The organism is Collimonas sp. (assembly GCF_039923675.1).
Taxonomy (GTDB): Bacteria; Pseudomonadota; Gammaproteobacteria; order Burkholderiales; family Burkholderiaceae_D; genus Collimonas.
In genome coordinates, this window is sequence record NZ_JBDTCG010000099.1 from 1 (window position 1) to 57,487 (window position 57,487).

Genomic DNA, 57,487 nt, shown 5'->3' on the forward strand with positions numbered 1-57,487 from the left:
TCCGTTGACTCCGGCGCCACCTGGAGCAAGCTGACCGCAATGGCAACGGTAGGTGCGGAATTCACGAATGTGCACGGCGCCATCAAGGTCGCGCTGGGGGTGCCGGCTACGGGTTCCACCTACTCGGTGGCCGTCTACCTTGTCGGAACGATCAATGGAAAGGACGGGGTTTATCGGTCCGACGATAAGGGCATTACCTGGACTCGCATCGACGACGATAACCACCGATACGGCGGTGTTTCCCGGATCGCAGCCGATACCAGCGTCTACGGCCGTGTGTTCCTGGCTGGTCGAGGAATAAACTACAACTACTGAGTTGCCTTTGTTAATCCGGAGTGTCGCTGAACCCATTCGGGACACTCCGGTGTATTTTTTTGAACTTGACATGGATATCGCGCCCGTATAGCCGTCTGAATATGACAGCAAACGAGCCGCGAAACGTCAACGGATCGTATATCGTGGCCAAATAAACATTCAATTTCCAATGCAATTTCCAAATGTATCAAAAGGCCAGATCGTGAATAATCAAGCGAACGATGACAACGAAAAATTTTCGATAACACTTCTTGATACAAGCGACGTCTCCGGCGACGAATGGCATGCCAACGGCATGACGCGTCGCAATTTCATATCCAGTCTTGGCGCTTTGTTCCTGGCCGGCTGCGGAAGCGGGGATAACTTCGATACTACGACAACAAGCACCAGCGTCGGTTCACTTGCCACGGCTATCACTCCGGCGCTGACGCCAACACTTATTCCAACGCCAACGTCAACGCCGATACCCCCTGAAGCCACGCCACCAGAAACGACTCCACCGCCCGCAAGCACCGCATTTGTTCATCCAGGCCTGTTGCATACGCAAGCCGACTTTGACCGCATGAGCCAAAAAGTGAAAGCGAGCGCTGCGCCGTGGATCGATGGGTGGAATATCCTGATTGCTAACAGCCACGCCAGCCTGAACTACAACCCTCGTCCACAAACGGCGATCTATCGCGGCAACGACGGCGTGCATGGCCAGAACTACCCGCTACTGTATCAAGACATTGCCGCCGCCTATGCTTGCGCACTGCGATGGAAAATTTCCGGCGATGAGCTCTATGCAAAAAAGGCGGTGGCTATCCTGAATGACTGGTCGAAGCTGACACTGATAGGTGGCGATACGAATGGTGATCTGGTCGCCGGCCTCCAGGGCTATCAGTTCGCCAATGCGGCCGAAATCATGCGCTCCTACAGCGGCTGGGCCGCTGCCGATCTTGCCGCTTTCCAGGACATGATGCGGACCGTCTTTTATCGCATAAACCATGATTTTCTGATCCGCCACAACGGCACCGAAGTGACCCACTATTGGGCCAACTGGGATTTGTGCAATATGGCTTCGATCATGGCTATCGGCGTGTTATGCGACGACCATTCCATGTTCAACGAAGCAGTCGATTATTTCAAGAACGGCGCGGGCAATGGCGCCGTTTCGCAAGCCGTCTACTACATGCATCCAGGCTATCTGGGGCAGTGGCAGGAAACCGGCCGCGATCAGGGGCATAACACGCTAGGCATCGCATTGATGGGACCGATTTGTGAAATGGCGTGGAACCAGGGCGTCGACCTGTACGGCTACGACAATAATCGCTTTCTTGCCGGCGCGGAATACGTCGCCAAAGCCAATCTGATCGAATCGGGTAGCACGTTTTATACCGTGCCCTATATTCCTTACAACAACATCGACCATGTCAACCAGACTGCCTTCTCGACCAGCGGGCAAGGCATTGGGCGACCTGCATGGGCGTTGGTCTATAACCATTACGTCAACCGCAAAGGATTGGCCGCGCCTTATTCCAGGAAATTCGCAGCCCAGATGCAGCCGGAAGGTGGTGGTGGCAACTACGGGCCCAATAGCGGGGGCTACGATCAGCTAGGTTATGGCACGCTGACCTGCGCGCGCGACGCAATAGCAAGCGGCGCGGCGCCGAGCGGCCTGACCGCGATTGCGAGCCAGGGACAGGTGGAGCTGTCATGGTGGGGCAGCGCGTATGCGAGCAGTTACAGCGTCAAGCGCGGCACTGTTGCAGGCGGACCGTATGCAACCATCGCGACCAGCATCAGCGATTTGCTGACCTATACCGACAGCGGACTCGCCGCAGGCACCTATTATTATGTCGTCACGGCGCAAACGCCGTCCGGTGCCAGCGCAGTCTCGAACGAGACGACCGCGATCACAGCAGTGCAATTGCTAGCCTACCTGGCTTTGGATGACGGCAGCGGCACTACAGCAGCCGACTCCAGCGGCCAGGGACATGCCGCGACGCTGGTCAACGGAGCCATTTGGGCGACAGGTAAGAAAGGCGGAGCAGTATCGCTGAACGGCAGCAACGGCTACCTCAGCCTGCCGGCCGATATTGTGGCCGATGTCGCGGATGTCACGATCGCGACCTGGGTCTATTGGAATGCTTCCAGCAAGTGGGCGCGCGTGTTCGATTTTGGCACGGGTACCGGCCACTACATGATGCTAACGGCGCGCAATAACAATGGATTCCCGCGCTTTGCCATCACGGCCAATGGCACTAGCGGCGAGCAAGGGATCGACAGCAATACGGCATTGCCGATCGGGCAATGGACGCACATTGCGGTCACCCTGTCGGGTAATGTCGGGACCTTGTACGTGAACGGCAACGCAGTCGGCAGCAATAACGCAATGGTGCTTGCGCCGTTCCGCCTGGGTAGCACCAGTCAGAACTGGATCGGAAGGTCACAGTTCGCCAATGATCCTTACTTCAATGGCTTGATAGACGAATTCCGCATTTATCGCGGTGCTTTGAGCGCAACACAGGTTGCTGCGCTGATGTAATATTGTGACTGCCGTCAAACGCCGGTCATGCATCTCGCAAGCACATGCCGGCAGTCAAGCTCCCATCAAAAATTTTCCAGCAGGACGCTGCTGCCGTAAGACCACGATAATTGTCAGGAGTTATGTTTCAGAAATCAATACTTAAAAAGATCGCGACATATTTATTAGCGCTTCCGTTGTTTTTGTATGGCGCCGCAGCTTTTTGTGAGGACCGGTTTTATGTTATTTGGCGAGATATCGGATTGCCGGATGCAACACGTCTAGTTAGTCAATATTCAGGCCGTTCGATTCGTTTATCTCTAGCAGTAGGAGGGACAATCAACCTTGCTTCGAGCGATCCGCTTTCACCGGATGAGATTTTTATCCAGTTCCAAAAGTCACTTCAGGAACGAGGACTGACATTGGTACATGTTGATGGCAATGAATATCAGATAGAGGCGGTAAATTCACATACGGTAAGCGATCAGGTCGTTGCTCCGCTTACCCCGGAAATTGTCACGTCAGAACCCGCGACGATACTACCCCCATCTGCAAAATTCGCCTACAGCCAGCAAGAATCACTCGCCAAGCGTCGATATGTAGGTGCGATATTTGCGTTCGAACACCGGGCGCAGACAATTGCTTCGCAACTCTGTGCGGCTGGCGCCGAGGCTATCGTCCTTGCGTCGAACGATCCAGCGGATAAGTTTTTTTCTGTTGTCTTGCTGTACCGGGATAGTAAAGAAGGCTATCAAGCGATGATTTCTGCGGTAGAAAAGGCAGGATTAAATGATCTCATTTCTACGCCAACGTTACCTCCTGAATTTTCTATGCCGGGAAGATAGCCTTCCCGTAGACACCTTTTGCCTCGGCACAGCATGCTAAGTAGGCATTTTGTATCGGTTATATCCCCATAAATATTGCGTGGGCATACGGCGAATCATCCGCTCCATTTCGCTATTCATTTCCCCTGCCGCGATGACGGGATCGCTATCCCGCTGGCGGGCGATGGGATGAACGTGCAACCTGTAGCCAAGCCCGATACCCAATCTCTCTGCACCCAAAACAAAAATACTGGCGCCGCTGATATTTTGCAATCTTTGTACCAAGGTCATGGTGTACGCCGGGCGGCCGAAAAAAGAGGCCCAGACACCGTCTCCCAACGCTGGCACCTGGTCAGGCAAGATCCCGATGGTTTGTCCTTTCAGCAGGGTTTTTACCAGCATTCGGACGCCCGAGCCATTTGCTGGCGCCATGGTGAGTTGTGGGCGTGACCGCATTTTTATGATCCATGGCTGCAGCCAGTTCTTGCGCGGCAGACGAAACAGAACCGTCGAAGGGTGGTGGCTGCTGTAGATTGGACCGAGCAATTCAAAGCAGCCTGCATGCGGAGACAGAAGTATGACGCCATGTCCATCCACCAATGCTTTGCGAAACAGATGCCAGTCGTCGCACTCGACTTGGCAATTCAGCTGTTTGTCGTTGCGTCGAACCCACCAATAAGGCATTTCAAAAAAATAATTTTCCCACTTCGATCATCGACGAGCGTCGCATCGACAGGTTCAAATCGGGATAAGCCTGAGCAAAATTCTGTTCTGCCCGACGCTTGTAATTGCCCGGTAACTTCCATGCAATCCAGCCGGTGCAATGCCCCAGGATCTGAAGCACAGATAGTGGAAAAAGCGCTAAGCCATGAAAAACAATGGTGGCCAGCTTTGGCCAAGCCCTTTTAAGCATAAATAATCCCTAGGAGACACAACATACGGTAGGGTCCGTGAATCCATCCGATTCGGGGATGGTGTTCGATCACACCATTCACTCAGACATATTCGCCAGTTGGAAAACTTAATCGCAGGCGCATTTCCCGATATGGTGAACAGGCGTTTTGCTTGACTCGTTCAATGAAATGAAAATCGCAATCTGTCTTTGGCGGATTGTGCCGGCATTATAGTTGGTCCGGTCTGCAATGGCTTTATTAATCGCAAGGAACCATTGAATAGCCATCTCCGAAAGAATCGAAATTTTTTTGCCCAGGCAAAACGTCGACTATTGTCGTTTTCTAGCAAAGGGAGTCTATGTTTCGCAGACTACTGTCCTCAATCGCTTTGTCAGTCATGTTGTGCCCATTCGCTAATGCGGATGAGAACGCGCCCCCAAAAGAACGAGATCGAGGTATTGAGACAACAAGGGTATTCGGTCGAAACCGGCCTTGCTTATTCAACAGCCGTCAGTTACGGGCGGATCGATCCTACTCAATCTCTGATGGCAGGAGGAGGTCATTGCTGTTTTTTCGGGGCCGTTATTTGAAAGAAATTGCCTAGGATACCTATATATTTCAGGTGTTGATTTCCCAGATTCGAGTCGTAAGTGCTGAATAGCACATAGTTATTCCGCACCGTGCTGCTAGCGATGAAACTGCTTGCCACCCCTCCAAATAGCGTCCCGATTGTCTGAGTCAAGACATCCCGATTATTGGTTTCCTGATTGATGACTTGATGAATGTATTGCTCATAGTTGTCGAGTTTGGGATTTGTAAACACCAGCACCCCCAGAACTGACGCTATGACGATAGCCGATATCGGTTTCATATTTTGCATTTGGACACTTTTTAAATACGTTGGCTTATCGCTTATCGCTTACGCTCCAGCGATGGCGCGCGATTGCGAGCGCAAATCGCAGCAGGCTTGGGATCGGCTTTTACAATGGCACATGATCCCATATTTCCCTAAATGCTTTGATTAAATTTTTTTCTTGGCGCGATAGCGCGTATGGCTTCTACGCGTCATGCGGGATGGCGAACGCTGAGTTTCGAGAAATGGAGACGGCGACATCGCTTTCCGCAATAATTTCCGAATATGCTTTGTCTAAAAATTTCGGGAAAGGCGTTTTAAGCGATATTTATTGTGTTGATGGCGCTGCTGTATCAAACGCTGAGTCTGCGTCGCTACACAGGAAAAGGAATGTTCTGAAGAGGCGGGTGAAGGCAGAATTGTAGTGCCAAAATACCTGCGCAGAGCTCGCAGGCAAAGCAAGAAGCGCAGCACGAGGATGTACCACCATCCAGGTACCGCTAACCACGAGCAATTAAATCAGGAGCAGTTGAATATGGCTAAGCGCTATCATGCGCGAGACGTCTGCACGCCAACAGGTTTTAATGAACAGGCACAGCGGCTCACCGTCTCTTTTACCGGGAAGACAATCTCGAAGCACTCCGGATTCGCCTGTACGGCGCGGGTCTCAAGCATGCCGGCTTCATGCCGGATTCTCCCGTTCGCGCAAGAATCACGAAGGCTGCCTGATTATTGCCAGCAACTGAAGCAGGCAGAAGCGTGCGCCAGAAGGGCGCACGCAATGAAGGACTATCCCCGTCTCACAGCGCGAATCAGGTATCCGGTTTTTAGCGGAACGCAATGCGCACCAGTTTTTCGCTTACAACATCTCCATTTGAAAGACGCTGCGCCGGAATCACCATATACAGTTCTCCGCTCGCATCGCCATTTTCATGCAGATTGATGGTCATTTTTAATTGCTGGTCCACAGCGACAAACGTGTTCCCCGTGACGGCAACAATTTTATGCCTTGCCTGGCCATCCAGTGCTGCATACATCGTCAAACCTCTGTGGAACACGGACAGCGTCATGCCGTTTGACAGGCTGTAAGCTTGCATATAATTGTAAAATTCCTCGGGCCACATCTTGCGGTGCTGGTCGGGGAGGGCGATGCGCTCTTTGGCGCCGGAAATTGTCATCGGCCAACTATCTTGATCGGCTGGCGGGGCCGCCGACGCCAGGCAGGACATGCTCAGGAGCGATAATAAGAAAAGATTTTTCATGTCATGTTTCCTATCCGAATTATTGGAAATTGCAAGTCACCTGGAAAAAATCAGCGGTGATCGCCATTCATTAAATGAACAATATCGGGCAAGGTCAATGATGCGGGCGCAACGCTGATGAATATATTTTCTTGTCGAGGATTCGCCGGCGCGGGGTCCTGAATGCTCTGTGTCAACACAGGTGATAGATGGAAATTTTATGAGGTGGAATGCGAGAGCCAGCCACGCACAAGTTTGCACTGGTTTCGCGAACCTTGCCAAACCCGGGTATTTTGGTTTTGGAAAGCATACCTGTCCAGCGGCCGTATTGCGTCCCGGACAGATTGAGCGAAACATGCGGCATAATCAATTTTGCATCAGCAAAAAAATATCGGATGGGCATAGTCGCTTTTTAGCAGCCAGCCCTGAAAAAGCATTGAGATTATTTTAATAGCAATAGCTAGACTGTTCAGATCAAGCCGGTGTTCGCGCGATGGCTGGGGTTGGATGTGCCCGCTCGAAAAATTTCGCTGTTTTGAATCCAAAAAGCTATCCATCCTCATCTAAGCAAGATAAGTCTCCCATCAACTCTTTGCAGGAAACACAATGGACACCTTCAATCTGAGCAGCCTCGGACCGCTTCTCATTCCAATCACAGCGCTGTGCATTCCCATCGTGGCCATCATCATGGGAGTTATAGCCAAGATGCGCCGCGCGGAACTGATGCATGAGACCGTGCGCCAGCTGCTAGCCCAGGGCAAGGAAATTCCACCGCAACTGCTGGATGGCAGCCTGCTGTCCGATCGCGTGCTCAACGGCAAAGCCGGCTGGCAGAGCAAGAGCGGGCAGGTGATCTTTGGCGCCGTCAATGTCGGCGCAGGTTTAGGCGTCATGATCATGTTTTACGCGATGCGTCCTGACATGTGGCTTTGGGCGATCGGCTGCATCCCCCTGTTCATCGGCATCGCCTTGCTGGCGGTATGGAAGATAGAATCCAAGCCTGCGCCAAAATAAACTTCGTGAAACCGCACGTCATGCCTCTGCCGGAGGCGCTGCCGCCGGAAGATCCTGACCTGCACCTGTTGCAGCGCGTGCAGCAACACGACGACCGCCGCGCATTCGCCACGCTGGTCACGCGCCATCAGGGCGCAGTGCGGGCGCTATTGCGGCGTCTCACCTGCGGCGATGCCGCTTGGGCGGACGAGCTGGCGCAAGAGGCTTTTTTGCGCGCTTACCAGAACCTGGCAGGGTTTCGCGGCGACGCGCGCTTTCGCACCTGGCTGATTCGTATCGCTACGCATGTGTTTTTGGAACAGCGGCGGCGCGGCGATGCGCAACTGCGGGCGCGCACCCAGGCTTTTGGCGAAGACTCCGGCGAGCAGCAAAGTTCCGCCAATGTCTTGGCGCAAGCTGCTTTACCCTTGAGTCACACGGTGGCGCTGTCGCTCGATGTGCAGCGGGCGCTGGATGGGCTCAGCGAGCCGGAGCGGCAAGCAATCGTGCAATGTTATTGGGGCGACCTGTCGCACGCCGAAGCCGCACTAGCCTTGGGATGTCCGTTAGGCACGCTCAAAACCCATTTATTGCGTGGCCGCGCCAAACTTGAAACAGCGCTCTCGGCCTGGGCTCCACACCAAACCTCGGAGCAGTCCACATGAAGAAAATTCAGCCTTCGCACTCGCCGCAGCCTGTCTCGCAGGATCAGGCGCATGAAGCGCCAGCCAATGACTGGCTTGCCGTCCTGCTGCAAAACCAGGCCCGTCTTGACGAACCTGCGGATGAAGGTTTTTCCGCCGCATTGATGAACGCCTTGCCGCCGGAGGTTGAGCGCTCGCCTGCGCCTGTTCTGATGGCAAAGACGCTGGCGCCAACCACGCGCAGGATTTCAGTGCCGCCAGGCTGGCTGGCGGTGGCGTTGCCCTGGCTGGGCCTGTATGGACTGATCGTCACGGCGGCGACGATGTTGTGGCTGGCATTGTCGCTGGCCGTCATCCCTGGCTTCGGCTTACCTGCGTCGCCGCCATTGCTGGTTCTCGGTACGCTTGACTCTTGGAGCGGGCTGGTCAATTTTCTGGGGGCCGGCCTTGCGCATTGGTTGGCGCCGGCGATGATCCTGGGCTGGCTGGCCTGGTGGTTGCGCGAGCAGGAATGGCTGTGGGAGTAACGAGCCGGGGCAGCACCACTCGTTCAAACTTTATGTTATTGCGAAATTGTTACAAATAATCTGGCCACTACGTGGCCTTTTTTTTTATTTCGATGGGCATCTCTAGTAAGAACACCTGCAACAAGCGGGTAGTTCAACTATCTCTGCGTCATTTTTATATGAAGATATCCAGGAGAAGTTACATGCATGTTGTTCATCAATTTTCCAAGACGGTGGTGCTTGGTCTGAGTATGCTTGGCGTCCTTGCGCTCGCTGGTTGCGGAGGAGGGGACGATTCAAAGCTGAATCTCCCGAACTCGGCCAATTCGGCAGTGACACCGGTAGTCGCCGACCTGCCTTACACCGATCCCGTAACTTACGCGACCGCAGGTAGCGCATCATTGCCGAGCGCAACCGAGAATGCCGCCGTCACCCACCATAGCATGACGCTCAACGGAAAAACCATCAGTTATACGGCTACCGCAGGCCACCTGACCGCCAGCGCGCCTGCCGATCCGGCCAAGCCGGCTGCGCCGCTCGACAAGGAGGTTTCCTTTTTTTACGTAGCCTATACGCGCGACGGTCAGCCGCTTGGCACGCGTCCGGTGACTTTCTTCTACAACGGCGGTCCGGGATCATCCACGATCTGGCTGCACCTTGGCTCCTGGGGCCCCAAAACCCTGCAGATGGACGAAGGTAATCTGCCTCCTGCATCGTTGGCCACCCAGCCCACCAGCTTCCCGTTGATCGACAACGATGTGACGATGCTGGACGACTCCGACCTGGTCTTTGTGGATGCGACAGGAACCGGCTATTCGGAAGCGATCGCGCCGCACAAGAATTCGGATTTCTGGGGAGTCGATGCCGATGCTGCGGTGTTCCGGGATTTCATTGCCGAGTACGTCAAGGTGAACAATCGCCAGACCTCGCCCAAATATCTGTACGGCGAATCGTATGGCGGCATCCGGACTCCTGTGCTGGCAAAACTGATCGAGGAAGCCGGAAGCCCGGGGCAGGGAGGGCCGGCGCTGACCGGTATCATCATGAATTCGCCGATTCTCAGCTACAAGACAAACTGCGAATACCCTGGTGGCTTCCTGTATGGCGGCAGCGCCAATTGTGTCGGCTTTTTCCCTAGTTATACCGCAGTGGCTCATTCACGCAACAAGGCGAATAATCCGAATCAGCTGACGCTTTCCGATTACGTCAACGGTGGCCGCTCGTTCGCAACGCAAAAATTTGCGCCGGAAGATTCTTTGTATCAGACATGGGTGAGCGCAAATAATTTTGCCAACTACGGCTTGCCTTATACACCGGCGGATCCGACATTGTTGCCGGCGCTGGCGGGCTGGACCGGAACGGCGGCGACGGACTGGGCGAATGCGTTCGACATGGATCCCGATACTTTTTCAGCAGCGATCCTTGGTATGGATGCCAGCCATATGGATGCGTATAACGGCTTGGTCAATACGCCGAGCAACGCGACGTATGGCGGTAGCAATTACAACAATTTGGCGTTTACCAACCAGATCAAGACCTTCCTGCCGCAGTTTCTTGGCTATACCAGCCAATCTACGTATGCGGTCGAGCCCAACGATCCGATCGATAATTGGAACTGGAATCACGGCGACGACAAATCGAACAGCCCGAGCTCCATCCCTGACCTGGTGGAAGTGCTGACGCTGCACCCTGAGTTGAAAACGATCGTCTTTGGCGGCTATCATGATCTGCGAACCCCGTTTCACCAGACCGAGCTGGATCTGGCGGGCGCCGGATTGACAGCGACGGTCCCCGTAAAAATTTTTGCAGGAGGACATATGATCTACCTGACCAAGGCGTCCCGTGCCCCAATGAAGCTGGCGATCGACGGGCTCTATAACCCGTCCTCGGCAGCGCGCTGACCCTTCATCGGCTTGCGTCAAATCTCTTACAGGAAATCTATGAAATCTCTTTACATAGCGGCCGCCACGGCGGTCATTGCTGCAGCGATGTTTGTGCCGTCCACCGACGCCGCCGAAGCTGCGATGTCGATCCCCTTGGCCGGCGAAGCACGACTGATCAAGGTTGGCGATATGCTGCCGAAACCACCGCCGGATGAGCCGGGGACGACGCGCCCGGAGTTGCGCGGCCAGGCGTTGCGGAATCAGGCGGTGGCGAACCTGAAAAAGCGTTTCGATGCCGCTGCCGATCCATCGACGCACCTGCTCACCCAGGCCCAGGCGAAAAGCGCAGGTTTCGGCTACGTCGCCGATCACTTCCAGGCAATCGACCGTAATGGCTCAGGCTATGTCAGTTTTGAAGATCTGTTGCAGTATCTGAAATCGCGTAAAGGCGCTGCTTTCAATAAAGACAGTTAGATCACGAAAGGAAGGTGAGGCCGGTGTGTTTCGAAAACCGGCCTCAGCATGGCTCTGGCTCTGGTGCGTGGTCTTGCTTGGGATTACTTTAATACTCTTTTCCAAAAGGCCAGTTCAAACACGATGCTTGCAGCGAAAAGAACTGCCGCGCCGGTTTCCAGGCCTGCGAAGTACAAAACAACGGCGCTTGCTAAACAACCTATGGTAATCACGTGTTTCATGGTTAGCTCCTTGTCGCTGGATAGTGACATTGTTTGCAAGAACATATCATATCCAGTGTGAGGCGGTGCAACTTGAATTTCTGAACAGTGGCTTAATGCTGCTTTGTATAATGGAAGTCATCGCGGATTGTTTTTTCGCATCCCGTAAATATCAACGACGCCCTAATTGTGGGCTAATTGTTGTTCCTTAGTCTGTGGCGGGTATAAGCGTTTCCCTGCCGCCGGCGTTGGTGTTTCTGCATCGCCTTAGATGTAAACGAACCGGCTGCCAGTCTATTGATTCATCGATCACCTATCAAATACATGAAAAATTTCATCGGCAGGAAATCCAATCCAGGCGCGGCCTGCGCGCTCCTCGTGTTGCAGGCGGCACTGGTCTCGCCGGTTCAGGCGGCCACAGCGGATAACTACAAGATCGTGTCGCGGTTTTCCCTGGCGGGAGCGGAAGGCTGGGATTATCTCAGTGTCGACAGCAAGCGCGATCACCTGTTTGTCAGCCGTTCCGATCATGTGCAGGTGGTCGATACCAAATCCGGCAAGCTGCTTGCCAGCATTGCCGATACCGCCGGCGTTCACGGGGTGGCGGTCGCGCAGGATCTGAATCTCGGATTTACCAGCAATGGCCGGGCAGATGCCTTGACCGTGTTCGAACTCGACAGCCTGCGCACGGTGGAAGTCATCAAGACGACCGGCGCCGGTCCGGATTCCATCCTTTACTATCCGCCCCTGCAGCGCATATACAGTTTCAACAACCGCGGCCAAAGCGTCACGGTGGTGGATGCCGTGAAGCGCAAGATCATTGGTACGATAGCAGCCGGAGGCCATCCTGAATTCGCGGTCAGCGACAGCCAGGGCAACGTGTTTTTCAATGTGGAAGATAAAAACGAGATCGCCGTCATTGATGCGCAATCTTCAAAGATTGTCAAACGCTGGTCCATCGCACCTTGCGACGGACCTAGCGGCCTGGCGATCGACGACCGGCATCACCGTTTGTTTTCGGTATGCGGCAACCAGAAAATGGTGGTGCTCGATTCCATGACGGGAAACATCGTCGCCACCGTGGCGATCGGTGACAGGCCTGATGCGGCGGCATTTGATCCGGTTAGCGGACTGGTTTTTGTTTCCAATGGCGGCGGCACCTTGACCGTCGTGCATGAAGACAGCGCCGACAAATATACAGTCAAAGACAACCTTGTTACGCAAAAAGGAGCCAGGACCATGGCGCTCGATCCTGACAGCCACATGGTCTATCTGGTGAGCGGACAATTTGGCGTGCCGCCGCCGGCCACGGCAGCACTGCCTCATCCGCGTGCGCCGTTGTTGCCGGATAGCGTCAACGTATTGGTTGCGGCGCCAAACTGAGGACGCTTCCGGCGCCACTCAAGGTCAAGGTCTGGCGGCCGGAAAACAAAAAGGCAGCGCCCGGGGAAGGGCGCTGCCATAAATCGACCATTCTAGGAGACCCAAAGAGCCGAAGTTACCTGCGAAGTTACCTAGTTAATGGCAGGTCTTAAATCGCCCAGCCGCCGCCATAGAAGACCGCCAGGGCAATCGCAATCGCGACTGTGCCTACATTCAGTTTGCGGAATTCGCCCGACACGATACGGCCGATCACCAGAGTGCAGAAGCCCAGCATGATGCCGGTGACGATGTTGCAGGTCAGGACGATGAACACTGCGCACAACAGGCCGGACATGGCGTCGACCATGTCATCCATGTGCATGCGGCTGACGCTGCCCAGCATCAGCAAGCCGACATACATCAGCGCCGGCGCTGTCGCATAGGAAGGCACCAGGCCTGCCAGCGGCGAGAAGAAAATCACGGCCAGGAACAGCACGCCGACCACGACTGCGGTGAGGCCGGTGCGGGCGCCGGCAGCGGTACCAACCGTCGATTCAATGTAAGCAGCGGCAGGAGCGCCGCCCACCAGGCCGGCGAAAATCGAGCTGAGCGAATCGGCTGTCAGCGCCTTGCCGCCGTTGTGGATATAGCCTTTTTCATTGACCTGTCCGGCTTGGCCGGCGACGGCGCGGATCGTGCCGGTGGCGTCGAATACCGCAGTCATCACCAGCGCCAGCACGCTTGGCAGCACGGTCATGCTGAGCGCGCCCTTGATATCCATCGAACCGATCAGCGATGCATGGCCAGGCGAGCTCAGCGCCGGCATGGCGAATACACCGGTAAATTTGACCGCCGGATCGAAGATCAAACCGATCAGCGACAATGTCACCACCACCAGCAAAATGCCGCCCGGTACACGGCGACGTTCAAGTCCGAAAATGGCAGCCAGGCCGACGATGCTCATCACGACTGGAAAGGCGGTGATGTGACCAAGCGCTACCGGCAAGCCAGGGCCGGCATTTTTCACCACCAGGCCGACGTCGCTCGATGCAATCAGTAACAAGAACAGGCCGATGCCGACGCCGGTGCCGTGGGCGACCCCGGACGGCAGGTTTTGCAGGATCCATGAACGGATGCCGGTGACGGAAATGGCGGTGAACACCAGGCCCATCAGGAACACGGCGCCCAACGCAACAGACGGCGACAGGCCTTTGCCGAGCACCAGACCGAAGGCGGTGAATGCAGTCAGTGAAATGGCGCAGCCGACGGCGATCGGCAAGCGGGCCCACAGGCCCATCAGCAGCGAGCCGAAAGCGGTCGTCAGGCAGACTGCAACGAATACGGCGCTGACGTCGAAACCGGCCTTGCCCAGCATGCCGGGTACGACAAATACCGAATACACCATGGCGAGGAAAGTGGTGATGCCGGCGACAACTTCGCGGCGCTGGGTGCTGCCGCGTGCCGTAATCTGGAAGTACTGGTCGATTTTACCTTCGGCCACGGCGATAGGTTCTGCCAGGCCCACGACAGGCTGGGGCTGGAGTTGTTGTTCCATCATGATCGAGCTGCTCCTTTGTATGTCCACTGAAGCGGCCGTTAGTCAGCTATGCGCCGACCGGTCGTCAACAGGGTGTCTCGTGTTATGTTTTTGAATTGCCAGCAAGCGCGCACCGAACCTCGATTACTGGACTGCTCGTTGTATGCAAAGAAGATCAGTTCGGCGAAGACAGCTTAGGGTATGGACAGGCGCGAATCCATCATGAGGGCTTAATAGCCGCCATTCGCATTTCGATATGCAGGAAAAGGCGGCACAGGCAAAAAACTGGTCGCATAGAGTGAAACGGCGGCGGGAGAGCAGGAATGCGCGATGCCTGGAAAGTCGGAATATAAACGATGCTGGCAAAGCGGCAGGCAGCGGGCTGGTGCTTAGGGGTGAACCGTGTAGGCCAGGTCGTGCCAGTTGTGCGAGGTTTTGGCGCCGCGGCTCTTGCTCGGAAAACGCATCGCCGCGATTTCGCGCTGCGCCCGCGCATCCAGTTCGGGGTCGCCGCAGCTTTTGCGGATGACGACGTCAGTCACATGGCCGCCAGTGTCCAGATACACGCGCACCAGCACCTTGCAGGCTGTTTCAGCCGGCGCGCGGTTGGTACCGCCCGTCTTGGATAGCAGTTTTTCAATCAGGCTCATTGGCGCTCCTTGTCTGCAATAATTTTCTCTTACTTTGGTTGATAAAGATATAGCATGTGGCATTCCTCAACAATCGGATCTGACATCAGGATACGGTCGGCTTGCTTTACTCGCACACCTGCGCTTCCTTCTGATCCGAAATCTGCATTGACCTCGATCGTTAGTTGATCGTGCACGTCAGGGTACTAAGTATTGCCATGTGGAAATATTTCTGTCATTGTCGTTTTACACACATCTGTGTGTAACCTCAAGTGGAGATAACATGACAACGACCGTTGAATCATTGCAACTTACCCTCAAGGCAAAGCACGATTTGCTGACCAATCATGCTGTTTTTTCTGCCATACGGACCCAGAGCGATTTACGCCTGTTCATGGAATGGCATGTTTTTGCGGTATGGGATTTCATGTCGCTGGTGAAGCGGCTTCAGGCGGATCTGACCACCACATCGATTCCCTGGTATCCGCCGGCCAATCCGAACGCCGCGCGCCTGATCAATGAAATCGTGCTGGGCGAAGAGTCGGATATCACGCCGCATGGAGCGATGACGCATTTCGAACTGTATTTGTCGGCGATGAAAGAGATCGGCGCATCCACGCGGCAGATCGAGCAGTTCCTGGGCATGATCAGGAAAGGCGTTGCCGTGCCTACCGCGCTCAAGCGGGTGGAGGCGCTGGCGCCGATCCAGCGCTTTGTGAACTCCACCATCGCTACCTGCCTGGAGGGACAGACCCACCAGGTCGTCGGCAGCTTTTTCTACGGTCGTGAAAATGTCATCCCGGAGATGTTCCAGGCGCTGTTGAAGACCTGGAGCATCGCACCTGAAAGCGTGCCGGAACTTAACTTCTATCTGGAACGGCATATCGAAGTGGATTCCGGCGACCACGGGCCGGCGGCTCAGCGCATGATCGATGAAATCACCAATAACGATCCGGCCCAGATCCGGGAGGTGCTGGAAGCCGGAATTCACGCCATCGATGAGCGTCACCAGTTGTGGGACAGTCTGTTGGCTGCTCTGCAACAGTCGTCCTGAAGCCACTACGGGAGCCGCCTGAAGCATTTTCCAACGCTGGTAATTTCATCTTTGATGAAAGCGTTGTATCGGTAGAAGTTGTTCGCTACCTCGGCCGTTCGTATAGCCTGGTCCGGCCGGGGTAATTCAAGGGATAAAAATTTCTCAAATTGCAATCAAAAAATTGTTCCTTTGGGGAAATCTCAGGTATTATAGTTGCTGATAGGCAATCATAATAATAAGCAAGTAATACTCCGATTATTGCTCCTATACGTGAACTGGCGAGGTGAAAAATGTGGCTTAAAACAATATTCAGCAAACCCGCAACCAGTCAACGCGATGAGGAGAAGCACGAAGCAGCAAAAAAATCTGTCAGCCAGCAGCCGGTTCCGCCAGCCCGAAAAGCCGCACCCATAGCGGAGCGGGCGGCGTTACGGCCGTCGCAAAGCAATCAGATTGAATACGACGAAAAACTGATCCCGCAATTGAAGGGCGACCATGCGGCTTTGCTGTTGATGTATTCGACGGTGGCCAACAAGATGAGCGCCGATAAATGGGATGCCGTGCCCGCCTCGTTGCGCGAGATGCGGATGGCGATGTATGGCCATTTGCTGACCGAGGGCGTCAAGCTGTATTCGTATATGCGGCGCAGCCTGGCGGAAGATCCGGCGCTACATGATGTGTACCGTTCCTATAAACGGGAAATGGATGGCATCGGCCGCGTGGCGTTTGATTTTTTCGACAAATACCAAGGCAAGGAATGGATCGTCTCGCGCGATGCGCGCGTGACTTTCAAGGACGAGTTTGAAAATCTCGGCAAGGTGCTGGTAGACCGCATCACGCGCGAGGAAAATATTCTTTATCCGCTGTATATCCCGTCGTAGCCGCTCTTTCCGAGAGCGCCGTGGCGTCTGGATCTGGTCCTGATCTGCTCAGGGCTGCCAGGCGCCGTTCCGATATACCTGTACATCATCAAGGTAGACCGCCTCGGTCACCGCAAAGACGTCAATATGATATCTGGCGTTGGCGCGCTTGATATTCGCCTTGTTATAGACACCGTGTTTGGCCCCCAGCGACAAATGGATCCCGCACATCCGCTCGTAAGTACCGATGTCGCTGACCATTCGCTCCTGCGAAAACGCCCGGTTCATGCCAAAGCCCAGTTCACGCAGCCACACCTCGCCTTCATCGGCGCGGATATTGGCCAGCACCTGGTCGAATTCCGGGGTTGAATCGATGACATCGGTCACCCGCCCTTTGGCGATCACCAGGGTGATCGGTTGCCGCGGCTGGTTGACCCGGAATGCGGTATCGCCGAAAACAAAAATACGCACCCGCCCGTTGACGGCTTCCAGGTCCTGCGCTTCGGTGAACACCTCGCCGATGGGGAACTGGCCGCCGACATTATTCATCGCGCTGTAGTCGCCGATGTTCAGCTTGGCCGATTCGAACGGAGAGTCGAACACCAGCCGCTCGCCGCCGCTGTCGACGACCCCGGAGCGCGCGTCGTCAATCCGTGCCTTGAGCGCATAGCCGACTCCGCGGTAGTAAGCGGGATCGTAGGCCAACGATTCGATATAGCAGAGCGCCTGCGCTCCCGGCATGCGTGACAGGTGCGGATGTTCTATGACTTTCAGCCCGCGCTTGAACAGTTCGACGCGGATACGGAAAGCTTCAAGGCGGAAATTGGTGGATTGGACCAGCACTACCAGGTCGCCGGACTGCAAAGGTGCAAATGCAGCCAGTACGGCTTCCGGCGTGACTATATCGAAGTCGATGAATGTCGCGCCGGGCAGGTTGCGCCGATAAGCTTCAGTGAGCGTGACGGCAAGTTCGCAACGGGCATCTGACACCACCACGGCGGCGCGTTCAGGCGCGTGTTCGATCGCGATGGAAAGAACATCGCGCAGGTGTTTTTCTGCGGCGTCGAGCGCGTCTTCACTTATCACGCTGGCGGGAGCCTGGTTGTGGATCGGGGTCATCTTCAAATATCTCTCGGAGAGTATAGGAAATGCCATGATGCCAAGCTAAATGATCGCCACCATGCCCACTCCTAATGGATGAGCATTTTAATCGACAACCCGGGGCGGGGGCGTTTTTGCCAGAAATTGCCATAAAAGCTGTGCAAGATTCTCTCTGCGCCGATAGCGTGCCGAGTCTGTCGGAACTGGCCGGAACTACCTTGAGAATCCATGATTAGCGAAGATCTGCTGTGCTCCCGGGGTGAGCAGGAATAACGCAAACCGGTAAGCGGCATCATGCGCGCCGGTTCCCTGATTCAGCACGGTCAAGCCGAAATCGGCTGAAACGGCGAGCTCTGGCGGCAACTCGACTTTAGTGAGGCGGACATCTGGTACGGTTTCCCGCGAACTGCAATAACCGATGAACGCATCGACTTTTTTATGCTCCAGAAAATATTTCACGGCATCCTGGCCGGCCGGCACCGGCGGGCTGTTTTTGCCGCCGACCAGTTGCTGCGCTTTGTTTTCCAGCAGTTCTCTGGCGCCAGGTTGCAGCTTGCCTGCCTTGGCAAAAAGCAGCCAGGCATAGTCGCCGCCGGGATCGGCCTTGGGGGTTGAGGTGCCGATGCTGACGCTGGGGTCGAGCAGCTTCGCCAACAGGTTTTCACTGTTCAGCTGCAGGTCCGGGCGCGCCAGTACGCATACGCGATTGCGGGAAAACACCAGTGCCGGGATAGCTTTGCCTTCACGCGCAAGCTGCTGCGGATGCGCCATGTTGGCCGATGCAAATACATCTGCATGCTCTCCTTGTTCTATGCGTTCCAGCAGCAGGCCGGATGGTCCGAATACCATCTCCACCGGCTGACCGGTATCGGCCTCGAATTGCTTGGCGAGTACGGTCAATGGGCCGGTCAGGCTGCCGGCGGCGAAAACCTTGATGCGATCCTGGGCGCGCGCAGGCGTCGCGGGCGCAGCCAGCAGAACCAGGGGTAGCATTGCGCAGGTGATAAATGAGAGTCTGGACATGTTTAAAATGGCTGCAGCGAGCAGCATGGGCGTTGGCAATCGATATATTTTAGAATATATAGCGCGAGATGAAAAAAAAGCCGTCGGTCCGGCTTTTCCAGAAGCGCACCAGAACGTTGATGCGCTTCCGTATGTTTACTGCGAGCCGGGCTCAGGTTGAAAGGCCTTTGTTCAACAGTTCCGCAACCAGCTGGTTGAGATCGAGTTCGCGTTCTTTTGCCAGTACTTGCAGCTGTTGCACCAGGCCGCCGTTCAGCTTGACTGCAAACGGCACCAGGCCCAGCGCCTGATCGCGCTTGCGTTGTTCCTTGCGGTCCACGATGGCAGCGTCGCTGTTACCGAAGCCGCCGGCGCCAGGTGCAGTCATTTTCCCCATGAGTTTCTTGGCGTCGCTCTTTGCCATTCCGGTCTTTTTCACTATTACTATCCCTATCTATAAACGTTCCAGCAGTATAAGCCTGTTATGGCGCGGCAGCGCCATTTGCCTGGAATCCGGCTGTCAATCCGGCCTCATTCACGCCGCTGCCAGCTCATGGCCCAGGAATAGAAGCCGACCAGGGCGCCGAACTGGATCAGGCTGGAGCCGAGCAGGTAGATGAGCGGGTGCCAGAGCAGGGAATAGCGCAGCATCAGCCAGGCGGCAAACGTATATTGAAACGGCGTCAGCACAATCAGATATAGCACGGCCAGCAGCGACAGCAGGATTTTGCGGGGGATGCCGAAGTCGAAGATGTTGTACAGCAGGCCATAGATCCAAGGCGTCAGCAGGATCAGCACCATGGAAGCTTGCGTCAGCGCCGAAATGGAAGACGCCGACTGATAGGGGAATTCGGCGGCCCAGAAATAAAAATATAACTGGCTTGCCAACTGCACCATGCCGACCACGCGCAAGGCATAGGCGATCGGCAGCATGCGCGCGGAAAACAAGGTCGTGGCCAGCAACAGCGTGATGCTGATCAGCATGCCGCACCACCATTGCAAGGGATCCGGCAGTGCGGCCTCGACGTAGGCGTAGGGAACCGATTGAATGCCGGGGAAGGAGGTCGGCTCCGCTTTCAACATCATCTCGCTGCCGAGGCCGTTGGCCCAGAACCGGATGATCCCGGACCACATTTCGGCAATCAAAGGCCAGGCCAGCAAGGTGCAGCAGAAAATGAACGCCGGCACCAGCAAGACGTCGATCCAGCGGCTGCGCGGAAAAGCCAGGCGGCGCAGTGCGCGATGAGTTTGTATCGGCTGGCCGCCAAAGCCGGTAAAGCGCGGGTTGGCCACGGCGTGCCGCCGCACTTTGGCGTGACCCGGTTTTTTAATGGCTTTGGCACGCAGTGCGCCGTCAGGCATGTCAAGCGCTGCATCAGGCGCCGCCAGCTTGTCTCTGGCGGCGGCATCGGATACGGCGTCTTGCCGCGCTTTCATCTAAAACTCCAGCGCCAGCCGAGGTTGAACGAGAGCCGGTCGTAGAGCGGACTTTGGTAGTACTCCAGTCCCGCCAGCAGCAGGCTGACGCGGCTGATTCTTTCGCGCCATTGGAGATTGACGGTATTGCTCTTGAAATTGACCAGCGCGGGGCCGCCCGGCAAGACCTTGTAGGTTTCCTTGGCATGCTCGTAGCGGACGATGATGGCGCGCCGGTCGTCATTGCCGAAAGTCGCTGCGACATATTCGCTAGGGCCGAGTATCGATCCCGGATCGGCCCAGTTCAAACGCACCCCGCCTTCGATCACCAGCCCGCTCAGATAGGTAATGCCGGTGAACAGCAGCCCACTGTCGGAGCGGGCGCTCTCATTGCCTTTTGCATAATACGCGCCGATGCCGGCGACGTACTGGCGTTCGCTGCCGAATTTGCGGTAGCCGGTGGTGTCCACGCGCCAGCTGGAAAACAACGGGCTGTTGCCGGTGCCGATGCTGACCGTGCTGTAATAATTCGGCGAAAAATCGTGGGTCAGCGAGACGTCGCCATAATTGCCGGTGTAGCCGAAGCGGGACTGCTGCGTCAGTTCTCCTTGCACCACACCCAGAGAGGTCACCGCCATGCCGCGTAACGCCATCAGGCGAGCCTGGCCATAGCCGGCGCTCATGTGGCCGGCGCCGCCAACCAGTTCGAGCGCGGCGGTTTCGGGACTCAGGTCCGGCGCAACTGCCGCAGCAGCTTCGACTGGCACTACTGCGATTGGGGTGGCGTCGACGGGAGCAACCTGCGCCAGAGCCGCTGGTCTTGGCTTGGTATCGACAGCTTGGGTAGCGACAGCCGCAGCGGCAGGCGTCGAGGTTGTTGGCGCCGCTGGAGCCGCTACCGGCGCTACAACAACTGCCTGCGGTGCAATGACTACCTGCGGCGCAAGCGCCGGTCCGGCAGGCATGCCAGGCAGCGGCATCAAGCGGGGGTGCTGCAATGGCGGCACCAGTATGTTTGCGCTCTCGTCAGCCAATGCGCAGGAAGGAAGCGCGACGCAGCCGAAAGACAGGCCCAGGGTTGCCAATGCTGTTTTCAATGCAGTGCTTCCTTTATCAACGGTGTTGAAATACGAAGTTGCTTCACATCGCCGCCGACCACGGTCCAGTTATCGCCGCGCTGTTCCACTGTAGCTTCGCCCTGCATGATGCGAGGTTTTGCATACAGCGCGGCCGGGAAAAGCCAGCTTAGCTGTTTCAGCGAGGCGCCATTGGCAGCATCGACGATTACTGCATGGTTGTCACTGGAAATATTCCATACCGTCTGTTCCCGGCGATTCATGAAACGCGCAAGATCCGTCATGGTGCGCCAGCGGAAACGGCCGTCTTTTTCAGCTGCGTCAGCGGCCAGCATCAGCTGGTTGATGGCGTCGGGGTAGAGGACCGCGCCCGGCGGATGAAAATAAATCAGCCTGATCTGTCCGGTATTCTCGGTAAATTTCACCAGCGACGTCAACCAGTTGCTGATTTCGTCTTCCGGTATGTGCTCCATATAGGCTTCCTCGATGGTGCTGATATGCCCGTAGGTCTGTACCGGGAATGACCAGATATGGCGGTCGCGGCGGCCGTCGCGGTAGGTGCGGGTCGGCCCTTGCCCGATATTGCCGGTAAAGTAATATGCCAGCACATCCTGGCCGTCAAGCCAGTCGGTGACCCAGACCGGCTGGTTGCCGGTCGGCGCCGAATATTCGGTCTGATTGTGGCCGATCAGTCGTTGCACGGCATCGGCATTCTGCTCCAGGTAAGGTAGCATTTGTTCTTGATTGTCGTCAGCCAGGTTCTTGCCGAACCAGTCATGTATCCAGCCGCCGTGGCTACCGATCTCATTGCCCTGGGCCAGCAAGGTCCGCAATAACCCCTGGAATGCCTGGTTGTGATTGAGGTCGACCCCGAGGCCATCACCGAAGGCGCGCTGGTCCGGTCCGGCGGTGACATGGATGCTGAACGGGCCGCGCTTGAATACGCCGGCCTTGATCAACTGGTCCATGGCAGGAATGCAGATCTTGGCGTCGCAGTGCCAGTTCAGGACCAGCCCTCCTATGGCCTCGGGAGCGGCCGATAGCTGCGGCTGGCCCATGATGTGGTTGGCGAAGTAATGCAAGAAGCCATGCATCAGGATGCCGTCGGTGCGTAGCTTCAGGTATCCCAGCGGCAGGTTGACAAACAGCACGCGGCCCTTGCCAAAATCATGTTCACCGGCGATCACGGTGTTGCCCTCTGCCTGCATGCGCAGCGTACCGGCATAGGTGCCGGCCGTATGCAAGACCGGATAGCGCAAGGTGTCCTTGCCGTACCCAGACAATACTGCCTGCTCGCCGCTCTTGATCCAGCGGCCGGGCGGGATCTGCAGCGCCTGCATCATCTGCGGGCTGCCAGAGATGACAGGGTTGAAAGACATGTTGTCGTGCAGCGTTTTATACATGGCGTAGCTGGTGCCCGCCAGTGTTGAAAAGCGCGATGCCGGTTCCGTGTAGTAGCCGTTTTCGTCGAGCACGCCGGCGTCGCCCACCAGCATCAGGGCGCCGCCATGGTCGACAAAGCGGCTGATCTGGTTGACGAAGGCGGTGTTGATCCGGCGATGGATGGTGTCGGGCAGGATAACGCCGGCAAACGGCCGTTCGCCTTGCAGGCCGCGCCGCGAAAATTCCGATGCAGTAATCACCTCCAGGCGGATTCCCTCTTCAGAGGCGCCGTCCAGCCATGCCGATGCAAAGAGCCGGTTGGCGTCTGACAGGTCGTCCGGCAAGACCAGTGCAATGGCGTCGCTTTGCCAGCGCGCCGGGCTGACTTGGTTGAGACGATAGACCCAGCTCGCAGCGCCGCCGATGATGACGGCAACCACCAGCGTCAGCAGGATCTTGCGCAACGGGAGTTGAGAGAGAGCGTTCATGCCGGCGGCTTCGGATTCCAGGTTTTCAGCGCGTTGCGCAAGCCGATGCGGACGCCTTCTTCAACGATATTCCAGCGGCTTGCGGCGCGCCATGCGTCGGAATTATCGAGCCAGCTGCGGGCGCTTGCCTGGTCGCCGCTAAGGTACGCAGCCAATGCAATCAGGCCCCATGGGTAGTGATCGCTTTCCCCCGCCAGCCATTGCGCACCATAGCGTTCCTTCCATACCAGCCAGTAGCGCTCGCCACTGATGCCGCTACGCAGGCCATATAGCCACAGATAGACTGGCGCCACGGCATTCGGATAGAAACCGTAGGGTGTCGGCGGTACGCTGGCGCGCTCCGGCTCGAGGGCGCCGCCGGGGTCGTAGCCATAGGCGAGCTGGAGTCCTTGCTGCAGGTTGGCGTTATCTGGCAGCGCAGCTAGCTGGACTGCCAGGCGCGTACTCGCGGCGGCGTCGCGGCGCAGCCGGCTGATTGCCGCGATCACTTCCACATTATCGGCAAAATAGGCCGCACTGCCACCTGACAAGGCATGAAAGGTCTGTTGCGCCGGATTCCACAAGGTTGCCAGGTTTTCCAGGGATCTGGCGCAGCTAGCGGCCAGCGCGGCATCGCTTGGCAATATCTCTGCCGCCAGCAAGCACCACAGCGCATCCAGCGAATCGTCGGCATCGGCCGGGCCGCAGGCCAGCCAATCTTTCGCGCCGCTGCGGCAGACGCGGGGGAAGGGGCCGTTGGCTTGCTGGAATGGCAGCAGCCAATGGGCAAAAGCGCTTGCCGCCGAGGCGACGTCGACGCCTAGCCGATGTGCCGTCAGCAGCGCTTTAAGCGCAAAGTAGGGCTCGACGTAATCGCCGTTGGGGAAGACGGTAAGGGCCCCGTTCGGCACGGCGAAATCGGTAAACACGGGGACCTCGGGTACGGTTGATGAATTGTCTGCCGCTGCCAGCCCGTCGCCGCAGACAGCACAAGTGAGCACAAAAAAAAACAGGGGCGCTGCCAGCCACCGTTGCCTGCGCGAATCAGCTTGCATATGGCGTCTCCCGTGGCGTCATCAGGGCGCCGTCTTGCGTGGTGATCACGCCATGCACCACGCAGCCGGCGGCGATGCTGAGCTTGCGGCAGATCATGGTGGTGGCCGCATCGGGCGTGCCGATGCGGCAATCGGGACCGATCACGATATCGTTTTGACTGATCACAGGCCCAAGTACCGAACAGCCGTTGGCAAGCACAATGTCTTTGTTGGAAACCAGGCTGCCGGCAATGCAGGTCCGCGCTCCCAGATGCAGGTCGCCATAGGTCTTGATGTTGCCGAAGACGGAGGTGCCGGGGCGTAGCCGGTACGGGCCGCGCACCACATAATCGCCGTCCTGGTTGAGCGCGGCTGATTGCTGCGCGCCGTCATCGAGGAGATATCGCTTGCGCGGCGATGGCGCCTGGGGCGCCGCCGCGGCGGTAGCGGTGGAATCGCCGAAGCGCATGGTTGGCGCTCCGGCGCGTACAAAGCGGCTGCCGCCGGAGAAACGGATTTCCCTGAGCGCGGTAATACGTCCGTCTATCGAAGCGTTGCTGCCGACATGGATGCTGGGCGCATCGATCCAGCGATGCACCACCGTATCCGCACCCAGCGTGATCACACCCTGGGCCGAACAGGCGCGCAGGCTGGCGCCGTCGCCGACCCGCAGATCGGCGGCGGCAAACAGGTCGGCTTGGCTGTGGCTGTCTGCGGGCAGGCTGGCGTCATGCACAAAGATGACGATGCCGTTCTTTTTTCGCAGCACCTGCAAGGTCGAGCGCGAGTAGCCGGTAGCAGTCTCTCCGTCCAGGCGTTGATGGACGACGTGCAGCTTGTCGCTGATGCTGACAGTGCGCTCGGTTTGCACATTCTTCAGTTTTTGCAGATTGATCGCCGGCATGCCAGCGATGGTCAGCCGAAAGCTGTCGGCGAAATAGCGCAGGTTGTTTATCTCGTTGCGCCTGACCTGCAACGGCGCCACGTCGCTGGGACGCAGCCACTCGTGCAGTGCGGGAATGAACGGCAAGAACATGATCAGGAGTACGCTGATCAGCAAGAACGCCGGGTAAGAGGAGTCCATGGTCAGGAAACCTTTTCTTGCAATTCGGCGGATAGGCCTGGCGACAGACTCTCAAGCGGCAAGATCAGTTCCTGGATCGGGGATATCGCGGCGATCCTGAATCTTTCGGTTTTATGCCATACCAACTCGCGCTTGCGTAGGGCATCCAGGACCTGGACAACTGCTGCGCGCGATATGGCGACCAGGCTCACCAGGAAGCCGAAGATATTCAGCGGCAGCAAGCGGATGCGGTTGCGGTTGCCGTCTAGATAAGTGGCTGCCGCCATTTCAAAAAAAGCCGCATTGGTGCCGAAGGCGCCATAGGCGACCATGCCGCTCAAGGCCAGCCAGCCGAACAGCCATTGATGCGAGGTCATGAAAAACTGGATGATGGTGATGCTCCAGCCGACCACCAGCAATGGCGGCATGATGAATACGCACAGCAGCAGCGCGCCGTCGGCTCTCTCGCGCAGGCTGATGCGCGGATTTTGCAGCAAGCGCATCAGATTGCGCCCCATGACCTGGTTGTGGCCGCGCGACCAGCGGCTGATTTGCCTGATCCTCACCGGCCACACCTCGGGCACTTCTTCGTAGCATTCCGAGCGATTCTGATACACGGTTTTCCAGCCTTGTTGCAACAGACGAAAGGTGACATCGGTATCTTCCGCCAGCATGTCGCTGTTCCAGCCGCCGATTTCCTCCAGCGCACGGCGCCGCACGCCGCCCACTGTGCCGCCGTATTGCGGCACCAGGCCCAGGTTCATGCGCGCCGCCTGGTCGACCTGGTAGCCGCCGGCCCGTTCCAGGTCCAGCAGGCGCGTCAGCAGGTTGGCGCCGGCATTGAGCGGCACCACACGGCCCATGATGGCGCCGACTTCGGGATCGAAAAACGGCGCCACCAGCTGTTTGATCAGGCCGCGCGCGGGGAGGTAGTCGGCATCGAAGACGATAATGATCTCGGCCTCGATTTTCTCGCAAGCATCACGTAATGCAGCCGCCTTGCCGGGCCTTCCGCCGTCACGGTGGAACAGTGTGAAGCGGCCGGGATGGGCGGCGGCGATGTGGTCGATGATGCCGCGCGTGCCGTCGGTAGAACGATCGTTGACCGGCATGATGACCAGTTTGTCGCGCGGATAATCGACTTCGAGCAAGGCATTCAACGCATCTGCGATCACCCGTTCTTCATTGTGGGCGGCAACGCAGACGACCACCGGCGGCCAGGACGCTTGTTCGATATCGAGATAGGGTTGGCGTTGCCGGCCGAACAGGCGGTTCAAGGTAAACAAGTAGTGCCGCAGCGTATAGACCACCAGCAAAAAAATGATGAACCCCAGGATCGTGGTCATCAAATCCAGCTCTAGCGTGCGGGCGTCGAATTGGATAGCTGCTGCATTGGCTTCGTTCATCACTGCCATGGAAGGGGAAAAGAGAGCAAAGGAGAGCCATCGGCGCGCAGCTGCCGTGCAAAAAATATGCGGCGAGCAATCCATATTTCCCCCTCAAGACCCGGGCCTAGATTTTTTGAAAAATCTTTGCAGCCAGGTGTGCTTTTTCCAGCGGCGCCAGTTTTTCCGCGCCAAACTCAGTGATGCTCCTGCCGCATAGCACATCGACTATGCGCTCTGCCGCGTGGCCATCGCCATAGGGATTGACACGCTGTGTCGCGCGCTGCCAGCTGGCGTCGTCGTCATATAGCCGGGTCACCGCGGCGACGATCCGCGCCGAATCGGTGCCCACCAGTTGCACCGTGCCGGCGACGACTGCTTCCGGACGCTCGGTGACGTTACGCATTACCAGCACCGGCTTGCCGAGCGACGGCGCTTCTTCCTGGACGCCGCCGGAATCCGTCAGGATTACGTGCGAGCGTTGCATCAGGCGGACAAATAGCAGGTAATCCAGCGGTTCGATCAGATGGATATTCGGCAAGTGCGACAAGGTTGCCTGCACCGGCCCCTGCACATTCGGATTAAGGTGCACCGGATAGACGATCTGGATGTCGGAGCGGTGCGACAGCTTCGCCAGGGCATCGCAAATTTCGGCAAACCCGGGGCCGAAATTTTCCCGTCGATGGCCGGTTACCAGCAGCACCTTTTTATCCGGTAGCAGATAAGGGAAATGGGCATCGAGACGTTGCCGCAATTGCGGGTCGAAGGCAATCGATTCGATCGTCAGGCGCAGGGCGTCAATCACCGTGTTGCCGGTGATGATGATGCGGCCGGCAAGGTTCTCTGCGGCGAGATTGGTCTTGGCTCTGCTCGTGGGGGCAAGCAGGAGGTCGCTCACCACGTCGACGTAACGGCGGTTCATTTCCTCCGGCCAGGGTTGCGTCAGGTCTCCCGTGCGCAGGCCGGCTTCTACGTGCGCGACCGGTATCCGGCGGTGAAATGCGGTTAATGCGGCCATCATGGCGGTAGTGGTGTCGCCATGCACCAGGACGCGGTCCGGATTGACTGCTTCGAGCACCGGATCGAGCAAGCCGATCAGGCGCGCGCTCAAGCCGTTCAGGGTCTGGTTCGGCAGCATCACATCGAGATTGTGATCGACCTTGATGTCAAACAGGTCAAGTACCTGTTGCAGCATGAGCCGATGCTGGCCGGTGACGCACACCAGCGACTGCATCCCCGCCTCGCGGGAAAGCGCCTTGACGACCGGAGCCATTTTCACCGCCTCCGGACGCGTGCCAAAGATTGATAGAACTTTCACTTTATCTACTCGGTTGGTCGAGTTAAAAGCCGGCCTGGCTGAGATAAATCCCGCGAGGTCCATTGGTTCCTGATGCAATGCCGATCCGGGCCGGGGTCCCCGAGCAGACAGGGAAATCGACCGTCCATGGTGAGATGCATGGGCAGCGATATGGACTGAGTTTGTTTTTAGTTATTTATTAATTTCCATATGGAAATTAATATTAACTCTAAGTCACGCTAGCTAGTAATGCAAATCTTATAATAAAAAATGTTCTTGAATGTCTTTTATTGTTAAGTTTTTTGTTAAATATTGTGACCTCAGCTCATCTGAAATCGCAGGTCTTGGCGGTCCTGCAGCAAGTGCCGGCGAAGGCTTGATACAGCCAAAATCGCTCAGGAGCGGAGCCTGACGCAAAGAGCGATGGTAAATAGCCATGCCCAAAGAAGTCGAGATGGGACGAGGCATATTGTCAATGCCATTGTTACGTCATGTTAAGTTATGGTGATGCCACTAACTCAATGCCGGATCTGCTCCGTCAACTTTCTGCTCGCTCGCGGCAGCTTTTTCCTGGCGCTGCCAGAGCCGGAGCAACGGCACGGTCATGGCGGTGGTCGCCAGGGCCATCAGCACCAGCATCGAATACACGGGAACCGGCAAGATATTCAGTTGCAAGCCGATAGTCAGCACGATCAATTCCATCAAGCCACGGGTATTCATCAATGCGCCGATGATTCTGGCGTCCCGATGCGGGATTGCCGAGCAACGTGCAGCCAGATAGCTGCCACCGAATTTGCCCAGGACCGCGGCGAACAGGAACAGGAAAAACCACCGCCAGAAATCCGGCGACTGTACGCTGCCTAATGACACATGGATTCCTGTGTACGCAAAAAAGACCGGCATCAGGATCAGCTCTACAAAGCCTTCCACTCGGCGTTGCCATTCCGCGGCGAGTGCAGGCTGGCCGCGCAAGACAAGCGCCGCCATCAACGCCCCGAAGGCGCTATGAAAGCCGATGGCTGCCGTGACCCATGAGGAAATAAGCACATAGCTAATCACACAGGCCAAGGTTACCGCCGAAGGTGTCGCATCTTTACGGCGGCCTAGATAGTTGCGCCACAGCGGCCGTGCAATCAACAGGGAGGCAGCGACAAACAGCGCGAGCAAGCCAAAGTCGCGCAGCGTATGGCTGATAGAAAATGTGCCGCTGGCCAGCACCGCAATCAACGCCAGTATCAGCCATCCGAGCAGGTCGGTAACCGTCGCGGCCGCTAGTGCAAGGGTGGCGGCAGGAGAGTTTGTCATGCGCAGGTCCATGACAATCCTGGCCATTACCGGCACTGCGGAAATGGAAAGCGCCAGGCCGCAAAACAATACGTAGGCCATGGGTGCGACCTGTGGTGCAAGCGATGGCCGGGAGACGACGCCAATCGCGCAACCCAGGGCGAACGGGATCAGCATCCCGAGCAAGGCGACCAGCAGCGGCGCCCGCATCTTGCTGCGTCCCTGCAGGCTTTTCAGATCGAGGTGCAAGCCAAGCTGGAACATCAGCAACACCAGGCCGAGCTCACCCACCTGCGACAAGGCAGGCATGGTGGCCGGGTTGAACAGAGAGTGATACAGATCGTTGTTGAGCGCACCCAGGACGGAAGGACCGAGCATCAGGCCGGCGGCGATTTCTCCCACCACCCTGGATTGTCCGAGGCGTACGGCCAAGGTCCCGCAGACCAGTGCGGCGAGAATGATGACGCTTAGTTGTACCAGCCAGATTTGCATGCCTGTTCCTGAAAATACCTTGAATACGGCCTGGGCGAAATGTGCGGTTCCGGCGCAACGATGGGGTAAGCAGGTTGGCAGGCGCACTGGCTCAGGGCCCGGCGAGTATACCGCAGGCGTTTTGTTTGCCAGGCTTGATTTTATCGCTGCTCTTGTCCGGTATTGCCCCGGCAAGCATGGCTTGGTTTTCACGGCTATCATTATGGACATTGTGCCGCTGGCCTGTACAGCTTCCCGCTTCTTCCCACTTTTTGCGCCGACACCCCATGCTTTCTACCCTGCTTATCCTCAACCCATTGTCCGAACAATTTTTGCAGCGCATCGCCCAAGACTGGCAGATTGTGTATGCCCCCACGGCCCAGCAGCGCAGCGCCGCCATCGTCAGCCACGCCGACCAGATCCGGGCGGTGCTGACCATCGGTTCAATCGGCTTTCAGGCCCGGGAAATCGCTGTCTTGCCGAAACTGGAACTGATTTGCGCACTCGGCGCCGGCTTTGAAAACATCGATGTGGCTGCGGCGCGCGAGCGTGGCATTGTGGTGTCCAACGGCGCCGGCACCAACGACGCCTGCGTCGCCGATCATGCCATGGGTTTGTTGCTGGCGACCGTGCGCGGCATTCCGCAACTGGGCGTGGCGCTGCATCAGGGCATCTGGCGCGATGCGCTGCCGTTGCCGCCCAGCGTTTCCGGCAAGCGGCTAGGGATTGTCGGACTGGGCACGATCGGCAAGCAGATCGCCCGCCGCGCCGCCGGTTTCGACATGACGATCGGCTATCACAACCGTTCGGTGCGCAACGATGTGCCGTTCACGTACTTTGCGACGCTGCTTGAACTGGCAAATTGGGCCGATTTCCTGGTGATCGCGACGCCGGGCGGCGCCGGCACCCGCCATATGGTGAACGCACAGGTGCTCGATGCATTGGGGCCGCAAGGTTTTATCGTCAATATCGCGCGCGGCAGCGTGATCGATACGGCCGCGCTGGCGCAAGCCTTGCGCGATGGCCGGGTCGCCGGCGCCGGTCTCGATGTCTATGAAAGCGAACCCCTGCCGCCGGCGGAGTTGCTGGACTTGCCGAATGCGGTGCTGACGCCGCATGTGGCGGGATGGTCGCCGGAATCCGTGGCCGAGACAGTGCGCCTGTTCCTGGAAAACAGTCAGCGGCATTTTTCCGGACAGCCTGTGCTGACGCCAATCTGAGGATATAAAAAATCCGGCGACGGCCGGATTTTTTATGGTCGAATGCTGTTTGCGATGGTTGTTTGCCGGCGGCTTAGTTCAGGAATTTCTTGTCTTTGGTGATCATGGTCATCTCGACGAATTTCGAGCCGCTGTGATTATTTGCGCTGAAGTTCACATCGAAGCCGCCGCTGTTATAGTTCTTGTTGTTGATGGTTTCCAGCGCCTTGACCAGTTTCGCCCGCGTCAGGTCTTTGCCCGCGCGTTTCAAGCCTTCGACGAAGACCTTGGCCGCGATGAAGCCTTCCAGGCTGGAAAAATTCTGGTCTTTGACACCTGCCTTTTCCATCAGCCGGACATATTCACCGACTACCGGGCTGGATGAACTCCACGGGAATGGCACCACTTGCGAGATCACCACGCCTTCGCCATCCTTGCCCAGCGCATCCGCCAAGGCCTGGCTGCCGACGAAAGACACGTTATAGAACTGGCCGGTGTAGCCCGCCTTGCGCATTTCCTTGATGTAGGCCGCGGACGATGCGTAGGCGCTGATTTCTATCACCGCGGCAGGGCGCTTCGGCAAGATCTTGCCGACTGCCTGCGCGACATCCGTGCTGTTGCGTTCCACGGTCGCCGATTCCACCATCTCCACATTCATTTTTTTCAAGGCGCGCTGCACCCCTTCCAGCCCGGCACGGCCATAGGCGTCGTTCTGGTAGAGCACGGCGATACTCTTGATGCCGACGTTGACCAGTTTTTCCACCAGGTGTTCGGTTTCGTCAAAGTAGCTGGCGCGGATATTGAAAATCTGGCGATTGAGCGGCTCACGCAGCGATTGTGCGCCGGTCACCGGAGCGAAGAAGGGTACGCCGGCCTGCGTGAAAATCGGCAACGCTGCGTTGCTGGTCGGCGTGCCGACATAACCGAACAAGGCGAATACGTCATCTTTTTCAATCAGGCGCTTGGTGTTGGCGGCGGCCAGGTCGGCTTCGTATTTATCATCCGCCTTGATGATTTCGATGCGTCGTCCAAACACGCCGCCTTGTTCGTTGACTGAATCGAAATAGGCTTTGGCGCCGGCATTCACCTGGATCCCCAACTGTGCCGCAGGGCCGGAGAATGCTGCCGACTGCCCCAGCAAGATTTTCTGGTCGGTGACGCCAGACTCGGCAAAAGCGCCGGATAGCGGGCTGAACATGCCGATTATCAATGGCAAGATGAAAGAGAAAAGACGACGTTGGAGAACCATGAAGGCCACTTTCTGATGTTGATCAAGCGCTGAGAGGGGGCGTTGCAATATGGCGTTGCTGCCTCGCAGCATCCCATATTATAGATTTATCGCTAGAAGAAAACAAAAGAAGAGGTAAATTTAACGGTAGTTGGCGTTTTATCAGCTTGTGCGGCTGTACAACTGGTCAAAGGCAGGAACCAGCTGTATCGTGACGCCAAGCCCAAAAGGAAAGAAAATTGCCGGCGCTGGAATGCTAGTGCTGGAAATTAAGCAGCAAACCAAACAAGGAGCAGAAATGAATTATGCAAGGCCGCAGGCGCCTGATGCACCAGACCATGGCGCCATCAGCTTCGATGCGATCCAGAATACGCGCGATCTGGGCGGATATCCGGCTGCAGATGGCCGTCTTATCCAGGCTGGAAGATTGCTGCGCGGCGCGAATCCCGGGCTCGCATCGGCGGCAGATATCGCCAAGCTCAAGAGCTATCAGCTGGAGGTGGTAGTGGATTTTCGCAGCGAAACGGAAAAGCATGCCGCCGAGTCGGCGTTCGCCTCATCCTTCAACTGGATCGCCGATCCGGTCATGGTGGGTAATTTATCGCAGGAAGCCTTGCTGCCTTTGCTAAAAAATGGCAGCCCGGAGCACAGCCGGCAATTCATGCTCGATTTCTATCACGCCTTCCCGCGCAATTATCAATCCCAGTTCAGCCGCTTCCTGCGGCTGGCCGAGCAGAATAAAACCATGCTTTACCACTGTACCGCCGGCAAGGACCGCACCGGCTTTGCCAGCGCCTTGTTGTTGTCCGCACTCGGTGTTGAGCGGACCGGCATCATCGCCAATTATCTCGAGTCGAACCGTTATAACGCTGGCGCGAATGCGAAGGTGCTGGCGCAGATATTCAAGGCCGACCTGTCGCCGGAAATTATCGCGCCGTTGCTGACCGTCGAGGCCGCCTATATCGAAGCGTCGCTGGCGGTCATCGACGAGAAGTATGGCGGCATGGCGGATTACCTGCGGCAGGTGCTGGATATCGATGTCGAGCGTATCCGGCGCAACTATCTGGTCTAGCGCAAAAGATCAACGTTTATCGTTGCGGCAAAAAAAAACCACCGACATGGTCGATGGTTTTTTGTCGGCCAGGAGGGCCATGGCGTATTTCTATGTCATGCTTCTATACCATGTTTACCACATGATCACGCGCTGCTCCGGCGCCAGATACATCTTGTCGCCAGGCTTGACGTCAAACGCACTGTAGAAGCCAGGCTGGTTACCCAGCGTGCCGTTGCCACGGAAACGTGGTGGCGAGTGCGGGTCGGTTTTGACATACACGATAGCTTGCGCATCGCGCACCTTGCCGCGCCAGACCTGGCCCCAGCCCAGATACAGGCGCTGGTCGCCGGTGAGGCCGTCGATCACTGGCGGCGTCTTGCCGTCCAGCGACAGGTGGTAAGCCTTGTAGGCGATCGCCAGGCCGGAATTGTCGGCGATGTTTTCACCCAGAGTCAGTTCGCCATTGACCTTGTAGCCGGGGACCGGGCTGTATGCGTTGTACTGCTCCACCAGCGCCTTGGTCTTGACCGCGAATTTTTCGTGGTCTTCCTTGGTCCACCAGTCACGCAGGTTGCCGATTTCATCGTACTGGCTGCCCTGGTCGTCGAAACCGTGGCTGATTTCATGGCCGATCACGGCGCCGATGCCGCCGTAATTGACCGCATCATCGGCGTTGGCGTTGAAGAACGGCGGTTGCAGGATCGCAGCCGGGAACACGATTTCGTTGAGCTCGGGATTGTAGTAGGCGTTCACGGTTTGCGGCGTCATGCCCCATTCTGCGCGGTCTACCGGTTTGCCCAGCTTGTCGATATTGCGTTTGTATTCAAACTCGTTGGCACGCATGATATTGCCAACCAGGTCATCGCGCTTGATGACCAGGCTGGAGTAGTCGCGCCATTTGTCCGGATAGCCGATCTTCAGCATCAGCGTCGACAATTTCTTTTGCGCCTGCTTCTTGGTATCCGCGCCCATCCAGTCCAGGCCGTCGATGCTGTGATTGTAGGCGGCGATCAGGTTGGCCACCAGTTTCTCCATGCGTGCCTTGTTCTCTGGCGGGAAGAATTGCTCGACATAGAGCTGGCCCAAGCCTTCGCCAATACTGCCTTCCGTCACCAGGATGCCGCGCTTCCAGCGTGGTTCATTTTCCGGTACGCCGCGCAGCACCGTGCCCTTGAACGCGAAGTTCTGGTCGACATATTGCTTGGACAGGTCAGAGGCGTAGCTGCTCAGCACATGCCATTTGAAATAGGCTTTCCAGACCGGCAACGGGGTGTCTTGCAGGATCTTGTCCAGGCCTTTGATGTAGCTAGGCTGGCTGACCACCAGGTAGGTCACTTTGCCTTTCAGGCCGGCGTTGTCCAGGTAGCCGTCCCAGTTGAAATGTGGCGCCAGCGCATGCAGCTGGTCCAGTTCAACCCGGTTGTAAGTCTTGACCGGATCGCGGTTCTCGACCTTGGTCCATTGCACCTTGGCCAGTGCGGTTTCCAGGGCAACGATACCGGCAGCGCTTTTCTTGGCGGCCTTGTCGCCGGACATGGTCAGCATGGCTTCGACATGCGCGCGGTATTTGGCCAGCGTGTCTTTCAGCTTGGCGTCGTCGGCTTTCAGGTAGTAATCACGGTCAGGCAAGCCGAGGCCGCTCTGGCCGAGGTCGGCGATGACTTTGCTGGAATCCTTGGCGTCCTGGTGTATGCCCATATCGTAAGGTGCGCTGACGCCGATGCTGTTCAGATGGGCGATCAGGCCGGGAATCTGCTTCTTGTCCTTCAAGGCGTCGACCCGGGCGAACTCCGCTTCAAGCGGCTTGATGCCGAGTTTTTCCAGCGCCGGCTCATCCATGTAGCTGGCGTACAGGTCGGCGATTTTCTGCTTGTTGGTGCCGGCCTTCAGGTCTTTTTCCGCGCTGACGCCATCGACGATGGTGTGCAGCTGGTTCAATGAATTTTCGCGCAATTCATAGAAAGCGCCCCAGGACGATTTGTCGGCCGGGATTTCGGTTTTCTTGAGCCAGCTGCCATTCACATAGTTGTAGAAGTCGTCCTGCGGGCGTACTGCCAGGTCGGCATTCGCCATGTCGATGCCACTGGCCAGAGACGCGGCGGCTACGGTGGTAGCAGCGGCTACCGTGCGGGGTGTTTGGGAAAAACTGGCGGTGGAGCAGGTGGTGCCTGCAACCAGTGTCAGCACAGCTGCACAGATGAGAGAGCGTTTCACGAGTTAATAATCCTTATGAGAAGTCATCGGAAAAAACAGCCTGGTAAGGCATTCTAAAAAATCATTACGGGTCTATATTGTTTTTCTAGGTTGTTGCTGGTTGAGACTTTAGCGCAGAATCGCCGCCGGATCCTGTTTCTCGCGCAAGGCCGTGCACAGCAAGGTCTTTTCACTGGTTTGCGCCAGGCCGCGGTCGGCGCCAGGCAATTGCGGCAGCAACGGCTGGAAGAAGGCGTTCAGGCGATCGGCTTCGCTTTGTGAGCAGCTGTCGCCGGCAACCAGGTCAGGCAAGCGTCCGCCGGAAGAATCGCCGCTGCGTTTGATCAGCTGTTCATGGTTGACCGTAAACCACTTCCACATCGCTTCGCGGCCTTCGCCATCTTCTCTGCTGGCGAGCAGCACGGTGTTCATTTCGCCGACCTTGACGCGCGGGTCCAGCGCCAGGTTGCGCGCGCGCTCGGCGTTGGCCGATGCGGTGGCCGCACCCAGGCCGCTCAGGATCGCCATGCGTTGCGCCGGTTCGCTAGTGGTGCCAAGCGCCTTGATCAGCACATCGATTGCCGGTGTCCCTTGTTCCTGGGTGGCGACGGACAGCACCGCACGCAGCAGGTCGGGATTGGCGGCAGCGAGGTCGAGCTGGCCGTCGGCGCTTTTCTCCAGCGCTTTGTCGCCTTGCAGCAGCAACGCCTGGCGTACTTCCGGCAATTTCACGTCAAGCGCCAGGAACTGCGCCAGCGATGCGCGTAGCAAAGCATCGTCCTGGCTTTCGTTGGCGCGGCGCTGGTAGCCGAGTTGTTGCAGGCGCGGCAGATACATCTTGCGCGCCAGTTCGGTCAGGCGATTGCGCTGGGCTTCGTTGCGGGCTTCGTATTTCGACAGCCATTTGAGCGTAGGCATCAAGGCCGTCGCCACTTCGCGCGTGCCGGACTGCGCCAGCGCCGGCGCTGCTGCCAGCACGGCGGCGGCATCCAGATCGCCGCGGCGGAAACCGGCATTGATGGCGTCGGCGTAGGCCAGTTGTTCCGTGTCCGGCAGTTGCGCCAGGTTGCCCGTCAGGCGCGCCAGATCGTCGCGCGCCATGTCGAAACGGTAATAGCCTGCGGCGTCGGCGTTCGGCATGTACCAGCTGCTGGCGGTGGCGCCTGGCAGCAGCATCATGCCTTGGGCCTGGTCCAGCAGTTCGCATTGGGTTTTCGGGTCGCCGCCGGCGACGCTATAGCGCACGCATACCGGAATGCCCCACACGCTCTTGGCGTTGCCGGTAGAGCCCAGCGGCAGGTAGCGCTGCTGTTTCAGATGCAGCACGGCCTTGCCGTCTTCCCAGCGCAAGACGGTGTCGACCAGCGGTACGCCGGCCTGGTCGAGGAAGCTTTGCATGGCTTTGGCGAAGCGTTGGTCCTTGCCGGAAGCTTTGCTCAGCGCCGCCACCAGGTCATCCGCGGTCGCGTTGGCAAACTGATGCTGCTTGATGTAAGCACGCACACCCTGGCGGAAGGTATCCGCGCCCAGGTAGCGTTCAAACATGTTCAGCACCGCAGCGCCTTTTTCATAGGTGATACCGTCGAACGCGGTTTCGATATCGCCGGTGCCGGTGATCGGCTGGCGGATCTTGCGCACGCTGACCAAGCTGTCGCTTTGCATGGCGTAGTTGGCGCCGCTGATCAGTTCCAGGTCGGCGCGGTATTCGGGATGCAATTGCTGGGTGATCTTGGCTTGCATCCAAGTGGCGAAGGCTTCGTTCAGCCACAGATCGTCCCACCATGGCATGGTGACGGTATCGCCGAACCATTGGTGCGCCAGTTCATGGGCGGCGACATTGAACGAGCTGCGCACATTGCGCGCAGGCGAGTTCGCATCCAGCAGCATCAGGTAGTCGCGGAAGGTGACCAGCCCGGGATTTTCCATGGCGCCGGCAGCAAAGTCGGGGGCTGCCAGCAAATCCACCTTGTCGAAGGGATAACCGAAGCCGAAGTAATCTTCCAGCGCCGTGATGATGGCCGGGGTTTGCGCCAGCGCCGGCTTGATGCGCGGGCCTTCGCCGTGCGGCGCTATGCCACGCAGCGGTGTTGGTTGCGCGCGCCATTGGGTCGCCGGAATCTGCGGACCATCGACCACATCCCATGGGCCGACCGCGAATGCCACCAGATAGGTCGGCAGCGGTTTGGTGGCGGCAAAGCTGAGCTTGTGCCAGCCGTTGTCCAGTTTTTGCTCGGAGACTTGCTGCGTGTTGGCGACCGCGACCAGGTTTTCCGGCACGGTCAGGCTGAGCGTGAATGGCGTCTTGAAAGACGGTTCGTCGAAACCCGGGAAAGCGTAGCGGGCGCTGATCGCTTCCATCTGCGTGATCACGTAAGGCGCGCCCTGGCTGCTGACCTTGTACACACCTTCCAGCCGTTCATTGAATGGCGCGCTGAATTCCAGCGTCATGCGATAGCGGCCGGGTGGCAAGGTCTTGCCAAATTCGACAGTAGACACGCCTTCTTTTTGCGCCACGGCTTTGTACTGCGCCGCGTGGATTTTTTTTGCGCTATCGGTCAAGGTGACTTTGCTGACGGTCAGGTCCTGGCCATGCAGCCACAGGTGATCGGCGGCTTGCTTGAGTTCGATATCGATGGCGGCGCTGCCGGTGTAGGCAGACTGCTGCGGATCGACGCGGAAATCCAGATGGTAGGCCAGGGGCTGGGCCCAGCGTGGCAGTTTTCCCAGCGGCGCAGAATCATGCGGAATCGCATTCGGGGTCGCCGCTGCGGCGTTGAATGACGAAATGCCGAGGGCGAGAGCGGCTAGTGTGAAACGACGGATAGTGCACATCACAGGTCAGATCCTCCCAAATTTTGTCTTGGGATTCTAGCGCGCACGACGTCGAATCGCTAGGAAAATAGTATGAACATAAAAAGTAAATGAAACATCAGCGCGAAGTGGAAATAGAGGCACCGGGGCGGGCAGGACGTTTACGCTTGTTTAGCGCATGGATGCTGGGTTTGAGAGGGATGACGTTGGCGCCGGCATATGTCAGTTTGCCTTATTTGGAATAAGCAAAGGTGATAGCTGACGGTACAAGTTTGACTTGCGCCGCCAGACATTGAGCCTTGGTTTTTCTACCGAGGGAAGCGCATGATGAACATTGCCCCGCCCAGTTCCGAAGCGTCAATCCGCACCGTGCCGCCAAGGCGTTCCGTAGCTCTCTTGACAATCGCCAGGCCTAGCCCGTAGCCGCCGGTAGTGCGGTCGCGGCTGCGGTCGAGGCGGTAAAAGGGCTCGAAAATCCGTTCCCGCTCGTTTTCAGGAATGCCTACGCCATCGTCTTCCACAATCAGATTCCAGCAACCGGCGCCGGTTTCGACGCGCACCCGGATGCTGCTGCGAGCGTAGCGCAAGGCGTTGCGCACCAGATTGGAAAACGCGCGTCCCAGATTACGCGGCTCGGTAATGATGTCTTTGATGGAGGCGTCGACAGACCAGTTGATCGTGGCGTGGCGCAGGGCCAGCTCTTCATGCGAGACACCGGTGGCGGAACGTAGAAAATCTTCCAGCGCGACTTTTTCCCTGCGTTCCGGCAGCGACGATTGTTCCAGCATGCTTAGCGTCAGCAGTTCTCCGACCAGGATATCCAGTTCTTCAACGTCTTTGCGCATGGCCTGGATGCGTTTGTGGGCTTTGCTGTCGTCGGTGGTGTCCATCAGATTGACCAGGCCGAACTCGAGCCGCGCCAGCGGCGTGCGCAACTCGTGCGAAGCGGCATTGACCATATCTCTTTGCGCCGTGATCAGGTTCCTGATGCGGTCTGCCATGTTGTTAAAGTAGGTACACAGTTGTTTGATGGAAGAGTTTTCCGACAGCTTGGCGCGCGCATCCAGTGCGCCCTCTCCAAAGCGGGCGGCAGCGATGCGCAGTTTTTCCAGGTCGCGCCAGTGCGGTGTCAGCCATAGCAGCATGGCGGCCAGCATCACGCTGAAGATCACGATATAGGCGATTACTTCCGTATAGCCGAAAGTATAGGAATGGACTTGCAGTACGCTGCCGTCATCCAGCGCTATGTAGGGATCCGGCCGGTTATTTTCGCCGTGGCCGTTCCAGGCGACGCCGGAGCGCGCCAACGCTTCCTTGACCGCTGGCGACATCGCTTGCATTTCCGCAGTCGACAGGCGCGCATAACGTTGCGGACTGACGCCGTTCATGTGCGCCAGCCTGGCTTCCTGGGCACTGTCGCGGAGCGGGCCAAGGTAGTTGCGCACCAACATTGCCTCGGTGTTGTAGTCCCTATGCATCTGGGCCTCGAAATCCTCCCGGAAGATATAGGGAAACCCCTTTTGCACAAAAATGATGGAAATGATCGACAGGATGGCGACAATCAAATACAGGCGTATCAGGATTCTTAGCATTACTCTTCCCAGGCGATCGGACTGAACAGGTAACCCCGGCCCCAGACAGTCTTGATCTTGCGCGGTTCATTGGCGTCGTCGTCGAAACATTTGCGCAAGCGTGAAATGCTGACATCGACGGTGCGGTCCAGGCCGTCGAAACCGATGCCGCACCAGCGCTTGAGCAGCTCGTCGCGGCTGAGCACCTTGCCGGCGGCTTGCAGCAGGATCACGAACAGGTTGTAATCGGCGGTCTTGAGATCGACCTCCTGGCCTTTCCAGCAGACCTGGCGCGCCGACAGGTCGACTTCCAGTTCGCCGAATTGCAGCAGGTTGCCGCGCGCCGGCTGGCCGCACAACTCCACCCAGCGCAGGATCACGCGCAGGCGCGCCAGCAGCAGGCGCGGTTCCACCGGCTTCAGCATGTAATCGTCGGCGCCGATTTCGAGACCTGCGACCTGGTCGAAAATGTCGGCGCGGGCAGTCAGCATCAGCACCGGCAGCGATGAAGTCTTGCGGATGGCGCGGCAGATATCCATGCCGTCCATGCCCGGCAACATCAGGTCCAGCACCACCACGTCCGGCTGTTCTTGGGCGATGGCGTCCAGCGCCAGATCGCCGCGCAGCACCAGCGTCACTTCAAAATCGTAGCGGCACAGATATTCCGATATCAATTCGGCAAGTCGCGCATCGTCTTCGATCAGTAAAACCTTCTTCATGCCGTTTTTCCCCTTTTTTCCATCATAGCGTCTCATCCGCAGCCTTGATGAGCCGATTACAAACAAACACATAAATGCCACCGACTGACACAGATTGCTTACCAATGACTCACAGACTTGCCATTCGGGAATGCCGAGAATGTGTCCTGCAAATCTGACCCGATGCGCCGCCCCACGGAGCGACCTTGTGCAGATGCCCTGGCACCTTCCTTATCAACCGGAGAAACAATGAAACACCAGATCAAGTCAATTATCGCTGTCACTGTGTGCGGCGTTTTGGCATCCCGTATGGCGACGGCGCAGCAAGTGGCGCCGGCGCCATCCACATCCTGGCTGCAGGATACCCAGATTACTATCGGGCTTGGCGCCGGCGCCATGGCGCGCTATGCCGGCAGCAACGAATACCGGGTAGTTCCGGTGCCAGTCTTGAATATCGTCACGCCGTCGGGCTTCTTTATCGATGGCATGCAAGGCGCGGGCTACCGTTACAACATCAGCGACATGTTCTTCGCCACCGCCGCCATCGGCTACGATGCCGGCCGCAAGGATTCCGACGACGGCTTGCAGCCCGGTTCTTCAAAGCTGAAAGGCATGGGCGAAATCAAGGGTTCGGTGCTGGCCAATCTTGAGGCAGGCATCAAGTTCGGCCGTATCGGCACGTTTTCGGTCGCCGTTTCGCAGCCGGTCACCAATCGCGAACATGGCCTCACTTACAAGGCGCAACTGAGCAGCACGGTGCTGGACCTGGCCAAAGACAAGGTCAGCGTCAGCGGCGCCGCAGTCTTCGGCGACGCCAAATACAACCAGACTTTCTTCGGCGTCACCGCCCTCCAAAGCAGCAATTCAGGTTACCGCCAATACACTGCGGAGTCGGGCTTGAATGCGATGACGGCTTCTATCGTCTGGACTCACAGCTTTAACAAGACCTGGTCGGTTTCCACCATGCTCGGCGCCACGCTTTATATGCAAAAAGCGGCCGACAGCCCACTGGTGCTGGACAAGACCAATTACAGTGGATTCACCACTGTCAACTATTCGTTTTGATCGAACCCGGACAGGTGCTCAATCATGGTGTTTAATCTGTTTCCAAGGTCGAAGTGGTTGCGCGACAAAGACTCGCAAGACAAGAAGGACCGGCAGGAGTCTGTTATGCAGGTTGTGCGGAGCGCATCCGCTGCCGGATCGCCGCGGATTTTTCTTACCGGCGTCACCGGTTTTGTCGGCGGCGCGATTGCCGCCAATCTCGCGGCTAGCGCGAGCTTCAAGGAAATGCTATTTCTGGTTCGTGCGCAATCGGCCGCTGAAGGCGTGCGCAGGGTGCGTGAATCGATCGCTCGCTTTACGCACTCCGCAACACCGCCAGCGGTGTCGGAGAGCCAGATTGTCCTGGCTGACCTGAAAGACCCGCAGGCTTTTTCGGATCTGCGGCTGGACGATGTCAGTCACGTCATCCATAGCGCGGCGGTGACGTCTTTTGCCGATCGTCCGGATGTCTGGGAGATCAATGTCGAGGCTACGCTGCGGCTGGCACAGCGTTTTTCCGGCCATGCCAGGCTGCGGCGCTTCGTGTATGTCGGCACCGCCATGGCGTGCGGTGTGGCGCGTGGTCCGGTAGTGATCGAGAGCGTACGCTTGCCGGAGGAAAGATCCCATCTGGTGCCGTATACCGCCTCCAAGGCGCAAGCGGAAAACCAGCTGAGAGAGCGTTTTCCAGAGCTGCCGCTGGTGTCGGTGCGGCCGTCGATCATCGTCGGCCATTCGTCGCTGGGCTGCAAGCCGTCGGCCAGTATTTTCTGGATCCTGAAACTGGTCTCGCAACTGAACCGCTTTGTCTGTCCGCCGACGGCCTACCTGGATATCGTGCCGGTCGATTATTGTGCAAAGACGATTGTCGCCCTGACCTTGAAGGAGACGCTGGGGTTTTCCGCCTATCACATCGCGGCCGGGCGCAGCGGCAGCGCCATGGTGGAGGAATTGCTGCAGGCCTTCCACAGCATGGGAGGGATCGCGGCGGGACAGCCTTATGAACGGGTGTCAGAGGCGGCCCTGCTGCCGCTGGCGCGTTCCTTCAGTTCTCGTTATGCCGCCGACCACCGTGCAGATGCCGGTCCAGGCGGCGGTCCGGTCAGCACACGCATGCTGCACAAGGCGTTGATGCTGTACGGCCGTTTTTCCAAGCTCAATTATATTTTCGACACCCAGCGATTATTGAGTGAAGGACTGGCGCCGGCGCCATCGTTTCTGGACTACATCGGCCGCTGCGATCGCAGCACACGGAAATTATCGCTGAAGGCGCAAATGGCTTATGACTTCAAATAGAGGAAAAGAAAAAACCCGCACATCGCGGGTTTTTTTATGCAACTTCTACAGTACTACAGGGTAGCACTCAGGCGCGCTTGATAAGCCGCAGGATGAACAGCAAGATCACGGCGCCTACGGTGGCAGTCACGATCGAAGCAATCATTCCGCCGCCAACCTGAATACCAAGTATGCCAGCGAGCCAGCCGCCGATGAAAGCGCCGACGATACCGACGATGATATCAACCAGTACGCCGAAGCCGCCACCCTTGACCAGTACGCCAGCCAGCCATCCTGCAATTGCGCCAACTATCAACCAAGCGATGATGCCCATGAGATTTCCTTTCAAAGTTGACCATGTTTAGACTACCCGGCAAGAGTAGCGTAAACATCATCAAAAAAAATCGTCCAATTGTAAAAGATAGATAAACCGAAAGACTGTTTTATTCACTGCCAAGCTGCCGGCGCCGGGGGAAAGCGGACCGGAAATGAAGACAGGGCCAAGGAATATCGCCTTGGCCCTGTTTTTTAGCTCTTAGCTACAAGCTTTGCCGTGGTCGGCGTGGTTGCCTGCTGCCTTGGCGGCTGCTTCGGTCATGTAAGAACCAGCCTTGGTTTTGCCATAGTATTTGCTGCCTGCGCAGTGATATACCTTGCTGGAAGAATTGACCCAGACGTCGCCTGGATTAGCGCCTGCTGCAGGAGTTGCTGCAGCTGCTGCCGGTTTTGCAGGAGCCATTGCCGCCGGAGCCATTGCTGCCGGAGCAGCCGGCTTTGCCATTGCTGCGGGTGCGGCGGCAGGCGCTGCTGCCGGAGTGGCGGCTGGCGCCATTGCGCCGGCGGCAGGTGCTGCGGCTGCGGTTGTGTACCATTCTTTTACGCCTTTATGGCCGGCGCAAGCGCCTTTCTTGGTAGCGTTGGATGAGTAGCTGCCGTCCTTGCACAGGCCGGTGCTGCCGGCTGGCGCTGCCGCCGGCGCCTGGGCGAAGCTGGCGGCGGAAGTCAGTAAGGCTGCTGCAACTGCTGCTGAAATAAACAATGCTTTCATTTTTTTCTCCATGGAGTGGGTAATGCTAAATTATTAATCTGTCTACTTGCAGCACGACTGTGCAATCTGTTGTGCGCCGCACCTGGCAATATGACCGAGGTAGGTAATCAACGCAGTCAGATTGGATATGGCTGACATAAAGTTCGATACAAATGAAAACAATTGTGAGATTTTTATGTCCAGGAGGAAGGCAATGTCGGCATCAAGGCATTTTAGTTGTCATAAAAATATTGGTGCCATGCGTGATGGCTGGCAGCTTGGCGTCCGGCAGCGGGCTGCCGGACGTACAGTTTTAGAAAGAATAACGCGCGCCTACGGTCGCGGTATAGCGCGGCGCCAGCTGCACGCCGTTGACTTTTTGATAAACCGGTAGCTGTACGAAACCGTACACCGAGACCTGCTGTGAAATTGGCACGTTCACGCCCGGGCTGAGATAGACCAGGGTGCCTCCGGTGCTGATGGTATCGGCATTGGCGCCGGCATCGTGCAGCACGCGCCGCACATTCAGCTGGATTTGCGGCGTGAAGGCAGTGTTGCCCATATAGCGCAGGCCCAGGTTCAGGTTGGCGCCGTCGCCCGGACGGTAATGGTCGCTGGAATCCAGCGCTTTCTGGACGATGCCCTGAGCGAAATAGTCCCAGTTCTGGCTCAGCGTATCCATATAGTAGACGCCGAGAATGGCGTCGGTGGTGCCGCTGCCCGGCTGCAGGCCGCGGTCGATAGTCACCGGGCTTGGCGCGGTTGGATCGCTCGACATGGCGGTATCGGTATGGCTGCCGGTGGGCAGCTTTACGCCGAACAAGATGCCGAAATTATGTTCCGGCGTAAAGCCCTGGTAGCGGCCAATGATTTTCATGTCGCCGATGCCGGAAGTCCGGGAATCGTACTGGCCGCCGCCGTCGCCGGGCGTGATGCCGTCTGAAGCGGTGCCCAGCGTGCCATGGCTGCGCATGATGTAAGGCAGCTGCAGATTAATGCCCCAGTCCGGATTGAAGCTATAGTCGAGACCAAGCGTCAGGTAATTGTTGCGGGTGTATTTCTCGACTTCTTGCGGATCGCCGTTATTCGAAATCCGGCTGGCGGCAGTCGGCGAGATAGTGCTGCTGCCGCTACGCAGCTGGTTTTGATTCAGGTAGTCGTAGCGGATATCCATTTTCAGCCCGGACGAGCTGCTGATGCCGAGATTATCCCAGTCGGAACTGAGGGTGCAGCCGCAGCTGGCGCAGGCCAGCGCCGTTTGCGGCAAGAGCGCGGTCAAAGACAAAGCCGCGAGCGGCCATACGGCCAGGCGGGCGTAAACAAGACGGGTGCGAAGACGGGGGCGACTGAAGAATGGCGTAGCCATGATGAAGGTATTCCTTGTTCAAGTGATAACCCGCACTTTCGTATAGCGATAGTGCGCTGCAGAGTTAATCAAATCAAGAAAATACGGGTGGCCCGCGTGATTGCGGATGCAGCCGGACAACGCTGGCGTGCTGGGTAAATATGGCTTGCGGCAGAGCGATGCCTGCGCTGGCCGGGAGCTGCCACTGGCTGATGACGGGCGGCAGGCCGAGGTCGGCCGCATGCAAGAAGCACAGCAGGCAATGGCCTTGATGATCCTGGTCCGGTGTGTCGGAGTTGTTTGAGCCGGGCGCCTGCACATGGCCCGCCACGCTGCACAGCTCGCCCAGTCCCAGCGGCTGGCCGTGCGCTGCCGGCAGCAGCTGCACCACGCTTGGCAGCAAGGCTGCAAACATGGCCAGGCAGATGGCTAGCTGACGTAATGGACGGGGCAGGCGGAACATGGATAAGGCTGTCGCGGTTAGCCTGGCGCCGAGATGGCGCAGGCAACCATATGGTAGCGCGTCGTCCTTGTCGGGGCAATAGATGGCGGCCGATAACCGCTATGCCTCGGGATGCAGGTCGACCTTGAACAGATCCTTGCCGTCGATGTCGTGCAGGGACACCGTCATGACTTTGCTTTTGGCGTCGATTTTACCGACGCCGAAAAATTGCAATAAATCGCTGGGCGGCCGGTTTTGCTTCATATCGCCGGGGATGCTGACATAGCGTACATCGGGACCGAAGGTGCGGTCGATTTCTCCGGGGCCGAAAGTGCCGGCGTGCAGCGGGCCACCGACAAATTCCCAGAACGGCTTGAATTCTGTGAATTGAGCCTTTTCCGGCAAATAACGGGTGGCCGAGGCGTAGTGGACATCGGCGGTCACCCACACCACGTTCTTGATGTCGTGCTGTTTGATGAACTTGAGCAGGCTGGCCACTTCCAGCTCGCGCCCGCGCGGCTTGCCGTTGTCGCCATTGGCCCAGGCTTCGAAGGTCCCTTGCGGCACATCGGGATTCAGGTCCGGCACCACGATCGAGATCGGCATGTCGCTGGCAATGACTTTCCAGGTCGACTGCGAGCGCAGCAGCGCCTGTTTGATCCAGCGTAATTGCGCCGCGCCGAGAAAGGCGGCGTCTTGCGTCAGCGCGCTCTGGCGATTCGGCGAATTGGCGCCGCGATAGCTGCGCTCGTCGAGCATGAATACTTCCAGCAAAGGGCCATAGTTGAACATGCGGTAGACCCGCTCGGGATCGCTGGGCTCGATGCGGAACGGGTTGTATTCGAACATCGCCCGTTTTGCGTTGGCGGCCAGGGTCGACAGGTCGCGTTGCTGATAGCGCTTTTCGGCGGCGCCGATCTGCTGGCCCGGATACCAGTTGTTGCGTACTTCGTGATCGTCCCATTGCACCAGGAACGGCACTTCCGCGGCGAAACGGCGCTTGTTGATATCCAGCAGGTTATAGGCGAAATTGCCGCGATAGTCGTCCAGCGTTTCCGCCACCTTGGATTTGGCCGGCGTGACCAGGTTCTGCCACAGCGTGCCGTCGTCCAGCGTGACCTCTTTTTCGATGACGCCGTCGGCGTAGATCTGGTCGCCCGAATGGATAAAGAAATCGGGCCTGAAGCGGCGCATGGTTTCGTAAATCCGGTAGCCGCCCCAGGCTTCGTTGATGCCCCAGCCTTGTCCCGCTTCGTCGCCGGAAAAGGCGAAGGTGATGTCGCGTTCGGCGCCGCCCGGAATCTGCAAGCTGCCGCTCAGCGCTGCGCTATACACCGACGGGTTCTGGATATCCTGGAAACGCACGCGGTAAAAAATCGTCTGTCCGCTGGGCAGGCCGCCGAGGTCGACCCTGGCGGAGAAATCGCTGCTGGACAAGGCCAGCGGTCCGCTCAGCGTCTGTGCGTTCTGGAAGTGTTCATTGTTGGCGTACTCCACCACCATGCGCGACGGCCGGTCGGCGCGGCTCCAGATGATCGCCTTGTCGCGGCTGATATCGCCGCTCATCACGCCACTCGGCATTTGCGGCCGCAGTTTGTCGGAGGTGATGATGGCAGGCGCAGCTGCGGCTGTAGCTGTTTGCGCGATGACGCTATGCAGCGGCGCGCCGCTCAGCAGGACGCCGGCGCCGGCGGTGACTTTGTGCAAAAAGGTGCGGCGTTTGTTGGCGGGGGCGTTGCTGGATGACATGGCGGGCTCGGCGGGATGGGGGCTGAGCACTGATTTTATCGGTCTTGTATTACAGGCAGATGAACTGCAGAAGTTTGTTGCAGGCCGAAAAAAAGCCGGTCGGCGGGTTGCCGACCGGCTCTGTCGCCATCGCCAGGATTAGTTGGTCTTGACTGCTTCGACCTGGATCGCCAGCTTCACTTCCGGTGCGAATTTCGGTACGCCGTAGCTGATGCCGAAGTCGCTGCGGTTGAATTCTGCGGTCGCATCGGCGCCACACACTTCACGCTTCAGCATCGGGTGCATGATGCACTTGAATGAATTGATGGTCAGCTTGACCGGCTTGGTGACGCCATGCAGGGTCAGCTCGCCGTCGACTGCCACCGGCTTGTCGCCGTCGAACTGGATCGAGCTGCTTTTGTAGGTCACGTCAGGGAATTTCTTGACGTCGAACATGTCCGGGCCGGAGGCGTGTTCGTTCATCTTGGCATGGCCGAAATCGATGGTGCTTGGATCGATGTGGATATCGATGGAACCGGTCTTGGCCGCACGGTCCAGCGTCACACTGCCGGTGGTTTTCTCAAACTTGCCACGCCAGAATGATATTCCCATGTGGTCGGCCGTGAAGCTCGGGTAGGTATGGTTGGGGTCGATGGTGTAGGTATCAGCTGCGGCAAATGCACTGGCGGCGCTGGCGGCCAACAGGGCGGCGATGATGAGTTTGATTTTCATTGATGGTGATCCTTTCAGTGGGATGGTGTCTCTGGTTAATTCGCTACAAGATGAAACTTGATGGTGATCTCGTCGGCCACCATGCTGGTGTCTTTCCATTCGCCTTCACCGATATTGTAGGTGAGCCGCTTGATCGGCAGGGTGCCGTCGAATACCTGGGCGCCGCCTTCTTTCTTGACGCTCAGGGGAAAGCTGACATCGGTGCTCTTGCCCTTGATGGTCAGCTTGCCGCTGACGTCGTATTTGCTGCCGGCCGGCGCGCCGGCGCTGGGCTTGATGCTGCTGGCGACAAAACTGGCCTTGGCGAACTGCGCCGCATTGAACCACTCTTTCTTCAGCACTTCCTTGTTGTATTCAGGATCGCCGAGATCGAAACTGGCGATGTCGATGTCGACGCTGGCTTTGGCTGCAGCGGGCTGGGCGCTGTCGAAATCGATGGCCGGGCTGAATTTCTTGAACTTGGCTTCCACCGGCACATTCATCTGTTTGAAGACGATGGTGACGGTGCTTTTGGCCAGGTCGGGTTTCAGCGGCGCGGCAATGGCCGACCAGCTGGCGCCCAGTGCCAGCAAGCCGGCAGCGGCAGTTTGTAAGCTCAGGTTGAGGAAGCGTGCAGGCATCATGAGGGTTCCTTTGATGGGATGAATGAGGGTGAGTGACTAAGGCAGCATGCGTTTCAGCACGCCGTCGCGGTCGATGAAATGATGCTTGAGCGCGGCCAGCACATGCAGCGAGACAGCACCCAGCATGATCATGTTGAGGGTGTAGTGGACCAGTTTCAGTATCGGCTTCAGATCCGGATTGGGCGCGATCAGCACCGGCATCGGCCAGATGCCGAGGTAAGTCACGGGCACGCCGGCCGCCAGGCTGTAGAAATAGCCGGATAGCGGCACCGCGAAGATCAGCACATACAAAAGGATATGCAAACCGTGCGCGGCCGTCTGCTGCCAGGGCTGCATGCTGGCCGGATAGGGCGGCGCGGCGTTGGTCTTGCGCCATAGCAGGCGCAGGCAAGACAGGCCGAACACTGTCACACCCAGCCATTTATGCCATGAAAAATATTTCAGCTTGGTGGGCGTCAGGCCGGGAATGTCGACCATGGTCAGGCCTAGCGTAAAGGCCGCAACGATCAGGATAGCGACCAGCCAGTGCAGCACGATGGCTGGAATTGAGTAACGTTGCATAGTCATGGAGCGGTAATAAAACAGAGTTCAGAACGGCCAATGGCAAGCGGCAAATCAAGCTGCGTCATGCGATCGATTCTGATCGGCAAGACAGCAGCACGTTTCCGTCAGCGCCTGCGACTGGCAATTTGTACGCTCGGGCGGTACATCAAGCGAGTCGCTATAGTATCGGAAATTTCTGAACCGTGTTTTCGGACGCCACCCGCGCCGCTGCTATGGCTTGCGCTGATAACTGCCCTCGCTGGCAGGCGCGCCGTTCATGTCATCGCCTTGGGCATACAGCGAGATCACTACTTTGCCAGGTGTTGCCGAAGGGCTAATACGCATCTGCTCGACGGTGACTTTATTGATGATGCAAGGACTGCCATTATCGATCTGCAAGCGTACTTGCTGAGCGCTGCTTTCCAGCACCCGCGTTTTGGCCTGGTTACAGTTGATCGCGCTGACCGCATGTCCGGAGATCGCCATCGCGTCGCCGGTATAGATTTCGGCGTAGGGCGACGGCGTGGCGCTGGTGGGCAGCCAGGCGCCTGCTGCCCAACGCGGTACCTGCGGCGCTGGCGGCGGCGCATCTGCAACGGCAGCAATGGCGGGAACGACTGACGCCGGTGGTTCGCTGGCGATCACAACCGGCGGCGCCATGGCAGGTTCTTGCGGCAGCGCGGTTGGCGCCGGATCTGCTACCGGGGCGGCGCCAAGGTCGGGCAGGATCGCCGGCACGGACGCCATCGGCGGGATTGTAGGCATTGGTGGCATTGGCGCATCGGACTCCGGCGCCGCCGTCGGCATGGCTGCAACCACCTCTGGCGCCGACTCCGAAACCGTTGGCGGCACCACCTGCTGGGGTTGCGCTTCGACCGGGGGCATGGCGAACAATGGCTCAGGATTGGCGGCCGCCTGCGGTAGGGGCGGCATCAGCGGCGCCGGCGGAGTGGCTGGCGAATTTGCGCCGCCATTGCCGCCCAGCAGATTCGGCAGGAGATCTAAAGCAGCCTGGCGCGACATGACGACACGCATTTGCGGCGTGTCGATAACACTTCGGACGTGCGCAGTGCTGACTGCCTTGCCGTCGATCAGCATCGTCAAATCCTGCTCCAGCGCCGCGCTGGTGACCGCTTGCATGCGCTGCTGGGCATCCTGGCTGAGCGTGACATCGAGCTCGATCAGATCCGGATTGGCGTTATAGGTATCCTTGATGTTCAGGCTGATTTCGGTGAAATCGCGTTGCGAGGAAAAGGCAATTTCAGCCGCACTCGCTGCTGTGGTCGCCGCTGCAGCAAATACCGCACAAAGGGCAGCTGTCATTATTTTCCGGCGTGCACGCATGGTTATTCTCCCTTGATCGTTTCTATAGATGGTGTAGTTTGCTGTTGCGCCGACAATGCCAGGTGCACTGCTTCGGCGACGCTCAGCGCACTGAGCGAGGCCGCCGGAAAAGCGGGCGCGACGGCATTCTTCATGATGTCGTAAACCGGATCTTTAAGACGCGCCAGCAACAGCCGCAAGCCGTTGGCGTTGACGAAGCTGAAAAAATCGTGCAAGCCTTCCAGGCTCGAACTGTCGAGGTCGGGTGATTCTTCCAGGCTGAGAATCACGGTATGCAGCGCCGACGCGACGCCGATGGAACGGCGCGCCTGGCTCAGGATCCGTTCGGCATTGGCGAAAAACAAGGGTTCATTGGGACGCAAGATGATGATGCCGGCCACCGGCTGCGCGTCCGGATGGGTGCGCATGTTGACGAAATCGTGCGTTTCGCCGAGCTGCCCGAGGACGGAAATGGTCGATTGCGAAAATTGCCTGAGCATCATGAAGATGCTGATGACAATCGATGCCAGCAGGCCGTCCAGCACGCCCAGCAGCAAGACCGCGACCACCGAGGCGATCACCACCAGGCGGTCGCGGCGCCATTGGAAGTAAGGGCGGAACACCATCGGATTGAGGGTATGGCTGACGGCATGGATCACGATTGCGGCCAGCACCGGTTCCGGCGTCAGGGCAAGCGCCGGCAGCAAGGTCAGCACGATCGCCAGCATCACCAGCGCCGCCACCCAGCCCGACAGGCGTGAAGTGGCGCCGGCCGCTTCGTTGGCGGAGGTGGCGGAATAACCGGCGCCGACCGGCATGCCATGGAACAGGCCGGACAGCAGATTGGAAGCGCCCAGCGCCAGCAGGTCCCGGTTGGGAGACACCGTATCGCCATGCTTGATGGCAAAGCTGCAGATCGCGCCATATGATTCGGCATACAGGATCATGCCCATGGCGAAACCCAGTTCGCCCAGCCGCAACCAGTCGGCGCGCGACAGTATCGGCAAGGTCGGCGTCGCCAGTTGCAGATGGATGCTGCCGACCAGGCCGACGCCGTATTGCGACAGGTTGAGCCACTGGCCGGCGGCGACGCCGATGACGATCACCAGCAAGGCGCCCGGTACGCGCCGCAACTGCGCAAACAAAAACAGCAAGGCCAGCGCCGCCGCCATCACGGCGACGCTGATCCAGTTCCAGCGGCCGATCTGCATCACCATTTCGGGAATGAAGCGGGTCATGTCGCTATGTACCGGCCGCACCCCGACCACACTGGCAACCTGCTTGACGATGATTACGATCGCCAGGCCGAAAGCAAAACCGCGCAACACCGGCTTGGCGATAAAGTCGGTGACGCTGCCCATGCGCGCCAGCCCCGCCAGCAGGAAAAACAGCCCGGTAATCATCACCAGGCCGATCGCCAGCGTCATTCTCAATCCTGTGTCGCCATTCGCCATGGAAGCAGTGGCTGCCGCCAGCACGGCTGCGGATGATGAGGTGGCGGAGACAATCGCAAAGCGGCTGCTGCCGAACAAGCCGTAGCAGAGCAGGCCTGCGAACAGCGCAATCACGCCGGTTTGCGGCGGCAGGTTGGCGATGCTGGAATAGGCGACCGCTTCGGGCAGCAGCAAGCCGGCAATCGAGAGGCCGGCCACCAGATCCGCCAATGCCATGCGTTTAGCCGGCGGCGTCGGATTCAGGTCGGCATGTTGTGATGGTGCAGCGCTCATGCGGCTCCCTGAAGGTGGATGTTGTGTTCTGATTTTATGCTGTTTTCGCAACAATGCGATGCTACAACGAAACAATTTGCGTTGCGCATGATCATGCATGCTGATTCGGCAATCACCTAGACAATCAACTAGACAATTAATGCGGCTGTTGATTTTAAGTCAAATATCATTTATTGATGAGCGCATTTTTCTCAATAAATAAAACGTACATAGTGTGGCTATTGCTTACCGTTTCACTATCACTCCGATAAGGAATAAGGATTGCGCATGCGAGTCTTTATCACAGGAGCAAGTGGTTTTATCGGAGGTTCCGTCGCCGCTCGCTTCATGCGGGAAGGTTATAGTGTCCGCGGTCTGGTGCGCACGCCGGAGCAGGTTGAACGGCTGAAGGCGCAGGGCATCGAGCCGGTGCCGGGTACGCTGGCAGATGCCGGGATCGTGGGCGCAATTGCCCGGCGGCTGGGCTTGTGGCCTGCAGAGTCATGGCCGGTGCAGGATGCGATCGACGAGTGGGGATTCGGCCATGCGGTCTATTCCTTCGGCTCGAACAGCCGGGTATCGGCGGCCAAGGCGCGCAAGGAACTGGGCTGGCAGCCACAGCACACGTCGGTGCTGGACTGGATCAAGAACGATATGAAAATGGATTGAAATCCAGATCGCCGCCAGCGCCGCAGCTTGGAACAGGCCCTGGCATAGCCTAATCCAAGCTGTTTTTATTTTGTAGCTGTCGCCGGCCGTTGTCCGGGTTTGACGATCACTGTACACGTCATGCCAGCCGCCAGCGTGATGCCTTCCGGCACCTTGTCGATGTGGATGCGCACCGGCACCCGCTGCGCCAGCCGCACCCAGTTGAAACTCGGATTCACATTGGCCAAGCCATAGCTGCCGAGCGCATTGTCGCGGTCGGTGATGCCGCGCGAGATGCTGTCGACGTGGCCGTTGATGACCTGTTCACTGCCGAGCAGGCGCATGTCGACGGCATCGCCGACCTTCATCAAGGGCAGCTTGTTCTCTTCAAAATAACCATAGACCCAGAATGAATTGGCGTCGATCACCACCAGCTTCGGCGAGCCGGCCTGGGCGTAGTCGCCGGCATGCACGTTGAGGTTGGTGATCCAGCCGTCGACCGTGGCCCGTACTTCGGTCCGTTCCAGGTTCAGCTTGGCGCTGTCGCGCGCGGCCAGCGCAGCCTGATAAGAGGCTTGCGCGGCGGAGGCGTCGGCGCTGGAGTTTTCGCGATTTTCATTCGAGATCACATCGCCGTCCAGCTTGGCGCGGCGTTCGGCGTCGCGCTGCTTGGTGGTCAGGCCGACCCGGCGTTCGGTCACCAGTGCGTCGGCCTGCGCCAGCGCCAGCGTGTAGCGCGCCGGATCGATTTTCATCAGCAGGTCGCCTTTGTGCACATAGCCGTTATCGGCCACCGGCACCGCCACCACGATGCCGGAGACATCGGCGGCGACGCTGATGACGTCGGCGCGCACCCGGCCGTCGCGGGTCCAGGGCGTGTTCATGTAGCGCTCCCACAGCGCGCGCGCCAGCAAGACCGCAATCAGGACCACGAGCAGCGTGATGATCACCTGCAGCAGGGTTTTTACAATGGTGGATGGTTTCATGTCGACCTTAGCGCAATTTTTACAGCAGATTAATTAAACAACATGCAATAGCAGCCCGGCGCCGCCGAAAATGCAAAAGAACAAGGCGATGCGGAACAGGCTGGGATGCCAGACGTAACGGTACAGGCCCAGGCGGGTAAACAGCCAGTCGATCGCCATCTGCAGAAACAGGCAGCCGATAAAGACCAGCAGCAAAGTGGGGATGAGCGCATCGAAGAGTGCGATTTCACGCGGCATGGTCAATTCCCGGTAGAAGTTGTGGTGGGCTTGGAGGCGGTTTCCGCCGGCGTCAGCACGGTGACCCGTTCCAGCATGGCGCCGCGCATCAAGTGCAGGTTGGCTAGCACTCCCGGCATGTCGCGGCACACGACAATTGTCGCCAGTACGGAGTCCAGCGCTGCCCGCAAGCGGGTTTGATTGGGGCGCGCAAACAGATGAGCGATGCTGCGTATGCTGTCGTCGATCCGGGCATGCGTTTGCGGATCGCTGATGCCCAGCGTTTCCTGGCGCAGCTGGATCACGGCGCGGCCGATTTCCAGCACCGACAACAGCCAGGTCATGATGGCGCGGTCGTCTTCGTTATCCAGCGAATGGGTAATCGCAAAGCGCGACAGTAAATCGCGAGTGCCGCTTTCAAACCTGCCGGCCAGGCCCGGCAGCGGCCGGTTGCAGGCTTCCACCACCTGGAAGCGCAAGGCGCGCGCCAGGCGGCGCTTGATCCAGCGGCTGTCGGAGGGATCGATGATCTGGTACATGACCGACGCGATGGCGACGCCGATCAGGCCGCCGGCCATGCCGTTGAGCAGTTCCAGCATGTCGAACTGGTAGCTGCTGCCGATGCTGGCGTAGGAAAAGAAAAACAGCAGGATGCCGGTGCCGATGCCGGCATATTTCCGGGTGGTGGTGAGCCAGGCGCCGATCAGGATGAAAGGCGCCAGCGCGATGCACAGCATGGTGAAATTTTCCGCTTGCGATTGCAGATAATACGCTGACAGGAAACCGAAAAATCCGCCGAGAGCAGCGCCTATCATGAACTGCCGCACTACCTTGACCGGCGAGGGAGCCGCCGCAAACAGCGCGCTGACGACGGTCGCCATGACCACCGCATCGGCACCGGAAACCCAGCCGGTCTGGATCCAGAACAGCGCCGATATGCCGAAGCCGATCGCTGCTCGCAGCGCCGAGGTGAAGATCAAGGTCGGATCGGTGCGCGCCACATAGTGCGCGGGCAGCTGGACATCGTCCGCCATGTGCATTTCGGCCTGGATCACCACGGCATGGATGCGGGCGTAGATCAGCAACTCTTCGGCGAACCTGGCCAGCAACTCGGCGGCGGAATCGAAATCCAGCAAGTTGCTGCTATCGCTGCCGCCGGTGCTGCCGGCGGCCAGGCCGCGGCGCAGCGCTGCCAGGCGTTGCGGCATACCGTTGCGGACCTGTTTCAGCGGCATCCGGTCCTGGCTGGAGAAGGCGCGCGCAATCGCCTTGTACTCCATCATCAAAGCGCTCAGGGTGCTGTGCTTGCCGCCTGCCTGCAAGCGGCCGAACAGCTGGTCGAGCGAGTGGAAGGTGGTAGAGGCGGTCATGAAAGCATTGTTTAACTGCCGTAGTTGCAGGCTTTGCAAATGGCCGGCGGCGCTTTCAAACACGGATGAAGTGCGCAGCGCCTCGAGCGAAATCACTTCACCGATAAAGCGCAGCACCATGCGCTCACGCGCAGGGCGCGACGCGGCGGCCGATTCATCCAGTGCAATGAAGGTCTTGAAGTCGGCAAAGCGTTTGCGCACCGTCAGCAGCAAGACGTCCGACAAGTGCTTCGGAAACAGCACATCGCTGACCACGCCGGCGCACAGCAGGCCCAGCATCACTTCGGCCAGGCGGGTCATGGCGATGTCGAAAGCCTGGTCAGGTTGCAGCGCCGCCGGCAGGCCGACTATCACTAGCGTATAGCCGGCCAGCACGAATGCATAGGATTGAAAATTGCGGAAGATGGTCGAGCCGGCGGTGCAGAGAGCGACCCAGCAGGCGCCCGCCGCCAGGAACAGCACCGGCTGCTGGGTAAACGACGCGGCCAGGATGATCGACATGATGACACCGACCGAGGTGCCGATGAAGCGGTAGAAACCTTTCGCCAGCACCAACCCGCTGCGCGGCTGCAGCACAATGATCACGGTAACCATGGCGGTGCCGGGCTTGGACAAGTCGAATAGCAGCGACAGCCCGAGCGCCAGCATGGTGGCGATCAGGATTTTGCTGACATGCAGCAGGTCCTGGCCGTGGTTGTCGATCCAGATGACGCCGGCTTGCGTCAGATGATGCAGCCAGGACTGGCGGCTGTTGGCGATGTTGCTCATGTCGGCCGCCGCTTATTTTTCTGCGGCAGCTGCAGCAGTGGCCGCATTCGCGGAGCCATCCGTGGCGCCGGGGAGCGGCAGATCGTCGCCCAGGCCGCCGCCCAGCGCCTGCATCAGTTGCGCCCAGCTATCCAGGTAGCCGGCGCGGATTTGCGCCACGCGCAGTTGTTGTTGCAGCAGCACCAGCTGGGTCTGGATGACATTGATGTTAGCTGTCAGACCGGCCTGGTAACCGCGCTTGGCGAGATCGTAGGATGTCTTCGATAGCGCCAGCGCTTGTTCCGATTGTGCGCGCTGCTGCTGTTCCGATTTCAGCTTGATGATCTGGTCGGCCACGCTTTGCAAGGCTTGCACCAGCGTGTTGTTATAACTTTCAATCGCACCGTCGAGCGCGGCAGTCTGGGCCCCGAGATTGGCGCGCAGGCGGCCGCCTTCAAAAATCGGCAACGAAATCGCCGGCCCGGCGCCACGCACGCCGGAAGACGCGCTGAGGAAGTTGGTGAAGCCGAGTGCTTGCAGGCCGATGAAGGCAGAAATATTGATATCCGGATAGAAGGCAGCCTTGGCGACGTCGATATTCTTGCTCATCGCCTCGACCCGCCAGCGTTGCGCGATCACATCGGGACGACGGCCGATCAGATGCGCAGGGACGTTGTCGGGCAGCGCGACCGGCAATTGCGCGTTGCTGTCGTTGCCATTCATGGTGACGGTCAACGCGGCAGCCAGGACCGGTCTTTGGATTGCTTCGCCGCTGCCGGGGCCTTTACCGCTCAAGGCGGCAATCTGGTTGCGCAGCAGAGCGATGTTCTCATCGATTTTTTCAATATTGGCGCGCGCGTCCGGCAACGCGGTCTCGGCCTGGCTCACTTCCAGCCGCGTGCCGAGGCCGGCATTCAGTTTGCGTTGAGCGATATTCGCGATGGAAGTCTGTTGCGTCAGCGTCGAGCTGGCGATGTCGCGCAGCGCAAACTGGGTCGCCAGCTGCAGATAGCCGCGCACCACCGCCACTTCAAGGTTCAGCTGGGCGCTGCGGGCTTCGGCGGCGCTGACATGGACCGTGTCGAGCGCCGATTCGAGCGCGCTGCGGTCCTTGTCCCACAGGTCGAGGTCATAGCTGGCCTTGACGGTGATTTCATTATCCCAGTTCCAGCTGCCGCCCAGCGGCGGCGGAAAGATGTATTCCTCCGAATACAGACCGCGCGTACTGCTGGCTTCGAAGCCC

Annotated in this window: 51 protein-coding genes and 1 pseudogene (1 of these 52 cut by a window edge); 16 read left to right on the forward strand and 36 right to left on the reverse strand. The window is 58.1% G+C overall.

Features of this window, described 5'->3' with window-relative positions:
• The 3 genes and pseudogenes from ABI171_RS22415 to ABI171_RS22425 all read left to right on the forward strand — a co-directional run.
• A pseudogene (locus ABI171_RS22415) lies at window positions 1–315 on the forward strand (dockerin); the annotation flags it as partial.
• A gap of 295 nt (window positions 316–610) precedes the next feature.
• Entirely contained in the window at window positions 611–2,842 is a 2,232-nt protein-coding gene (locus tag ABI171_RS22420; RefSeq protein WP_348094859.1) for a LamG-like jellyroll fold domain-containing protein, read from the forward strand.
• 122 nt (window positions 2,843–2,964) lie between these two features.
• The gene (locus tag ABI171_RS22425) at window positions 2,965–3,666 is read left to right on the forward strand and encodes a hypothetical protein (RefSeq protein ID WP_348094785.1); all 702 of its coding nucleotides are present in this window, start codon (window positions 2,965–2,967) and stop codon (window positions 3,664–3,666) included.
• 36 nt (window positions 3,667–3,702) lie between these two features.
• On the opposite strand, the gene ABI171_RS22430 is transcribed toward ABI171_RS22425, so the two are convergent.
• From ABI171_RS22430 to ABI171_RS22440, 3 genes are all read right to left on the reverse strand, one after another.
• Complete coding sequence (locus ABI171_RS22430) at window positions 3,703–4,329, reverse strand: lysophospholipid acyltransferase family protein (protein WP_348094786.1); 627 nt, start codon at window positions 4,327–4,329, stop codon at window positions 3,703–3,705.
• Between the two features lies 1 nt (window position 4,330).
• Window positions 4,331–4,558 carry a hypothetical protein gene (locus ABI171_RS22435; protein WP_348094787.1) on the reverse strand — a complete coding sequence of 76 codons (228 nt, stop codon included), beginning with the start codon at window positions 4,556–4,558 and terminating at the stop codon, window positions 4,331–4,333.
• 1,660 nt (window positions 4,559–6,218) lie between these two features.
• A complete protein-coding gene (locus ABI171_RS22440) occupies window positions 6,219–6,653 on the reverse strand; it encodes a hypothetical protein (RefSeq protein WP_348094788.1) in 435 nt (144 codons plus the stop codon).
• A 585-nt stretch (window positions 6,654–7,238) separates the two neighbouring features.
• Between ABI171_RS22440 and ABI171_RS22445 the strand changes: the two genes are divergently transcribed.
• The 5 genes from ABI171_RS22445 (at window position 7,239) to ABI171_RS22465 (ending at window position 11,132) form a co-directional block, all read left to right on the forward strand.
• Window positions 7,239–7,646 (forward strand): DUF6249 domain-containing protein, encoded by a 408-nt coding sequence (locus ABI171_RS22445; protein WP_348094789.1) that lies wholly within the window; start codon window positions 7,239–7,241, stop codon window positions 7,644–7,646.
• 5 nt (window positions 7,647–7,651) lie between these two features.
• The gene (locus ABI171_RS22450; protein WP_348094790.1) at window positions 7,652–8,290 is read left to right on the forward strand and encodes a sigma-70 family RNA polymerase sigma factor; all 639 of its coding nucleotides are present in this window, start codon (window positions 7,652–7,654) and stop codon (window positions 8,288–8,290) included.
• Window positions 8,287–8,796, forward strand: coding sequence for a hypothetical protein (locus ABI171_RS22455; protein ID WP_348094791.1), 510 nt, complete (start codon window positions 8,287–8,289; stop codon window positions 8,794–8,796). The genes ABI171_RS22450 and ABI171_RS22455 overlap by 4 nt, the downstream gene beginning before the upstream one ends.
• A 182-nt stretch (window positions 8,797–8,978) precedes the next feature.
• Window positions 8,979–10,676, forward strand: a complete 1,698-nt coding sequence (locus ABI171_RS22460; RefSeq protein WP_348094792.1) for a peptidase S10 — start codon at window positions 8,979–8,981, stop codon at window positions 10,674–10,676.
• A gap of 39 nt (window positions 10,677–10,715) precedes the next feature.
• Window positions 10,716–11,132, forward strand: coding sequence for an EF-hand domain-containing protein (locus ABI171_RS22465; RefSeq protein ID WP_348094793.1), 417 nt, complete (start codon window positions 10,716–10,718; stop codon window positions 11,130–11,132).
• An 83-nt stretch (window positions 11,133–11,215) separates the two neighbouring features.
• Here ABI171_RS22465 and ABI171_RS22470 read toward each other — a convergent pair whose 3' ends face one another.
• The gene (locus tag ABI171_RS22470) at window positions 11,216–11,353 is read right to left on the reverse strand and encodes a hypothetical protein (RefSeq protein WP_348094794.1); all 138 of its coding nucleotides are present in this window, start codon (window positions 11,351–11,353) and stop codon (window positions 11,216–11,218) included.
• Between the two features lie 303 nt (window positions 11,354–11,656).
• Between ABI171_RS22470 and ABI171_RS22475 the strand changes: the two genes are divergently transcribed.
• The gene (locus ABI171_RS22475; protein WP_348094795.1) at window positions 11,657–12,715 is read left to right on the forward strand and encodes a hypothetical protein; all 1,059 of its coding nucleotides are present in this window, start codon (window positions 11,657–11,659) and stop codon (window positions 12,713–12,715) included.
• A gap of 148 nt (window positions 12,716–12,863) precedes the next feature.
• Here the strand turns inward: ABI171_RS22475 and ABI171_RS22480 are convergent, their stop codons facing one another.
• Both ABI171_RS22480 and ABI171_RS22485 read right to left on the reverse strand, forming a co-directional pair.
• Window positions 12,864–14,252 carry an NCS2 family permease gene (locus tag ABI171_RS22480; protein ID WP_348094796.1) on the reverse strand — a complete coding sequence of 463 codons (1,389 nt, stop codon included), beginning with the start codon at window positions 14,250–14,252 and terminating at the stop codon, window positions 12,864–12,866.
• A 368-nt stretch (window positions 14,253–14,620) separates the two neighbouring features.
• Complete coding sequence (locus tag ABI171_RS22485; RefSeq protein WP_348094797.1) at window positions 14,621–14,881, reverse strand: energy transducer TonB; 261 nt, start codon at window positions 14,879–14,881, stop codon at window positions 14,621–14,623.
• A gap of 262 nt (window positions 14,882–15,143) precedes the next feature.
• Between ABI171_RS22485 and ABI171_RS22490 the strand changes: the two genes are divergently transcribed.
• Entirely contained in the window at window positions 15,144–15,914 is a 771-nt protein-coding gene (locus tag ABI171_RS22490; RefSeq protein WP_348094798.1) for a DUF3050 domain-containing protein, read from the forward strand.
• Between the two features lie 272 nt (window positions 15,915–16,186).
• On the forward strand, window positions 16,187–16,777 hold the full coding sequence (locus tag ABI171_RS22495; protein ID WP_348094799.1) for a hemerythrin domain-containing protein: 591 nt from the start codon (window positions 16,187–16,189) through the stop codon (window positions 16,775–16,777).
• Window positions 16,778–16,825: 48 nt separating this feature from the next.
• Here the strand turns inward: ABI171_RS22495 and ABI171_RS22500 are convergent, their stop codons facing one another.
• From ABI171_RS22500 to ABI171_RS22550, 11 genes are all read right to left on the reverse strand, one after another.
• The gene (locus ABI171_RS22500; protein ID WP_348094800.1) at window positions 16,826–17,875 is read right to left on the reverse strand and encodes a hypothetical protein; all 1,050 of its coding nucleotides are present in this window, start codon (window positions 17,873–17,875) and stop codon (window positions 16,826–16,828) included.
• A gap of 195 nt (window positions 17,876–18,070) precedes the next feature.
• Complete coding sequence (gene modA / locus ABI171_RS22505; protein WP_348099343.1) at window positions 18,071–18,850, reverse strand: molybdate ABC transporter substrate-binding protein; 780 nt, start codon at window positions 18,848–18,850, stop codon at window positions 18,071–18,073.
• A 181-nt stretch (window positions 18,851–19,031) separates the two neighbouring features.
• Complete coding sequence (locus ABI171_RS22510; RefSeq protein WP_348094802.1) at window positions 19,032–19,298, reverse strand: hypothetical protein; 267 nt, start codon at window positions 19,296–19,298, stop codon at window positions 19,032–19,034.
• Between the two features lie 92 nt (window positions 19,299–19,390).
• Window positions 19,391–20,296 carry a hypothetical protein gene (locus ABI171_RS22515; protein ID WP_348094803.1) on the reverse strand — a complete coding sequence of 302 codons (906 nt, stop codon included), beginning with the start codon at window positions 20,294–20,296 and terminating at the stop codon, window positions 19,391–19,393.
• Window positions 20,293–21,372 carry a YaiO family outer membrane beta-barrel protein gene (locus ABI171_RS22520; protein WP_348094804.1) on the reverse strand — a complete coding sequence of 360 codons (1,080 nt, stop codon included), beginning with the start codon at window positions 21,370–21,372 and terminating at the stop codon, window positions 20,293–20,295. The genes ABI171_RS22515 and ABI171_RS22520 overlap by 4 nt, the downstream gene beginning before the upstream one ends.
• A complete protein-coding gene (locus ABI171_RS22525) occupies window positions 21,369–23,222 on the reverse strand; it encodes a hypothetical protein (protein ID WP_348094805.1) in 1,854 nt (617 codons plus the stop codon). The genes ABI171_RS22520 and ABI171_RS22525 overlap by 4 nt, the downstream gene beginning before the upstream one ends.
• A complete protein-coding gene (locus tag ABI171_RS22530) occupies window positions 23,219–24,256 on the reverse strand; it encodes a hypothetical protein (protein ID WP_348094806.1) in 1,038 nt (345 codons plus the stop codon). The genes ABI171_RS22525 and ABI171_RS22530 overlap by 4 nt, the downstream gene beginning before the upstream one ends.
• A complete protein-coding gene (locus tag ABI171_RS22535; RefSeq protein ID WP_348094807.1) occupies window positions 24,246–25,319 on the reverse strand; it encodes a hypothetical protein in 1,074 nt (357 codons plus the stop codon). Before ABI171_RS22535 ends, ABI171_RS22530 begins: the two co-directional genes overlap by 11 nt.
• 2 nt (window positions 25,320–25,321) lie before the next feature.
• Complete coding sequence (locus tag ABI171_RS22540; RefSeq protein WP_348094808.1) at window positions 25,322–26,704, reverse strand: glycosyltransferase; 1,383 nt, start codon at window positions 26,702–26,704, stop codon at window positions 25,322–25,324.
• 106 nt (window positions 26,705–26,810) lie between these two features.
• The gene (wecB, locus tag ABI171_RS22545; protein ID WP_348094809.1) at window positions 26,811–28,001 is read right to left on the reverse strand and encodes a UDP-N-acetylglucosamine 2-epimerase (non-hydrolyzing); all 1,191 of its coding nucleotides are present in this window, start codon (window positions 27,999–28,001) and stop codon (window positions 26,811–26,813) included.
• A 492-nt stretch (window positions 28,002–28,493) separates the two neighbouring features.
• The gene (locus ABI171_RS22550) at window positions 28,494–29,756 is read right to left on the reverse strand and encodes a cation:proton antiporter (protein ID WP_348094810.1); all 1,263 of its coding nucleotides are present in this window, start codon (window positions 29,754–29,756) and stop codon (window positions 28,494–28,496) included.
• Between the two features lie 266 nt (window positions 29,757–30,022).
• Here ABI171_RS22550 and ABI171_RS22555 point away from each other — a divergent pair, with 266 nt between their 5' ends.
• Window positions 30,023–30,955: a 2-hydroxyacid dehydrogenase gene (locus ABI171_RS22555; protein WP_348094811.1), complete on the forward strand. Its 933-nt coding sequence runs from the start codon at window positions 30,023–30,025 to the stop codon at window positions 30,953–30,955.
• Between the two features lie 73 nt (window positions 30,956–31,028).
• On the opposite strand, the gene ABI171_RS22560 is transcribed toward ABI171_RS22555, so the two are convergent.
• Entirely contained in the window at window positions 31,029–32,183 is a 1,155-nt protein-coding gene (locus ABI171_RS22560; RefSeq protein ID WP_348094812.1) for an ABC transporter substrate-binding protein, read from the reverse strand.
• Between the two features lie 277 nt (window positions 32,184–32,460).
• On the opposite strand from ABI171_RS22560, the gene ABI171_RS22565 reads away from it, so the two are divergent.
• Window positions 32,461–33,234, forward strand: coding sequence for a tyrosine-protein phosphatase (locus ABI171_RS22565; protein WP_348094813.1), 774 nt, complete (start codon window positions 32,461–32,463; stop codon window positions 33,232–33,234).
• 114 nt (window positions 33,235–33,348) lie between these two features.
• On the opposite strand, the gene ABI171_RS22570 is transcribed toward ABI171_RS22565, so the two are convergent.
• The 4 genes from ABI171_RS22570 to ABI171_RS22585 all read right to left on the reverse strand — a co-directional run bounded on the left by ABI171_RS22570 (window position 33,349) and on the right by ABI171_RS22585 (window position 40,510).
• Complete coding sequence (locus ABI171_RS22570) at window positions 33,349–35,430, reverse strand: M13 family metallopeptidase (protein WP_348094814.1); 2,082 nt, start codon at window positions 35,428–35,430, stop codon at window positions 33,349–33,351.
• 108 nt (window positions 35,431–35,538) lie between these two features.
• The gene (locus ABI171_RS22575; protein ID WP_348094860.1) at window positions 35,539–38,241 is read right to left on the reverse strand and encodes a M1 family metallopeptidase; all 2,703 of its coding nucleotides are present in this window, start codon (window positions 38,239–38,241) and stop codon (window positions 35,539–35,541) included.
• A 287-nt stretch (window positions 38,242–38,528) separates the two neighbouring features.
• Window positions 38,529–39,812, reverse strand: a complete 1,284-nt coding sequence (locus ABI171_RS22580; RefSeq protein WP_348094815.1) for an ATP-binding protein — start codon at window positions 39,810–39,812, stop codon at window positions 38,529–38,531.
• Window positions 39,812–40,510, reverse strand: a complete 699-nt coding sequence (locus ABI171_RS22585) for a response regulator (RefSeq protein WP_348094816.1) — start codon at window positions 40,508–40,510, stop codon at window positions 39,812–39,814. The genes ABI171_RS22580 and ABI171_RS22585 overlap by 1 nt, the downstream gene beginning before the upstream one ends.
• A 228-nt stretch (window positions 40,511–40,738) precedes the next feature.
• Between ABI171_RS22585 and ABI171_RS22590 the strand changes: the two genes are divergently transcribed.
• Together ABI171_RS22590 and ABI171_RS22595 are read left to right on the forward strand one after the other, a co-directional pair.
• Window positions 40,739–41,554: a MipA/OmpV family protein gene (locus tag ABI171_RS22590; RefSeq protein WP_348094817.1), complete on the forward strand. Its 816-nt coding sequence runs from the start codon at window positions 40,739–40,741 to the stop codon at window positions 41,552–41,554.
• Between the two features lie 105 nt (window positions 41,555–41,659).
• Entirely contained in the window at window positions 41,660–42,829 is a 1,170-nt protein-coding gene (locus ABI171_RS22595) for an SDR family oxidoreductase (RefSeq protein WP_348094818.1), read from the forward strand.
• A gap of 67 nt (window positions 42,830–42,896) precedes the next feature.
• Here ABI171_RS22595 and ABI171_RS22600 read toward each other — a convergent pair whose 3' ends face one another.
• The 10 genes from ABI171_RS22600 to ABI171_RS22645 all read right to left on the reverse strand — a co-directional run bounded on the left by ABI171_RS22600 (window position 42,897) and on the right by ABI171_RS22645 (window position 52,298).
• Entirely contained in the window at window positions 42,897–43,142 is a 246-nt protein-coding gene (locus tag ABI171_RS22600; protein WP_348094819.1) for a GlsB/YeaQ/YmgE family stress response membrane protein, read from the reverse strand.
• Between the two features lie 201 nt (window positions 43,143–43,343).
• Complete coding sequence (locus ABI171_RS22605; protein ID WP_348094820.1) at window positions 43,344–43,856, reverse strand: DUF3761 domain-containing protein; 513 nt, start codon at window positions 43,854–43,856, stop codon at window positions 43,344–43,346.
• A gap of 292 nt (window positions 43,857–44,148) precedes the next feature.
• Entirely contained in the window at window positions 44,149–45,201 is a 1,053-nt protein-coding gene (locus ABI171_RS22610; RefSeq protein WP_348094821.1) for a TonB-dependent receptor, read from the reverse strand.
• Between the two features lie 73 nt (window positions 45,202–45,274).
• On the reverse strand, window positions 45,275–45,643 hold the full coding sequence (locus tag ABI171_RS22615; protein ID WP_348094822.1) for a DUF2946 family protein: 369 nt from the start codon (window positions 45,641–45,643) through the stop codon (window positions 45,275–45,277).
• Window positions 45,644–45,742: 99 nt separating this feature from the next.
• Window positions 45,743–47,371 carry an alkaline phosphatase D family protein gene (locus ABI171_RS22620; RefSeq protein ID WP_348094823.1) on the reverse strand — a complete coding sequence of 543 codons (1,629 nt, stop codon included), beginning with the start codon at window positions 47,369–47,371 and terminating at the stop codon, window positions 45,743–45,745.
• A 138-nt stretch (window positions 47,372–47,509) separates the two neighbouring features.
• Window positions 47,510–48,082, reverse strand: coding sequence for a YceI family protein (locus ABI171_RS22625; protein WP_348094824.1), 573 nt, complete (start codon window positions 48,080–48,082; stop codon window positions 47,510–47,512).
• Between the two features lie 35 nt (window positions 48,083–48,117).
• Window positions 48,118–48,705 carry a YceI family protein gene (locus ABI171_RS22630; protein ID WP_348094825.1) on the reverse strand — a complete coding sequence of 196 codons (588 nt, stop codon included), beginning with the start codon at window positions 48,703–48,705 and terminating at the stop codon, window positions 48,118–48,120.
• Between the two features lie 36 nt (window positions 48,706–48,741).
• Window positions 48,742–49,266 carry a cytochrome b gene (locus tag ABI171_RS22635; RefSeq protein ID WP_348094826.1) on the reverse strand — a complete coding sequence of 175 codons (525 nt, stop codon included), beginning with the start codon at window positions 49,264–49,266 and terminating at the stop codon, window positions 48,742–48,744.
• Between the two features lie 213 nt (window positions 49,267–49,479).
• Complete coding sequence (locus ABI171_RS22640) at window positions 49,480–50,571, reverse strand: hypothetical protein (RefSeq protein ID WP_348094827.1); 1,092 nt, start codon at window positions 50,569–50,571, stop codon at window positions 49,480–49,482.
• Window positions 50,572–50,594: 23 nt separating this feature from the next.
• Window positions 50,595–52,298 carry a SulP family inorganic anion transporter gene (locus ABI171_RS22645; RefSeq protein ID WP_348094828.1) on the reverse strand — a complete coding sequence of 568 codons (1,704 nt, stop codon included), beginning with the start codon at window positions 52,296–52,298 and terminating at the stop codon, window positions 50,595–50,597.
• Between the two features lie 267 nt (window positions 52,299–52,565).
• Between ABI171_RS22645 and ABI171_RS22650 the strand changes: the two genes are divergently transcribed.
• Window positions 52,566–52,946: an NAD(P)H-binding protein gene (locus tag ABI171_RS22650; protein ID WP_348094829.1), complete on the forward strand. Its 381-nt coding sequence runs from the start codon at window positions 52,566–52,568 to the stop codon at window positions 52,944–52,946.
• A gap of 65 nt (window positions 52,947–53,011) precedes the next feature.
• Here the strand turns inward: ABI171_RS22650 and ABI171_RS22655 are convergent, their stop codons facing one another.
• The 4 genes in view from ABI171_RS22655 to ABI171_RS22670 are tightly spaced (at most 33 nt apart) and all read right to left on the reverse strand, a layout consistent with a single transcriptional unit that may run on beyond the window.
• Complete coding sequence (locus ABI171_RS22655) at window positions 53,012–53,911, reverse strand: HlyD family secretion protein (protein WP_348094830.1); 900 nt, start codon at window positions 53,909–53,911, stop codon at window positions 53,012–53,014.
• A gap of 33 nt (window positions 53,912–53,944) precedes the next feature.
• Window positions 53,945–54,148 (reverse strand): DUF1656 domain-containing protein, encoded by a 204-nt coding sequence (locus ABI171_RS22660; protein ID WP_348094831.1) that lies wholly within the window; start codon window positions 54,146–54,148, stop codon window positions 53,945–53,947.
• Window positions 54,149–54,150: 2 nt separating this feature from the next.
• Window positions 54,151–56,265, reverse strand: coding sequence for an FUSC family protein (locus ABI171_RS22665; protein WP_348094832.1), 2,115 nt, complete (start codon window positions 56,263–56,265; stop codon window positions 54,151–54,153).
• Window positions 56,266–56,277: 12 nt separating this feature from the next.
• Window positions 56,278–57,487, reverse strand: partial view of an efflux transporter outer membrane subunit gene (locus ABI171_RS22670; RefSeq protein ID WP_348094833.1) — the 3' portion only. It continues 338 nt past the right edge of the window; 1,210 of the gene's 1,548 nt are visible here — the last part of the coding sequence; its start codon lies beyond the right edge, outside the window; its stop codon occupies window positions 56,278–56,280.

Excerpts from the sequence above, each read along its gene's own strand:
- ABI171_RS22420 (WP_348094859.1), top strand. The coding sequence starts at position 611 with ATGACGCGTCGCAATTTCATATCCAGTCTTGGCGCTTTGTTCCTGGCC.
- ABI171_RS22425 (WP_348094785.1), top strand. The coding sequence starts at position 2,965 with ATGTTTCAGAAATCAATACTTAAAAAGATCGCGACATATTTATTAGCG.
- ABI171_RS22430 (WP_348094786.1), bottom strand. The coding sequence starts at position 4,329 with ATGCCTTATTGGTGGGTTCGACGCAACGACAAACAGCTGAATTGCCAA.
- ABI171_RS22435 (WP_348094787.1), bottom strand. The coding sequence starts at position 4,558 with ATGCTTAAAAGGGCTTGGCCAAAGCTGGCCACCATTGTTTTTCATGGC.
- ABI171_RS22440 (WP_348094788.1), bottom strand. The coding sequence starts at position 6,653 with ATGAAAAATCTTTTCTTATTATCGCTCCTGAGCATGTCCTGCCTGGCG.
- ABI171_RS22445 (WP_348094789.1), top strand. The coding sequence starts at position 7,239 with ATGGACACCTTCAATCTGAGCAGCCTCGGACCGCTTCTCATTCCAATC.
- ABI171_RS22455 (WP_348094791.1), top strand. The coding sequence starts at position 8,287 with ATGAAGAAAATTCAGCCTTCGCACTCGCCGCAGCCTGTCTCGCAGGAT.
- ABI171_RS22460 (WP_348094792.1), top strand. The coding sequence starts at position 8,979 with ATGCATGTTGTTCATCAATTTTCCAAGACGGTGGTGCTTGGTCTGAGT.
- ABI171_RS22465 (WP_348094793.1), top strand. The coding sequence starts at position 10,716 with ATGAAATCTCTTTACATAGCGGCCGCCACGGCGGTCATTGCTGCAGCG.
- ABI171_RS22470 (WP_348094794.1), bottom strand. The coding sequence starts at position 11,353 with ATGAAACACGTGATTACCATAGGTTGTTTAGCAAGCGCCGTTGTTTTG.
- ABI171_RS22475 (WP_348094795.1), top strand. The coding sequence starts at position 11,657 with ATGAAAAATTTCATCGGCAGGAAATCCAATCCAGGCGCGGCCTGCGCG.
- ABI171_RS22480 (WP_348094796.1), bottom strand. The coding sequence starts at position 14,252 with ATGATGGAACAACAACTCCAGCCCCAGCCTGTCGTGGGCCTGGCAGAA.
- ABI171_RS22485 (WP_348094797.1), bottom strand. The coding sequence starts at position 14,881 with ATGAGCCTGATTGAAAAACTGCTATCCAAGACGGGCGGTACCAACCGC.
- ABI171_RS22490 (WP_348094798.1), top strand. The coding sequence starts at position 15,144 with ATGACAACGACCGTTGAATCATTGCAACTTACCCTCAAGGCAAAGCAC.
- ABI171_RS22495 (WP_348094799.1), top strand. The coding sequence starts at position 16,187 with ATGTGGCTTAAAACAATATTCAGCAAACCCGCAACCAGTCAACGCGAT.
- ABI171_RS22500 (WP_348094800.1), bottom strand. The coding sequence starts at position 17,875 with ATGACCCCGATCCACAACCAGGCTCCCGCCAGCGTGATAAGTGAAGAC.
- modA (WP_348099343.1), bottom strand. The coding sequence starts at position 18,850 with ATGCTACCCCTGGTTCTGCTGGCTGCGCCCGCGACGCCTGCGCGCGCC.
- ABI171_RS22515 (WP_348094803.1), bottom strand. The coding sequence starts at position 20,296 with ATGAAAGCGCGGCAAGACGCCGTATCCGATGCCGCCGCCAGAGACAAG.
- ABI171_RS22525 (WP_348094805.1), bottom strand. The coding sequence starts at position 23,222 with ATGAACGCTCTCTCTCAACTCCCGTTGCGCAAGATCCTGCTGACGCTG.
- ABI171_RS22530 (WP_348094806.1), bottom strand. The coding sequence starts at position 24,256 with ATGCAAGCTGATTCGCGCAGGCAACGGTGGCTGGCAGCGCCCCTGTTT.
- ABI171_RS22535 (WP_348094807.1), bottom strand. The coding sequence starts at position 25,319 with ATGGACTCCTCTTACCCGGCGTTCTTGCTGATCAGCGTACTCCTGATC.
- ABI171_RS22540 (WP_348094808.1), bottom strand. The coding sequence starts at position 26,704 with ATGAACGAAGCCAATGCAGCAGCTATCCAATTCGACGCCCGCACGCTA.
- ABI171_RS22550 (WP_348094810.1), bottom strand. The coding sequence starts at position 29,756 with ATGCAAATCTGGCTGGTACAACTAAGCGTCATCATTCTCGCCGCACTG.
- ABI171_RS22555 (WP_348094811.1), top strand. The coding sequence starts at position 30,023 with ATGCTTTCTACCCTGCTTATCCTCAACCCATTGTCCGAACAATTTTTG.
- ABI171_RS22560 (WP_348094812.1), bottom strand. The coding sequence starts at position 32,183 with ATGGTTCTCCAACGTCGTCTTTTCTCTTTCATCTTGCCATTGATAATC.
- ABI171_RS22565 (WP_348094813.1), top strand. The coding sequence starts at position 32,461 with ATGAATTATGCAAGGCCGCAGGCGCCTGATGCACCAGACCATGGCGCC.
- ABI171_RS22575 (WP_348094860.1), bottom strand. The coding sequence starts at position 38,241 with ATGTGCACTATCCGTCGTTTCACACTAGCCGCTCTCGCCCTCGGCATT.
- ABI171_RS22580 (WP_348094815.1), bottom strand. The coding sequence starts at position 39,812 with ATGCTAAGAATCCTGATACGCCTGTATTTGATTGTCGCCATCCTGTCG.
- ABI171_RS22585 (WP_348094816.1), bottom strand. The coding sequence starts at position 40,510 with ATGAAGAAGGTTTTACTGATCGAAGACGATGCGCGACTTGCCGAATTG.
- ABI171_RS22590 (WP_348094817.1), top strand. The coding sequence starts at position 40,739 with ATGAAACACCAGATCAAGTCAATTATCGCTGTCACTGTGTGCGGCGTT.
- ABI171_RS22595 (WP_348094818.1), top strand. The coding sequence starts at position 41,660 with ATGCAGGTTGTGCGGAGCGCATCCGCTGCCGGATCGCCGCGGATTTTT.
- ABI171_RS22600 (WP_348094819.1), bottom strand. The coding sequence starts at position 43,142 with ATGGGCATCATCGCTTGGTTGATAGTTGGCGCAATTGCAGGATGGCTG.
- ABI171_RS22605 (WP_348094820.1), bottom strand. The coding sequence starts at position 43,856 with ATGAAAGCATTGTTTATTTCAGCAGCAGTTGCAGCAGCCTTACTGACT.
- ABI171_RS22610 (WP_348094821.1), bottom strand. The coding sequence starts at position 45,201 with ATGGCTACGCCATTCTTCAGTCGCCCCCGTCTTCGCACCCGTCTTGTT.
- ABI171_RS22615 (WP_348094822.1), bottom strand. The coding sequence starts at position 45,643 with ATGTTCCGCCTGCCCCGTCCATTACGTCAGCTAGCCATCTGCCTGGCC.
- ABI171_RS22620 (WP_348094823.1), bottom strand. The coding sequence starts at position 47,371 with ATGTCATCCAGCAACGCCCCCGCCAACAAACGCCGCACCTTTTTGCAC.
- ABI171_RS22625 (WP_348094824.1), bottom strand. The coding sequence starts at position 48,082 with ATGAAAATCAAACTCATCATCGCCGCCCTGTTGGCCGCCAGCGCCGCC.
- ABI171_RS22630 (WP_348094825.1), bottom strand. The coding sequence starts at position 48,705 with ATGATGCCTGCACGCTTCCTCAACCTGAGCTTACAAACTGCCGCTGCC.
- ABI171_RS22635 (WP_348094826.1), bottom strand. The coding sequence starts at position 49,266 with ATGCAACGTTACTCAATTCCAGCCATCGTGCTGCACTGGCTGGTCGCT.
- ABI171_RS22640 (WP_348094827.1), bottom strand. The coding sequence starts at position 50,571 with ATGACAGCTGCCCTTTGTGCGGTATTTGCTGCAGCGGCGACCACAGCA.
- ABI171_RS22645 (WP_348094828.1), bottom strand. The coding sequence starts at position 52,298 with ATGAGCGCTGCACCATCACAACATGCCGACCTGAATCCGACGCCGCCG.
- ABI171_RS22650 (WP_348094829.1), top strand. The coding sequence starts at position 52,566 with ATGCGAGTCTTTATCACAGGAGCAAGTGGTTTTATCGGAGGTTCCGTC.
- ABI171_RS22655 (WP_348094830.1), bottom strand. The coding sequence starts at position 53,911 with ATGAAACCATCCACCATTGTAAAAACCCTGCTGCAGGTGATCATCACG.
- ABI171_RS22660 (WP_348094831.1), bottom strand. The coding sequence starts at position 54,148 with ATGCCGCGTGAAATCGCACTCTTCGATGCGCTCATCCCCACTTTGCTG.
- ABI171_RS22665 (WP_348094832.1), bottom strand. The coding sequence starts at position 56,265 with ATGAGCAACATCGCCAACAGCCGCCAGTCCTGGCTGCATCATCTGACG.